The 57404-nt window shown below is 72.7% G+C and carries 47 protein-coding genes and 2 tRNA genes (2 of these 49 cut by a window edge); 17 read left to right on the top strand and 32 right to left on the bottom strand.

Annotated elements, in window-relative coordinates; translation table 11 throughout:
• From ACZ60J_RS24245 to ACZ60J_RS24220, 6 genes are all read right to left on the bottom strand, one after another.
• A protein-coding gene (locus ACZ60J_RS24245) for an HD-GYP domain-containing protein (protein WP_469684828.1) crosses the window boundary here: on the bottom strand, positions 1-397 show its start. 863 nt of this gene lie to the left of the window's left edge; only the first 397 of its 1260 coding nucleotides appear in the window; its start codon is at positions 395-397; its stop codon lies beyond the left edge, outside the window.
• Positions 394-2034, bottom strand: coding sequence for an HD-GYP domain-containing protein (locus tag ACZ60J_RS24240; RefSeq protein ID WP_469684826.1), 1641 nt, complete (start codon positions 2032-2034; stop codon positions 394-396). Before ACZ60J_RS24240 ends, ACZ60J_RS24245 begins: the two co-directional genes overlap by 4 nt.
• A 229-nt stretch (positions 2035-2263) precedes the next feature.
• Positions 2264-2602, bottom strand: coding sequence for a mycothiol system anti-sigma-R factor (gene rsrA, locus ACZ60J_RS24235; protein ID WP_469684824.1), 339 nt, complete (start codon positions 2600-2602; stop codon positions 2264-2266).
• Positions 2599-3243, bottom strand: a complete 645-nt coding sequence (locus tag ACZ60J_RS24230) for a sigma-70 family RNA polymerase sigma factor (RefSeq protein WP_008741505.1) — start codon at positions 3241-3243, stop codon at positions 2599-2601. The genes rsrA and ACZ60J_RS24230 overlap by 4 nt, the downstream gene beginning before the upstream one ends.
• A gap of 290 nt (positions 3244-3533) precedes the next feature.
• Positions 3534-4205 carry an alpha/beta hydrolase family protein gene (locus tag ACZ60J_RS24225; protein WP_469684823.1) on the bottom strand — a complete coding sequence of 224 codons (672 nt, stop codon included), beginning with the start codon at positions 4203-4205 and terminating at the stop codon, positions 3534-3536.
• 15 nt (positions 4206-4220) lie between these two features.
• Entirely contained in the window at positions 4221-5036 is an 816-nt protein-coding gene (locus ACZ60J_RS24220) for an SOS response-associated peptidase (protein WP_469684822.1), read from the bottom strand.
• A gap of 53 nt (positions 5037-5089) precedes the next feature.
• On the opposite strand from ACZ60J_RS24220, the gene ACZ60J_RS24215 reads away from it, so the two are divergent.
• From ACZ60J_RS24215 to ACZ60J_RS24200, 4 genes are all read left to right on the top strand, one after another.
• Entirely contained in the window at positions 5090-5803 is a 714-nt protein-coding gene (locus ACZ60J_RS24215; protein ID WP_469684821.1) for a M50 family metallopeptidase, read from the top strand.
• Positions 5804-5985: 182 nt separating this feature from the next.
• Complete coding sequence (aroA, locus tag ACZ60J_RS24210; protein ID WP_469684820.1) at positions 5986-7347, top strand: 3-phosphoshikimate 1-carboxyvinyltransferase; 1362 nt, start codon at positions 5986-5988, stop codon at positions 7345-7347.
• A gap of 8 nt (positions 7348-7355) precedes the next feature.
• Positions 7356-8366: a ribosome small subunit-dependent GTPase A gene (rsgA, locus tag ACZ60J_RS24205; protein ID WP_469684818.1), complete on the top strand. Its 1011-nt coding sequence runs from the start codon at positions 7356-7358 to the stop codon at positions 8364-8366.
• A gap of 136 nt (positions 8367-8502) precedes the next feature.
• Positions 8503-8826, top strand: coding sequence for a DMT family transporter (locus ACZ60J_RS24200; protein ID WP_112447780.1), 324 nt, complete (start codon positions 8503-8505; stop codon positions 8824-8826).
• Here ACZ60J_RS24200 and ACZ60J_RS24195 read toward each other — a convergent pair.
• Positions 8792-9376, bottom strand: coding sequence for a TetR/AcrR family transcriptional regulator (locus ACZ60J_RS24195; RefSeq protein WP_469684816.1), 585 nt, complete (start codon positions 9374-9376; stop codon positions 8792-8794). The genes ACZ60J_RS24200 and ACZ60J_RS24195 overlap by 35 nt on opposite strands.
• Positions 9377-9509: 133 nt before the next feature.
• Between ACZ60J_RS24195 and hisN the strand changes: the two genes are divergently transcribed.
• Positions 9510-10313, top strand: coding sequence for a histidinol-phosphatase (hisN, locus tag ACZ60J_RS24190; protein ID WP_469684814.1), 804 nt, complete (start codon positions 9510-9512; stop codon positions 10311-10313).
• A 209-nt stretch (positions 10314-10522) separates the two neighbouring features.
• Positions 10523-10930 carry a CBS domain-containing protein gene (locus ACZ60J_RS24185; protein ID WP_250750305.1) on the top strand — a complete coding sequence of 136 codons (408 nt, stop codon included), beginning with the start codon at positions 10523-10525 and terminating at the stop codon, positions 10928-10930.
• A gap of 70 nt (positions 10931-11000) precedes the next feature.
• On the opposite strand, the gene ACZ60J_RS24180 is transcribed toward ACZ60J_RS24185, so the two are convergent.
• Entirely contained in the window at positions 11001-12452 is a 1452-nt protein-coding gene (locus ACZ60J_RS24180) for a catalase (protein WP_266955311.1), read from the bottom strand.
• 147 nt (positions 12453-12599) lie between these two features.
• Between ACZ60J_RS24180 and ACZ60J_RS24175 the strand changes: the two genes are divergently transcribed.
• Positions 12600-13016: a Fur family transcriptional regulator gene (locus tag ACZ60J_RS24175; protein ID WP_243336077.1), complete on the top strand. Its 417-nt coding sequence runs from the start codon at positions 12600-12602 to the stop codon at positions 13014-13016.
• Between the two features lie 127 nt (positions 13017-13143).
• On the opposite strand, the gene ACZ60J_RS24170 is transcribed toward ACZ60J_RS24175, so the two are convergent.
• From ACZ60J_RS24170 to ACZ60J_RS24155, 4 genes are all read right to left on the bottom strand, one after another.
• A tRNA-Met gene (locus ACZ60J_RS24170) sits at positions 13144-13217 on the bottom strand.
• Positions 13218-13274: 57 nt separating this feature from the next.
• Positions 13275-15200, bottom strand: a complete 1926-nt coding sequence (locus ACZ60J_RS24165; protein WP_469684811.1) for a tetratricopeptide repeat protein — start codon at positions 15198-15200, stop codon at positions 13275-13277.
• Between the two features lie 211 nt (positions 15201-15411).
• Positions 15412-15485, bottom strand: a tRNA-Met gene (locus ACZ60J_RS24160).
• Positions 15486-15529: 44 nt separating this feature from the next.
• On the bottom strand, positions 15530-18451 hold the full coding sequence (locus tag ACZ60J_RS24155) for a UPF0182 family membrane protein (RefSeq protein ID WP_469684809.1): 2922 nt from the start codon (positions 18449-18451) through the stop codon (positions 15530-15532).
• A gap of 126 nt (positions 18452-18577) precedes the next feature.
• Here ACZ60J_RS24155 and ACZ60J_RS24150 point away from each other — a divergent pair, with 126 nt between their 5' ends.
• The gene (locus ACZ60J_RS24150; RefSeq protein WP_469684807.1) at positions 18578-19150 is read left to right on the top strand and encodes a PPA1309 family protein; all 573 of its coding nucleotides are present in this window, start codon (positions 18578-18580) and stop codon (positions 19148-19150) included.
• Between the two features lie 61 nt (positions 19151-19211).
• On the opposite strand, the gene ACZ60J_RS24145 is transcribed toward ACZ60J_RS24150, so the two are convergent.
• The 4 genes from ACZ60J_RS24145 to ACZ60J_RS24130 all read right to left on the bottom strand — a co-directional run bounded on the left by ACZ60J_RS24145 (position 19212) and on the right by ACZ60J_RS24130 (position 22551).
• Positions 19212-20300: a YlbL family protein gene (locus tag ACZ60J_RS24145; RefSeq protein ID WP_469684805.1), complete on the bottom strand. Its 1089-nt coding sequence runs from the start codon at positions 20298-20300 to the stop codon at positions 19212-19214.
• A 70-nt stretch (positions 20301-20370) separates the two neighbouring features.
• The gene (locus tag ACZ60J_RS24140; protein WP_274549473.1) at positions 20371-20583 is read right to left on the bottom strand and encodes a hypothetical protein; all 213 of its coding nucleotides are present in this window, start codon (positions 20581-20583) and stop codon (positions 20371-20373) included.
• 128 nt (positions 20584-20711) lie between these two features.
• Positions 20712-21173 (bottom strand): molybdenum cofactor biosynthesis protein MoaE, encoded by a 462-nt coding sequence (locus ACZ60J_RS24135; RefSeq protein ID WP_469684803.1) that lies wholly within the window; start codon positions 21171-21173, stop codon positions 20712-20714.
• A 214-nt stretch (positions 21174-21387) separates the two neighbouring features.
• Positions 21388-22551, bottom strand: coding sequence for an SDR family oxidoreductase (locus ACZ60J_RS24130; RefSeq protein ID WP_469684802.1), 1164 nt, complete (start codon positions 22549-22551; stop codon positions 21388-21390).
• Between the two features lie 193 nt (positions 22552-22744).
• Here ACZ60J_RS24130 and ACZ60J_RS24125 point away from each other — a divergent pair, with 193 nt between their 5' ends.
• Together ACZ60J_RS24125 and ACZ60J_RS24120 are read left to right on the top strand one after the other, a co-directional pair.
• Positions 22745-24148, top strand: coding sequence for a zinc-dependent metalloprotease (locus tag ACZ60J_RS24125; RefSeq protein WP_469684800.1), 1404 nt, complete (start codon positions 22745-22747; stop codon positions 24146-24148).
• Positions 24145-24669 carry an NUDIX hydrolase gene (locus ACZ60J_RS24120; RefSeq protein ID WP_469684798.1) on the top strand — a complete coding sequence of 175 codons (525 nt, stop codon included), beginning with the start codon at positions 24145-24147 and terminating at the stop codon, positions 24667-24669. The genes ACZ60J_RS24125 and ACZ60J_RS24120 overlap by 4 nt, the downstream gene beginning before the upstream one ends.
• An 81-nt stretch (positions 24670-24750) precedes the next feature.
• Here the strand turns inward: ACZ60J_RS24120 and ACZ60J_RS24115 are convergent, their stop codons facing one another.
• From ACZ60J_RS24115 to ACZ60J_RS24100, 4 genes are all read right to left on the bottom strand, one after another.
• Entirely contained in the window at positions 24751-25506 is a 756-nt protein-coding gene (locus ACZ60J_RS24115; protein ID WP_469684796.1) for an AIM24 family protein, read from the bottom strand.
• A 17-nt stretch (positions 25507-25523) separates the two neighbouring features.
• Positions 25524-26204, bottom strand: coding sequence for an AIM24 family protein (locus ACZ60J_RS24110; RefSeq protein WP_469684902.1), 681 nt, complete (start codon positions 26202-26204; stop codon positions 25524-25526).
• Between the two features lie 29 nt (positions 26205-26233).
• A complete protein-coding gene (locus tag ACZ60J_RS24105; protein ID WP_469684794.1) occupies positions 26234-27883 on the bottom strand; it encodes a TerD family protein in 1650 nt (549 codons plus the stop codon).
• 139 nt (positions 27884-28022) lie between these two features.
• Entirely contained in the window at positions 28023-28562 is a 540-nt protein-coding gene (locus ACZ60J_RS24100; protein ID WP_469684792.1) for a M48 metallopeptidase family protein, read from the bottom strand.
• Positions 28563-28810: 248 nt separating this feature from the next.
• On the opposite strand from ACZ60J_RS24100, the gene ACZ60J_RS24095 reads away from it, so the two are divergent.
• The gene (locus ACZ60J_RS24095) at positions 28811-29917 is read left to right on the top strand and encodes a TOMM precursor leader peptide-binding protein (protein ID WP_469684790.1); all 1107 of its coding nucleotides are present in this window, start codon (positions 28811-28813) and stop codon (positions 29915-29917) included.
• Here ACZ60J_RS24095 and ACZ60J_RS24090 read toward each other — a convergent pair.
• Positions 29899-33042, bottom strand: coding sequence for a tetratricopeptide repeat protein (locus tag ACZ60J_RS24090; RefSeq protein WP_469684788.1), 3144 nt, complete (start codon positions 33040-33042; stop codon positions 29899-29901). The genes ACZ60J_RS24095 and ACZ60J_RS24090 overlap by 19 nt on opposite strands.
• 234 nt (positions 33043-33276) lie before the next feature.
• On the opposite strand from ACZ60J_RS24090, the gene ACZ60J_RS24085 reads away from it, so the two are divergent.
• A complete protein-coding gene (locus ACZ60J_RS24085) occupies positions 33277-34608 on the top strand; it encodes an ABC1 kinase family protein (protein WP_469684787.1) in 1332 nt (443 codons plus the stop codon).
• Positions 34609-34627: 19 nt separating this feature from the next.
• Here ACZ60J_RS24085 and ACZ60J_RS24080 read toward each other — a convergent pair whose 3' ends face one another.
• The 5 genes from ACZ60J_RS24080 to ACZ60J_RS24060 form a co-directional block, all read right to left on the bottom strand.
• On the bottom strand, positions 34628-34834 hold the full coding sequence (locus ACZ60J_RS24080) for a hypothetical protein (RefSeq protein WP_469684785.1): 207 nt from the start codon (positions 34832-34834) through the stop codon (positions 34628-34630).
• Positions 34835-34944: 110 nt separating this feature from the next.
• Positions 34945-35277, bottom strand: a complete 333-nt coding sequence (locus ACZ60J_RS24075; protein ID WP_469684783.1) for a hypothetical protein — start codon at positions 35275-35277, stop codon at positions 34945-34947.
• Positions 35274-35645 carry a WhiB family transcriptional regulator gene (locus ACZ60J_RS24070; protein WP_469684782.1) on the bottom strand — a complete coding sequence of 124 codons (372 nt, stop codon included), beginning with the start codon at positions 35643-35645 and terminating at the stop codon, positions 35274-35276. The genes ACZ60J_RS24075 and ACZ60J_RS24070 overlap by 4 nt, the downstream gene beginning before the upstream one ends.
• Before the next feature lie 167 nt (positions 35646-35812).
• A complete protein-coding gene (locus ACZ60J_RS24065; protein WP_469684780.1) occupies positions 35813-36169 on the bottom strand; it encodes a hypothetical protein in 357 nt (118 codons plus the stop codon).
• 169 nt (positions 36170-36338) lie between these two features.
• The gene (locus tag ACZ60J_RS24060; protein WP_469684778.1) at positions 36339-38504 is read right to left on the bottom strand and encodes an ATP-dependent DNA helicase UvrD2; all 2166 of its coding nucleotides are present in this window, start codon (positions 38502-38504) and stop codon (positions 36339-36341) included.
• Positions 38505-38662: 158 nt separating this feature from the next.
• Between ACZ60J_RS24060 and ACZ60J_RS24055 the strand changes: the two genes are divergently transcribed.
• Together ACZ60J_RS24055 and ACZ60J_RS24050 are read left to right on the top strand one after the other, a co-directional pair.
• Complete coding sequence (locus ACZ60J_RS24055; protein WP_382758295.1) at positions 38663-38923, top strand: mycoredoxin; 261 nt, start codon at positions 38663-38665, stop codon at positions 38921-38923.
• Between the two features lie 203 nt (positions 38924-39126).
• Entirely contained in the window at positions 39127-39726 is a 600-nt protein-coding gene (locus ACZ60J_RS24050) for a DUF4328 domain-containing protein (protein WP_469684776.1), read from the top strand.
• Between the two features lie 93 nt (positions 39727-39819).
• On the opposite strand, the gene nudC is transcribed toward ACZ60J_RS24050, so the two are convergent.
• The 5 genes from nudC to ACZ60J_RS24025 all read right to left on the bottom strand — a co-directional run bounded on the left by nudC (position 39820) and on the right by ACZ60J_RS24025 (position 51687).
• Complete coding sequence (gene nudC, locus ACZ60J_RS24045) at positions 39820-40773, bottom strand: NAD(+) diphosphatase (protein WP_469684775.1); 954 nt, start codon at positions 40771-40773, stop codon at positions 39820-39822.
• Between the two features lie 78 nt (positions 40774-40851).
• The gene (locus ACZ60J_RS24040) at positions 40852-42261 is read right to left on the bottom strand and encodes a dipeptidase (protein WP_469684773.1); all 1410 of its coding nucleotides are present in this window, start codon (positions 42259-42261) and stop codon (positions 40852-40854) included.
• A gap of 10 nt (positions 42262-42271) precedes the next feature.
• A complete protein-coding gene (locus ACZ60J_RS24035; protein ID WP_469684900.1) occupies positions 42272-46435 on the bottom strand; it encodes a UvrD-helicase domain-containing protein in 4164 nt (1387 codons plus the stop codon).
• Between the two features lie 746 nt (positions 46436-47181).
• Positions 47182-51033, bottom strand: coding sequence for a UvrD-helicase domain-containing protein (locus ACZ60J_RS24030; protein WP_469684771.1), 3852 nt, complete (start codon positions 51031-51033; stop codon positions 47182-47184).
• Positions 51034-51339: 306 nt separating this feature from the next.
• Entirely contained in the window at positions 51340-51687 is a 348-nt protein-coding gene (locus tag ACZ60J_RS24025) for an MGMT family protein (protein ID WP_469684769.1), read from the bottom strand.
• A gap of 130 nt (positions 51688-51817) precedes the next feature.
• On the opposite strand from ACZ60J_RS24025, the gene ACZ60J_RS24020 reads away from it, so the two are divergent.
• Together ACZ60J_RS24020 and ACZ60J_RS24015 are read left to right on the top strand one after the other, a co-directional pair.
• The gene (locus tag ACZ60J_RS24020; protein ID WP_469684767.1) at positions 51818-54583 is read left to right on the top strand and encodes a lysylphosphatidylglycerol synthase transmembrane domain-containing protein; all 2766 of its coding nucleotides are present in this window, start codon (positions 51818-51820) and stop codon (positions 54581-54583) included.
• 70 nt (positions 54584-54653) lie between these two features.
• Positions 54654-55553, top strand: a complete 900-nt coding sequence (locus ACZ60J_RS24015; protein ID WP_469684765.1) for a GNAT family N-acetyltransferase — start codon at positions 54654-54656, stop codon at positions 55551-55553.
• 50 nt (positions 55554-55603) lie between these two features.
• On the opposite strand, the gene ACZ60J_RS24010 is transcribed toward ACZ60J_RS24015, so the two are convergent.
• Positions 55604-56344, bottom strand: coding sequence for a YwiC-like family protein (locus ACZ60J_RS24010; RefSeq protein WP_469684764.1), 741 nt, complete (start codon positions 56342-56344; stop codon positions 55604-55606).
• A 229-nt stretch (positions 56345-56573) separates the two neighbouring features.
• Here ACZ60J_RS24010 and ACZ60J_RS24005 point away from each other — a divergent pair, with 229 nt between their 5' ends.
• Positions 56574-57404, top strand: the beginning of a protein-coding gene (locus ACZ60J_RS24005; RefSeq protein WP_469684762.1) for a nitrate reductase subunit alpha. It continues 2853 nt past the right edge of the window; 831 of the gene's 3684 nt are visible here — the first part of the coding sequence; the start codon lies at positions 56574-56576; its stop codon lies off the right edge, out of view.

The following is a 57404-nucleotide window of genomic DNA, read 5'->3' as shown; positions in this document are numbered from 1 at the left end:
GCGGCTGGAAGCAGACGGCGGCGAAGGTGACGGTGAGGACGCGGCGGGCCAGGTGGTCGAGGGCGGGGCCGCGGCCCCGGGCGATGTGGGGGACGATCCCGAGAAGGGCGGCCGTGACCACCACGGCGACGATCTGCAGGACCCCGTGCTGGGTGGGGGCTCCGGCGTTCTGCCCGAGCAGGGCGTACGCGAGCGCCCCGGCGGATCCGAGCGGCGCGGGCTGCTGACGGGCGGCGTCGCCGCTGTCCCGGCGGGCGAGCTCGCCGATGGTGATCAGGGTGCCGAAGGCGAGGGCGAGGCCCGGGTCGGTCAGGCCGTTCCAGACGGTGTGCCCGAGCGCCGCCAGGGTCAGCGCCCCGGCGGCCCCTCGGACGGTGCCGACGGCCCAGCCCCTCACGCGTTGGCTCCCGCGGCGGGGGCGGACGGGGAGCCGGGGGTTCCCGGCGCCTCCGTGGCGGCTCCGGGCTCGGCGGCGGGCCCCGGCAGGCAGTGGCAGGGGTCCCCGGCCGCGGCGGCCTGGAGCGGGCCGCTCCCGGCCGTGCGGGCCTGGGACGCGGCTCCGGCCGGGGCGGCCTGGGCGGGCAGTCCGGTCAGCGCGGCTCCGGCGGGCACGGCCTCGCGCACGGCCCCCTGCGCCTCGCCGGGGCCGGCGGGGATCACCTGGAGGTCGTCCTCCGAGGTCACCTTCGGATGCCAGCCCTGCCGGTCGATGGCCTCGGCCAGCGCCCGCACCATGTCCGGGTCGAACTGCGCCCCCGCGCAGCGTTCCAGCTCGGCCAGGGCGACCGCCACCGGCCGGGCCCTGCTGTACGAACGGGTCGAGGTCATCGCGTCGAAGGCGTCGGCGACCGCCACGACCCGGGCGAGCACCGGGATCTGTTCCCCGGTCAGCCCGTACGGGTAGCCGGAGCCGTCCACCCGCTCGTGGTGGTGCAGGATCGCCGCGCGGGCCTCTCCCAGGAAGCCGATGCCGCGCACCATCTCGTGTCCGTATTCGGGGTGGAGTTCGATGATCCTGCGTTCTTCGGGGGTCAGCGGTCCGTCCTTGCGCAGCAGCCGGGTCGGGACGCCGAGCTTGCCCACGTCGTGGAGGATGCCGGCGATGCGGACGACTTCGAGGCGTTCCTCGCCCATGCCGAGCTCGCGGGCGATCATCGCCGAGGCCTGTCCGACCCGCTCGCTGTGGCCGCGCGTGTAGCGGTCCTTGATGTCGACGGCCTGGACCAGTGCCCTGATGGTGGCCTGGTGTGCGGCGCGCTCGCGGTGGTACTGGGCGAAGACCCAGCAGGAGATGTACATCGGCAGCATGACGAGCAGTGCGGCCGGGAGCCCGTACGGGCTGCGCCACATGACGGCCATCATCAGTCCGGCGAGGCCGTGCACGCAGTGCGGGGCGAGGGACCTGGTCCCGAAGCCCCGCCAGGCGGTGGTGGCGGGCCGGCGTTCGGCGGCGGCCAGGATGCAGCCGTCGAGGGCGGTCAGCACCAGGCAGAAGGCGACGGCCGCGGCGGCGGCGGGCAGCATCACGTACGGGAAGTCGGCGACCCAGGCGGCCGGTCCCGCCGGGCCCGAGGGTCCCGCCAGGCCTGTGGGCCCCTCGTGGCCCGCCGGCCCGGTGCCGCCGAAGGAGCCCGTGCCGAGCGCCCCCGGCCCGCCCAGCAGCCCGTAGACCTGCCCGGCGGTCCAGGCGGCTATGGACTGCTGCGCCCCGTGCCAGACGCGCCGCACCCCTGCGGGCCGCGCCGTCACGGTCCCGGCGATCGCGCCGGGCAGGGCGACGAGGGCGGCGGCGGCCGGCGGCAGGAGGAACACGGCGGCCAGCACCACCGGGAAGAAGGAGCCGAGCCCGTCGGGCACCCGGCGGCCCATGAGCGGGCACACCTTGACGAGTTCGCAGCCGAGGTAGAGCACGGCGAGCAGGCCGATGGAGGGCCACGGGGTGGCGGAACCGGTGACGGCCGGGGCAACGCACGCGAGGGCGGCCAGGACGGCGCCCAGGACGCAGGCGCGCGCCAACGGCGGAAGTACCCGCATGGCGCTCTCCTCCCCCTGAGCCGTGCAAGTCAGGTACGAATCAAACCAGTACCGAATGGGGAGAATAAGTGGGCCCGGGAGCGAGGTGGGCCACATTTTTGCATTGCGCCATGCGGACGCCCCCGGATTACCACCTTCGGGTGAAGGAAGTGCCCTTCCGGGGGCGGCTGTTCGGGATTGTTCAATCGGGTACCAGTTCACCGGCGACGATGGCCGGTAACCGATTTTTTCAGCCCGCCGCTGATCCCGGCATCGGCTCGGCGACGGCCGGCTCGGGCGAAGCGGCCGTAACGTCATGATCCGGCACGGCCTGCCCCGAACGGATGAGTTCGATCCGTCCCATCACCTTCGAGCGCAGGTCGGTCGGCACGTCGTCCGATCCGCAGCAGCGCTTGACCAGCTTCTTCACGGCCTGTTCCAGGCCGTACTTCTCCAGACAGGGATTGCACTCGCCGAAGTGCGCCTCGAACTTCGTGCAGTCACTGTCGGGCATCTCCTGGTCCAGGAACTCATAAAGGTGGTCCAGGACCTCGGAGCACTCCGTCTCGTGCGCATCTCCGCAGCTCATGAGCCCGAGCCTTTCAGGTCGTTCGACTCTCCCGCGCCGGCCGGGACGAGCCCGCGCTCACGGGCGTAGTCCTCAAGCATTCCACGGAGTTGACGGCGGCCACGGTGCAGTCGCGACATGACCGTACCGATGGGTGTACCCATGATGTCCGCGATCTCCTTGTACGCAAAGCCCTCTACGTCGGCAAGATAGACCGCGATGCGGAACTCTTCCGGAATGGCCTGCAGCGCTTCCTTCACGTCGGAATCGGGCAGGTGATCGAGAGCCTGCGACTCGGCGGAACGCAGACCCGTCGACATGTGCGACTCGGCGCGCGCAAGCTGCCAGTCCTCGATCTCCTCCGCCGCACTGCGCTGGGGCTCGCGCTGCTTCTTGCGGTACGAGTTGATGAAGGTGTTGGTCAGAATGCGGTACAGCCACGCCTTCAGGTTGGTGCCCTCGCGGAACTGGTGGAAGGACGCGTACGCCTTCGCATACGTCTCCTGGACCAGGTCCTCGGCGTCGGCCGGATTGCGCGTCATGCGCAGGGCGGCCGAGTACATCTGGTCGAGGTAGCCGAGGGCGTCCCTCTCGAAGCGCGCATTGCGCTCCGGGGTCGTCTCCTCCGCGTGGCCTTCGTCGGTCCCAGCGACAGGACCCACCTCCTCCGACTGCGTGGCGACTCCGAAAGCGGACCCGCTCGAATCGGAGAATAGTCGACCATCCCGGTCGCCCGCCGCCCGAACCGAGCCGCGCCCCGGCGCATGCAGCACTGTCCAGTCCAGGTCAGCGGCCTGCGGACGGTTCTGGCTGATGACCTGGGTCATGCGTTGCCTCTCCTCCGACGTGTTCCTGTGCGTACCGACATCCGGGACAACAGACGGCCCGGGTGGCGCATTCCCCGTCAGGGCCCGGTTTCCGGACCAAAGTCACCCGGGGACCCGGTCGTACGTCACACCGCGAGCCGGCCGAGCCACTCGGCCACCGCCCCCGTGATCACCGCCAGGGCCTCCTCCTGCGTGGGACCGGCCTTCTTCGGCACGGCGAAGCCGTGGTCCCCGCCCTCCACCTCCACCAGCTCGTACGAGGCCCCGCGCGCTCCCCGCTCCGGGAACTCCTCCGGCCGCCCGAAGGCGTCGCGTCCCCCCTGGACCACCAGCGCCGGGAGCCCGGCGCCCAGCAGCTCCCCGGCCCGGGACTTCTCCGGCCGGCCGGGCGGGTGCAGCGGGAAGGCCAGCGCGAGCACCCCGGCCGCGCCCAGCTCCGCGGCGGTCCGGCAGGCCACCCTGGCCCCGGCGCTGCGGCCGCCCGCGACGACGGGTAGCCCGGGCTCCGCGAAGGCGGGCCACAGGGCGTTCCAGCCCGCGTCCAGCGTCTTGGGCGCGGCGGCGACCTTCTTGCCGGCGACCCGCCAGGGCTGTTCGGCGAGCGCCACGGTGATCCCCCGGGCGGGCAGGGCCGCGGCCAGGGCCTGCAGGTCCCGGGCCTCGATCCCGCCACCGGCTCCGTGGCCCAGGGCGAGCACCAGGCGGGCCTTGCCCGCCGGGGCCGGGTGCCAGGTGATGCGGGCCTCGCCCGCCGGGGTGTCGATGCTCTCGGTGCGCTCGGCACGCGTGCTGCTCATGCCCCGATCATGCCGTCAGAAGAGCGTGCCCTCCTCCGGCCCCTCCAGCTCCTCCAGCAGTTCGGGCCCGTTGTTGCGGACGTTGCTGGCGGCGGTGGACACCGGATAGGCACGCATCAGCCCGCCGGGCGGCGGGGCCAGCAGGGCCTGGAGCTCGTCGGGGTCGGTCCGCGCCGGGTCCAGCCAGGCGTCCCACCGGTCCGGGGTGAGCATCAGCGGCATCCGGGGGTGGATGTCGGCGAGCGAGCGCGGCCCCTCGGCGGGGGCGACGCCGAGGGGACCCGTCTCGGCCTCGGTGGTGATCACCGAGCAGGTCGCCCACCAGGCGAGCGGGTGCTCGTCGGGCAGGGTCCGGTCGCGCCAGAACTCGTATATCCCGGCCATGGCGAAGACGGAGCCGTCGGAGGGGAGGACGAAGTAGGGCTGCTTGCGCGCCCGCTTCTTCTTCCCCTCGACCTCCAGCTGCCGCTCGTCGTGGGCGGTGACCCACTCGTAGTAGCCGTCCGCGGGGACGATGCAGCGGCGCTGCGCGAAGGGGCGGCGGAAGGACGGCTTCTCCGCGATGGTCTCGGACCGGGCGTTGATCATCCGGGCGGCGCCGTCGGGGTTCTGGGCCCAGGACGGGACGAGTCCCCATTTCAGGACCCTCAGCTGGCGAACCGGACGCCGGCTCGGAGCGTCTTTCAGGGGACGGTCGAGGACGACGTGGACCTCTTTCGTCGGAGCCACGTTCCAGTCGGGCGCCAGCGCCTCCTCCGGCTCCCACCGCTCCACCCCGAAGACCTCGGCCAGCTCCTGGGGTCCTCGACTCGCTGCATACCGTCCGCACATGGCTGCCACACTGCCATGTCACCCGATCGCCACGACAAGGAGTCCGCCACCTCATGAACACCAGCACCACGGCCGGCCTGTGGGACCGGCTCACCGGCATACAGGCGGCGCCCGACCAGTGGCTGGTGATCGCGACGGGGCTGGCGGCGCTCGTCGCGGTGGGTCCCCGGCCGGTGTGGCGGCTGTCGCGCAACGCGATCACCATCGCGCACGAGGGCGGTCACGGACTGCTGGCGCTGCTGACGGGCCGCAGCCTGGACGGGATCCGGCTGCACTCGGACACCAGCGGGGTCACCGTCAGCCGCGGCAAGCCCACCGGCCTCGGCATGGTCCTCACCGCCGCCGCCGGGTACACGGCGCCCTCCCTGCTCGGCCTCGGCGGGGCGGCCCTGCTGTCGGCGCACCGGATCACCCTGCTGCTGTGGGCGGCGACCGCCCTGCTGCTGGCGGTGCTGGTGATGATCCGCAACGCGTACGGACTGCTGACGGTGCTGGTCACGGGCGCCACCTTCGTCCTGGTCTCCTGGCTGGCCCCCGCGGACGTGCAGGCGGTCTTCGCGTACGCCGTGGTGTGGTTCCTGCTGCTCGGCGGCGTCCGGCCGGTCTTCGAACTGGGGGCCAAGCGGCGGGGCGGCGGGGCGCCCGACTCCGACGCGGACCAGCTCGGACGGCTCACCCATGTGCACCCGGTGGTGTGGCTGCTGCTCTTCCACGTGGTGGCGCTGTGCTCGCTCATCGGCGGCGGCCGCTGGCTGCTGGCCCTCTGATCCGATCCGGGCCCGCTGATGCGATCCGGTTCGGCTGATCCCGTCCTGGCCGACTGATCCCATCCCGGCCGGCTGATCCCATCCTGGCCGGCTGATCCGATCCGGGCCGGCGCGCGTCCGCCCGCCGAGACGCCCCCGGCGATCAAGATCTGCGGCCGTGGGAAGCCACTAAAGTGGTGGCCATGACCGAGACCCCCGCGCTCCCCGCCCTCTGGCCCGCCCCGCTCGCCGACACCGCCGTCCAGGCCACCGTCACCGTGCCCGGGTCGAAGTCGGTCACCAACCGTGCCCTGGTGCTCGCCGCGCTCGCCTCCGAGCCCGGCTGGGTGCGCCGCCCGCTGCGTTCGCGCGACTCCCAGCTGATGTCCGACGCGCTGCGCGCCCTGGGCGTCGGCATCGAGGAAACGGTCTCCTCCAGCTCCGCCGGCGAGGGCCAGGCCGGTGAGGCCTGGCGGGTCATCCCGGCCGCGCTGCACGGCCCGGCCACGGTGGACGTCGGCAATGCCGGCACGGTCATGCGCTTCCTGCCGCCCGTCGCCACCCTCGCCTCCGGCGACATCCGCTTCGACGGGGACCCCCGCTCCTACGAGCGCCCCCTGGGCCAGGTCATCACGGCGCTGCGCACGCTCGGCGCCCGCATCGACGACGACGGCCGCGGGGCGCTGCCGCTGACCGTCCAGGGCGGCGGGGCGCTGGAGGGCGGGACCGTCGAGATCGACGCGACCAACTCCTCGCAGTTCGTCTCCGCGCTGCTGCTCTCCGCCCCGCGCTTCAACCAGGGCGTCGAGGTCCGGCACGTGGGCACCAACCTGCCGTCGATGCCGCACATCCGGATGACGGTGGAGATGCTGCGCGCGGCGGGCGCCCAGGTCGACACCCCCGAGTCCGGCGGCGAGAAGAACGTCTGGCGGGTCGCCCCCGGCGCCCTGCTCGGCCGCGACCTGGTCGTGGAGCCGGACCTGTCCAACGCACAGCCCTTCCTGGCGGCGGCCCTGATCACCGGCGGCACGGTCACCATCCCGGACTGGCCGCACCGCACCACGCAGCCCGGTGACGCGCTGCGCCGGATCTTCACGGAGATGGGCGGCTCCTGCGAGCTGACCGACGCGGGCCTGGTCTTCACCGGCACCGGCAAGATCCACGGCATCGACGTGGACCTGGGCGAGGTCGGGGAGCTCACCCCGGGCATCGCCGCGGTCGCGGCGCTGGCCGACTCGGAGTCCGTGCTGCGCGGGGTCGCGCACCTGCGGCTGCACGAGACGGACCGGCTGGCGGCGCTCACCAAGGAGATCAACGGGCTGGGCGGAGACGTCACGGAGACCGCGGACGGTCTGCGGATCCGGCCGCGCGCCCTGCACGGCGGCACGTTCCACACGTACGACGACCACCGGATGGCCACGGCCGGCGCGGTGATCGGCCTGGCGGTGGAGGGCGTGCTCATCGAGAACGTCGCGACGACCGCGAAGACCCTGCCGGACTTCCCGAAGATGTGGGCGGACATGCTCGCGCGGGCCGAAGCGGCTCCGGCGGGCGTGGGAGCGTAGGGCCGGCCATGCGCAGGTACGGGAAGCACACCGACGAGGACGACATCCGCCAGCGGCCCAACCCCAAGGGCAACCGGCCGCGTACGAGCATCCGCCCCAAGCACGAGGACGCGGCCGAGGGCTTCGTCCTGACCGTGGACCGCGGCCGGCTGACCTGCCTGGTCGAGGACCGTACCGTGCACGCGATGAAGGCCCGCGAGCTGGGCCGCAAGGCGGCGGTGGTCGGGGACCGGGTCTGGATCGTCGGTGACCTGTCCGGCAAGAAGGACACCCTCGCCCGCATCGTGCGGATCGAGGCGCGCAAGTCCGTCCTGCGGCGCACGGCCGACGACGACGACCCGTACGAGCGCGTCGTCGTCGCCAACGCCGACCAGCTCGCCATCGTGACGGCGCTGGCCGATCCGGAACCGCGCCCCCGGATGATCGACCGCTGCCTGGTGGCCGCGTACGACGCCGGGCTGCAACCGCTGCTGGTCCTGACGAAGTCCGACCTGACCTCCGCGGACAAGATCCTGGAGATCTACTCGACCTTCGGCCTGAACTACGTGGTCACCAACCGCGAGGAGCTGGCGACGGGCGGCGCGGCCGACCGGGTGCGCGAGCACCTGAACGGCCGGATCACCGCCTTCGTCGGCCACTCGGGCGTCGGCAAGACCACCCTGGTGAACTCGCTGGTGGCCGAGGGCCGCCAGCGCGCGACGGGCGTGGTCAACGCGGTGACCGGCCGCGGCCGGCACACCACCACCTCGGCGCTGGCGCTGCCGCTGCCGGGCGGGGACGGCTGGGTCATCGACACCCCGGGCGTACGCTCCTTCGGCCTGCACCACGTGGACCCGTCGCGGGTCATCCTGGCCTTCCCGGAGCTGGTGCCGGGGACGGAGGAGTGCCCGCGCGCGTGCAGCCACGACGAGCCGGACTGTGCGCTCGACAAGTGGGTGGAGGACGGCCACGCGGATCCGGCGCGGCTGTACTCGCTGCGGCGGCTGCTGCAGACGCGGGAGCGCCGCGAGGGCGACTGACCGGGCGGGCACCTGATCGAAGGGTGAAGGACCGGCGGGGTTTGCCGTCCCCGATGTCTGGTAAATGCATAATCGCACCAAGTGACGCCCGGGCCGGGCCCGTGAGCGCGCCACATGACGCGGGGAGGCATACGCCATGGCGTGGCTGCTGGTCGTGGTCGCCGGAATCCTGGAAACGGGGTTCGCGGTCTGCCTCAAGCTGTCGCACGGCTTCACCCGGCTGTGGCCGACGATCGCCTTCGCGTGCTTCGCGCTCGGCAGCTTCGGCCTGCTGACGCTGGCCCTGAAGAAACTGGACGTGGGACCGGCCTACGCGGTGTGGACCGGCATCGGGGCGGCCGGTACCGCGATCTACGGAATGGTCTTCCTCGGGGACCTGGTCTCCACCCTGAAACTGGTCTCGATCTCCCTGGTGATCCTCGGCGTCATCGGGCTCCAGCTCTCGGGCTCGTCCCACTGAGCAGCCCGAGCAGCCCGGCCCGCCCCGGCCCCGGCGGCTCGGCCGGGGCGACCAGGTAGGACAGCGCGAGCCGCACGGCGAGCTCGCACCGCTGCGCCCCCTCCTGCGCCCCGAACACGGCGTGGGCCCGCTCGCGGACCCCCCGGATCAGCTCGGCGGGCCCCAGCGCGGGCAGTCCCGGCCGGACCCCGCGGCCGGCCGGGACGGGTAAGTTGCCGTTCCAGCACCCCGTCAGCAGGGCCCGTACGAGGGCGCGCTCACGGCCCGCGCTGACGGTCCATTCCGCGACCGCCGCCAGCCGCCCGGCCGGCGACCCGTCCCCGCCCGGGCCCGGGGCGGACAGGGCACGGTCCACCCCGTCGAGGTACCAGGCCGCGTCGCGCCGGACCAGCGCGTGGCCCAGGCCCGTCTTGCCCGCGAACTCGTTGTAGAGGGTCTGCCGCGAGACCCCGGCGGCGGCCGCCACGTCGGTCATCCGCACGGCCGGCCACGGGCGCGCCGCGAGCGCCGCTCCCGCCGCTTCGAGCAAGGACTCCCGGGCCGTGGGCACCGTCGCCTCCCCTTCGACGTCTCCGGTCGACGTCTCCGCCAGAGTTGACGGACCGACAGATCCTGTCAAGGGTGCCCGTGCCGCACCGTGGACGCCCGCCGCGTCGCCCCGGCCGTCTCGGTAGGGTTCGGGCATGCCCGAGTATGACGATGACCTGCGCCTTGCCCTCGAACTCGCCGACGCGGCGGACGCCGCCACGATGGAGCGGTTCCGCGCCCTCGACCTCAAGGTCGAGACCAAGCCCGACATGACCCCGGTGAGCGAGGCCGACACCGCCACCGAGGAGATCATCCGGGCCGGGATCACCGCCGCGCGGCCCGACGACGCCATCCTGGGCGAGGAGTACGGCCTCAAGGGCGACGGCCCGCGCCGCTGGGTCGTGGACCCGATCGACGGTACGAAGAACTACGTGCGCGGCGTCCCGGTGTGGGCGACGCTGATCTCGCTCATGGCGGAGCAGGCCGACGGCTCCTTCCGTCCCGTCGTCGGCGTGGTGTCCGCCCCGGCACTGGGCCGCCGCTGGTGGGCGGCGCGCGGGCAGGGGGCCTACGCCGGGGGCGCGCTCGGCGAGACCACCCCGCTCGGCGTCTCCAAGGTCGCGACCCTCGGCGACGCCTCCTTCGCCTACTCCTCGCTGAGCGGCTGGGAGGAGCAGGGGCGGCTGCCCGGCTTCCTGGACCTGACCCGCGCGTGCTGGCGTACGCGGGGCTACGGCGATTTCTGGCCGTACATGATGGTGGCCGAGGGCTCGCTCGACCTGTGCGCCGAGCCGGAGCTGAACCTGTGGGACATGGCGGCCCTGGCGGTCGTGGTGGAGGAGGCCGGCGGCCGTTTCACCGGCCTGGACGGGGTGGACGGCGTACACGGCGGCAATGCGGCGGCCTCGAACGGGCTGCTGCACGCGCAGATGCTGGACCTGCTGCGCCCGCGCGGCTGACGTACGCGGGACGGGCGCGCGCCGCCGCGGCGGTGGCCTGCGCCCGTCCGTGCCGAATGTGCCCCTTACGCGCCTCCTTGCTGACACTCCGTGTGCGTGGGAATCTGAAAACTCCTCCGCTTGTGCGCTTGTGAAGGGCTTCTCTAAGTGCGGCCGTTCGCGCGCGCACCCACCCAAGCGGAGGGACTCACCAGGAGGTGGCTCTCTTCATGCTCGTCCGCGACGCCATGAGCACCGTGATCCTCACCCTCGGACCCACTCACACCCTGCGCCAGGCGGCCTGCCTGATGTCCGGCCGGCGCGTGGGCGCCGCCGTCGTCCTCGACCCCGAACACAGCGGCATCGGCATCCTGACCGAGCGCGACATCCTCAACTCGATCGGCGCGGGCCACGACCCCGACCGGGAGTCCGTGGGCGCACACACCACCAACAACGTGGTCTTCTGCACCCCGGACGCCACCGTGCAGGAAGCCGCCGAGGCCATGGCCCACGGCGGCTTCCGCCATCTGATCGTCCTGGAGCACGGCGGCCCGGTGGGCATCGTGTCCGTACGCGATGTGATCCGCTGCTGGGCCCCGGCGCGGCGCACCACCGTGCCCGCCTCCGTCCCGGCGTAGGAACGGCCGACGGGCCGGCGCCCCCTCGCGGGGAACACCGGCCCGTCGGCCTGCTACGACAAGGTCCCGATCAGGCGCGGAGGGCCTGGACCGCGGCCTCGAGACGCTTGCCGAAGTCACCGTCCGCCTGGCGGAAGTTGTTGATCGCGCGCTCGACGATGTCGTCGCGGGAGACCTTGGCGATGAAGCCGGAGAGGTTCTCGACCAGACGGGTCTTCTCGTCCTCCGAGTACAGGCGGTAGAGGTTGCCCGCCTGGACGAAGTCGTTGTCCTCGGAGTGCGAGGGCGCGGCGTGGTTGCCCGTGCCACCGGTGACGGCGGAGGAGACCCACAGCGGGCGGTCCGTCTGGTGCGGGCCGCCGAAGCTGTTCGGCTCGTAGTTCTTCGCACCCTTGTGGCGGCCGTCGTACAGGTAGCCGTCACGGGAGTTGGTGCGCGCCTCGGTGGCGTGCGGGCGGTTCACCGGCAGGTGGTCGGCGTTGATGCCGACGCGGTAGCGGTGGGCGTCGCCGTAGCCGAAGAGGCGGCCCTGGAGCATCTTGTCCGGGGACGGACCGATGCCGGGGACGAAGTGCGCCGGGCTGAAGATCGACTGCTCGACCTCGGCGAAGACGTTCTCCGGGTTGCGGTTGAGCTCCAGCTTGCCGATCTCGATCGGCGGGTAGTCCTCGTGCGGCCACACCTTGGTGAGGTCGAACGGGTTGAAGCGGTACTCGGCCGCCTCGGCCGCCGGCATGATCTGGACCTGCACGGTCCAGGACGGGAACTCGCCGCGCTCGATGGACTCGCGCAGGTCGCGCTGGTGCGAGTCGGGGTCCTCACCGGCGAGCTGGTTGGCCTCGGCCTGGGTGAGGTTCTTGATGCCCTGGTCGGTCTTGAAGTGGTACTTGACCCAGAAGACCTCGCCGGCCTCGTTGTTCCACTGGAACGTGTGCGAGCCGTAGCCGTTCATGTGGCGGTAGGTCGCCGGGATGCCGCGGTCACCGAACAGCCAGGTCACCTGGTGGGTGGACTCGGGCGACAGACCCCAGAAGTCCCAGACGTTGTCCGCCTCCTGCGAGCCCGTGTACGGGTCGCGCTTCTGGGTGTGGATGAAGTCGGGGAACTTGATGGCGTCCTTGATGAAGAACACCGGGGTGTTGTTGCCGACGAGGTCGTAGTTGCCCTCTTCGGTGTAGAACTTCAGCGCCCAGCCGCGGGGGTCGCGCACGGCGTCGGCGGAGCCGAGGTTGCCGGCGACGGTGGAGAAGCGGAGGAAGGTCTCCGTCTCCTTGCCGACCTCGGACAGGAACTTCGCCCGGGTCCACTGCGAGACGTCACGGGTCAGCGTGAACGTGCCGTAGGCGCCGGCGCCACGGGCGTGCACCACGCGCTCCGGGATGCGCTCGCGGTTGAAGTGGGCGAGCTTCTCCAGCAGCAGCTGGTCCTGAACGAGAACGGGGCCGCCGATGCCGGCGGTCTCGCTGTTCTGGTTGTCAGCGACCGGAGCTCCGGCCTCCGTGGTGAGCGGTCCCTGCGTCACGTGCGCCTCCTGCGTAAATTTGCTGCAAACCTGTCCTGCGCCCTAACGTAACCGATCCTACGATGGACTTTGTCTAAGTCAAGTAAGCATCCAAGTCGACACTCGATCGGGAGTTACACCGAATCGCCTCGCTGCTAGGCTGGTGGTATGAGTGACCTGCTGGAACGACTTCGCGGACGCGGATGGCGCATGACCGCACAGCGGCGCGTCGTGGCCGAGGTGCTCGACGGTGACCACGTTCACCTGACGGCCGACGAGGTGCACGCCCGTGCGGTGGACAGGCTGCCGGAGATCTCCCGCGCGACCGTCTACAACACCCTGGGCGAGCTCGTCACCCTGGGCGAGGTCCTGGAAGTGTCCACGGACCGGCGCGCCAAGCGGTACGACCCGAACGCCCACCGCCCCCACCAGCACCTGGTGTGCGCCCAGTGCGGCGCGATCCGCGACGTGCACCCGGCGGGCAACCCGCTGGCCGACCTCCCGGACACCGAACGCTTCGGCTTCGTGGTGTCGGCGGTCGAGGTCACGTACCGCGGGGTGTGCCCGAACTGCGCCGGAGCCTGACGGGCCGAAGAACAGCAGGAGGCCGGGAGCTCATCGAGCTCCCGGCCTCCTCTCGTTTTCCGCGTCGTACGCATCCGGAAACGACCGAAGGCCCGGATCCAGAGGATCCGGGCCTTCGAGCCTTCAGTAGCGGGGACAGGATTTGAACCTGCGACCTCTGGGTTATGAGCCCAGCGAGCTACCGAGCTGCTCCACCCCGCGTCGGTAAACACGACTCTACGCGAGGGTGGCGAGCAGATGCAAATCGATTCGCGGACGCTACGCGGACAGCTCCTCGGCCAGGGCGTCGCGCAGCCGGGCCGCCCGCTCGGAGACCTCCGCGGGGCCCAGTTCCATGGCGCGCACGCACCATTTCTGGCCCTCCGTCAGGTCTCCCTGCCGAGCCGCGAGCAGCCCCAGCCGCAGCGCCGCCCGGCCGTGTCCGGCCACCGCCGCCCGGGTCCACCACAGCGCCGCCTCGGGCTCGTTGCCCTCGCGCGCCAGCAGCAGACCCAGGTTGAAGGCGCCGTTGCGGGAGCCCGCCTCCGCCGCCTCCCGGTACCACCGCGCCGCGGCCGCCAGCTCGCCCCGCGCCGCGGCCAGCATGCCGACCCGGACCTGGGCACGCCGGTGCCCCAGCTCGGCGGCCCGCTCGTACCACTCCTCGCTCTCGGTGCGCGCGGCTCCGCCCACGGGCTCGCCCAGCGCCACCGGCTCCGGCGGCGGGGCCAGCGACTCCAGCAGCGCGGCCAGCCGGAAGGCGGCCTCCGCGCTGCCGCCGCCGGCCGCGCAGCGCAGGTGCCGTTCCGCCGCCCGCTCCTCGCCGTCGCGGACCAGCGCGATGCCGACCTGGAGCGCCGCGTCGGTGTGTCCCGCCGAGGCCGCCCGCTCGTACCACTTCAGGGCCGTGCGGTCCTCGTCCCGGCTGGCGAAGAGGATGCCGAGGTTGAAGGCCGCGTCCACGCTCCCCGCCTCCGCCGCCTTCGAGAACCACGGCTCCGCGCCCTCCGCGTCACCGCCCTGGAGCAGCAGGATGGCCAGCGCGTTGGCCGCCTCGCGGTGTCCCGCGTACGCGGCGCGGCGGTACCACTGCTCGGCCGGTCCGGTCCGCTCCTGGGCGGCGCAGAGCAGCGCGAGGTTGTACGCCCCGTTCTGGTCGCCCGCGTCCATGGCGGCCCGGTACCACTTCTCGGCCGTCTGGGTCTCGCCGCGCGCGGCGTGCAGCGCCCCGAGCGCGTTCGCCGCGTTGCCGTCGCCGTCCTGCGCGGCACGCAGCCACCAGGTGGCCGCGCTCTCCTCGTCGCCGGCGTCGCGCAGCAGGAAGCCGAGGGCGCAGGCCGCCCGCGCCTCGCCCTGCTTGGCGGAGGTGAGGTACCAGCGCCCGGCCTCCTTCAGCTCCCCGCGCGCCTCCAGCAGCGCGCCCAGGTGCAGCCCGGCGCGCCGGTGGCCGCGCGCGGCGGCCTGCCGGTACCACTGCTCGGCCTCGGCCGGGTCGCCCCGGCGCAGGTGCCGGGCCAGCCGGTACGCGGCCTCGCGGTGCCCCTGCTCCGCGGCGGCGCGGAACCACCGCTCGACGCCCTTGTCCCCGCGGTGCTCCAGCAGGTCGGCGAGGCCGTAGGCCCCCAGGGCGTGGCCGGATTCCGCCGCCTGGCGCATCCAGTACTCGGCGGCGGGCTCGTCGCCGCGCTCGCGGTAGTGGCGGCCCAGGGCGTGCGCGGCGGGAGCGGATCCGGCCACGGCGGCCACGCGCCACCAGCCGGCGGCCTCGTCGGGGTAGCCGCGCTGGTGCAGCAGGACGCCCAGGTTGTTCGCGGCCGCGCGGTCGCCCGCCCCGGTCGCTCCGCGGAGGTAGGGCTCGGCTCCCGCGAGGTCGCCGCGGCGCAGCAGGAGGGCGCCCAGTACGCTCATCGCGCCCGGGTCCCCCTTGTCGGCGGCGACCCGGTGCCGGGCCTCCAGCGCGGCGTCGCTGGCGGCGTCGGTCAGCGCGAAGGCCGCGTCGTCGAACAACTCGTCAACAGACGCGTCTGATACGCCCGACACGTGTACGTCCGGGGTGGTCGGCGCCGCGGCCGTGGTCCGTACCGACTGCGTGGTCATCGCGGTCTGCACGTCAACGGCCTGAGCCGCCCCATCGGCCTCCGCATCCGATTCGGAGTCCGCCCTCACAAACCGCCCTGTCTCCAGCAGAGTTGACCTGTCCCCCATAAATCCCATCGTCGCATCACCTGCTACCCGCGTACACCTGGTATGTCGCAGTCAGTGAGGTCACTACAGCGTTTTGTCGACATGCCCACAGAGAGACAAGTCAAACACGCTCACACCCCAACTCACCCACCTCAGTGACCCCGCGTCGGCGAAAATCTCGATGGGACATGACGAAGGCCCGGATCCATCGGATCCGGGCCTTCGTCTTCAGTAGCGGGGACAGGATTTGAACCTGCGACCTCTGGGTTATGAGCCCAGCGAGCTACCGAGCTGCTCCACCCCGCGTCGGTAAACCAACCGTACCACGACGCGGGGTGGAACCATTACCGCTATCCGCTGGGCGTCGGCGTCGCCGCGGGCGCCGGCACCTTCGCCTCGGCGTCGATCGCCCGCTTCAGCGCGGCCTGCAGATCGCTCTGGGCCTTGCCGTACGCCGCCCAGTCGCCGGCCTTGAGCGCCTTGTCGGCGTCCTCGACCGCCTTCTGCGCGTCGGCCAGGGCCGCCTTGACCGTCGGGTCCTGGCTGGTCGGCGGCGGGGTGGTGGTCCCGTCGCCCGGCGGAGTGGTGGTCCCGTCGCCCGGGGGCGGGGTCGCCGACTCGGCACCGAACACCACGTTCAGCGCCTTCTCCAGCGTGTCCTCGAAGGCCGTCTGGTCCCCGTAGGTCACCAGGACCTTCTTCAGCAGCGGGTACTTGAGGCCGCCGCCGCGCACGTACACCGGCTCGACGTAGAGCATTCCCTTGTCGAGCGGGACCGTGAGCAGGTTGCCGTACTCCACCTGGGAATCACCCCGGCTCAGGATGTTGATCTCCTGGGCGATCTCCGGCTTGGAGTTGAATCTCGCCTGGACGAGCTTCGGGCCGTCCACCGGGTTCTGGGTCGGCAGCTTCAGCAGCTGGATCTTCCCGTACTCCGCGGTGGTGGGGTCGGCGTTGACCGCCATGAAGGCGCTCAGGTTGTCCCTGCCGTTCGGCGTGAGCGTCGTGGTGAGGGAGAAGGCCTGGTTGGGGTCCTTCTGGCCCGGCATCTTCATGGAGAGGTAGTACGGCGGAACCGCCGTCCCCGCCTTGGTGGTCGGGTCGTCCGGCACCGCCCAGACCTCGCTGCCGCTGAGGAAGGTCTGCGGGTCCGTGACGTGGTAGCGGGTCAGCAGCTCACGCTGGACCTTGAAGAGGTCCTGCGGGTAGCGCAGGTGCTCCATCAGGGTCGGCGAGATCTCCTTCTTGTCCTTCACCGTGCCGGGGAAGGCCTTCATCCACGTCTTGAGGACCGGGTCCTTGGTGTCCCACTGGTACAGCTTCACCGTGCCGTCGTAGGCGTCGACGGTGGCCTTCACCGAGTTGCGGATGTAGTTGACCTGGTTCTCCTGCGCGACCACGGCGCGCTGGGAGTTGGTCAGCGAGTCCGCCGTCGTGTCCCCGAGCTGGGTGCGGGACGCGTAGGGGTAGCCGTTGGTGGTGGTGTAGGCGTCCACGATCCACTGGACCCGGCCGTCGATCACCGCCGGGTAGACGGCACCGTCGATCGTCAGCCACGGGGCCACGGCCTCGACACGGGCCTTGGGCGTGCGGTTGTAGAGGATCTTCGACTTGTCGTCGATGGCCCCCGAGTAGAGGATCTGCGGCTCGCTGAAGGCCAGGGCGTACGCGGCGCGGTTCACCGGGTTGCCCAGGCTCACCCCGCTGTCGCCCTGGTAGGTGGTCTCCTTCTCGCCCTGGTCGTTGGCGTAGTCGAGCTCCTTCTGCGGTCCGCCGACGATCGAGTACTGCTTCGTCTGCTCGCCGTAGTAGATCCGCTGCTCGTACTCTCCGAGGTCGCCCCGCGCGGGCAGGCCCGACTCGGTGAACACCGGCTCGCCGTTGGGGGTCACCTCGGTGCCCTTGGCCGCGACCACGCCGTATCCGTGGGTGTAACGGAAGTGGTCGTTGATCCAGTTGTTCTTCGGGATGCCCGCGAGGTTGATCTCACGGAGCCCGATGACCGTGTCCTGGCCCTTGTACCGGTCGACCGCCAGCGTGGCCGGGAAACCGTAGTAGCCCTTGTTCTGCTGGAGCTGCTGGAAGGCCGGGGACACGATGTTCGGGTCGAGCAGACGGATGCTCGCCGTGGTGTTCGCGTCCTGGCGGAGCTTCTTCTTGTCCGCCTTGGGGTCCGGCAGGCCCGCGTAGTCCGTGACCGAGGCGTCGGCGACCCCGTAGGCGTCGCGCGTCGCCTTGATGTTCTTCTGGACGTACGGGGATTCCTTGGCCTGCTCGTTCGGCTGGACCTGGAACTTCTGCACGATCGCCGGGTACAGCCCGCCGATCAGGATCGCCGAGAGCACCATCAGGCCGAAGCCGATGACCGGGAGCTGCCAGGTGCGGCGCCACAGCGTCGCGAAGAACAGCACCGCGCAGATCGCCGCGATGGCGACGAGGATCGTCTTGGCCGGCAGGTAGGCGTTGGCGTCGACGTAGCGCAGACCGGTCCAGTTGTCCGCGGCCTTGAAATCGCTGGACTTCACGGCGAGGCCGTACCGGTCGAGCCAGTACGCGACCGCCTTGAGCGTGACGAAGAGGCCGAGCAGCACCGACAGGTGGCCGGTCGCCGCGGCGGTGGCCCGCGCACCGGGGCTGGTGACGCGCAGTCCCCCGTAGAGGTAGTGCACGACGGCGGCGGCGATCACCGAGAGCACGACGGCGGCGAAGCCGAAGCCGAGCAGGAAGCGGTACCAGGGCAGGTCGAAGGTGTAGAACGACACGTCCAGGTTGAACTGGGGGTCCTTCGTGCCGAAGGGCACCCCGTTCACGTACATCAGCCAGGTCTTCCACTGGCCCGCCGCCGAGGCGCCCGCGATCAGGCCCACCAGCGCGGAGATGCCGAGCAGCAGCCACTTGCGGTACGGCGCGACGGTCATCCGGTAGCGGTCGAGGCTCTGCTGCTCCATCGACATCGCGCTGAGCGGCGGCCGCAGCCGGTGGGCCAGCCAGATGTTCAGCCCGACGGCACCGGCCATCAGGAGGCCGAAGACGGCGAAGAGGCCGACCTTGGTCCACAGGGTGGTGGTGAAGACGGTGGAGTAGTCGACGGAGCGGAACCAGAGCCAGTCCGTCCAGAAGCCGGCGAACATGATGAACGCCATGGCCAGGACGGCCAGCACGCCCAAGGTCATCAGAAGAGTCCGGGCGCGCCGGGACGGGCGGCCGACTCTCATCCGTGGCCCGGAAGGGCCTCCGCCGCGGTCCGGCATCTGGAAAGCCAAGGTGCGCACCTCGAAAGTCGCTGTGTGTAAGTGATGCTGAGATTTTTCAAAGCATGGGCCCCCGATCGTAGAGCCCACTCATGCAACTTACTGAGGCTTTAGTCAGTTCCCGGTATCCGGGGGAAAGGAGGCAGGATGTTGCCCATGTCCAACCTTTCGCCGTCCCCCGGCACCCCTATGGCGGCAAGCCCGCTGACCCGTGCCGTCCTCGAAATCGACGAGTACGCCTCCACCCTCGGCTGGGACAAGCCCGCCCGGCTTTTCGCCCTGGTCGACACGGCCAGGCTGCGCAAGGAGGCTCCGGGCGTCGCCCGCCAGCTCGGCCTCGACCAGGACGACACCGGCAAGAACCAGCTCACCCCGATCGAGCAGGACGAGGTGCCGGCCGGAACCCCGCTGGACAAGTTCCTGGGGACCATCGCCTGGCCCCCGTCGATCCTCGGCTGCGCGCTGACGGTGGAGCGGTTGATGCTCCCGCCGTCGGCGGAGTCCTCCGTACCGGAGGGGCTCAGCGACAAGCAGCTGGCCAAGTGGGTCGCCGGGCACCCGGAACGGCAGGAGGTGCGGCTGACCGTGGGCGTCCTGCGCGACGGCACGCGCGAGTCGGCCGTACGGCTGCGGGAGAAGGACTCGGCGAACGAGGTGCTGACCGGCGCGACGCTGGTTCCCGGGCTCGCCGAGGCGCTGGCCGCGACCTTCCTGGACTAGCCGGCGAGGTCGGCGGGGCCGACGCGGGCCGGCGAGGCCAGTGCGGCCGGCGCGGATGCGGTCAGGGCTTGGCGCACTGCGTCAGCCCGGCCGTGTCCCCCTTGCTGATCTTCTCCAGCGCCTTCACGGCGTCGTCGATGGTGGAGACCTTCACGAGCGTCAGCCCGTCCGGTACGTCGCCCGCGGCGGCGGCGCAGTTCTCGGCGGGCGTCAGGAAGTACTGGGCACCGGCCTGGCGGGCGCCGATGGTCTTCATCTGGATGCCGCCGATCGGGCCGACCTTGCCCGCGTCGTCGATGGTGCCGGTGCCGGCGATGAACTTGCCGCCGGTGAGGTTCTCCGGGGTGAGCTTGTCGACGATGCCGAGTGCGAACATCAGCCCGGCGCTGGGGCCGCCGACGTCGGCGAGCTTGATGTCGATGGTGAACGGGAAGGTGTGGTCGGTACCGGCCCGGATGCCGACGACGGCGTGACCGTCGCCCTCCGCCTTGCCCGCGACGATCGAGACCTTCGTCGTGCCGGTGGGCTCGCGGTGCGCCTTCTCGGCCTCGGCGGCCTCGGCCGCGGGCACGATGGTGAACTCGACCGGCTCGCCGGGCTTGTGCTTGGTGACCAGCTTGGCCACGTCGTCGGGAGCGTTGACGGGGGTCCCGTCCACGGCCTTGATGACGTCCCCGGCGTGCAGCTTGCCCTCGGAGGGGCTGCCCTTGACCACGGAGGCGACGATCACGCGGGCGGCGACCGGGATGCCGAGCTGCTTGAGGGCGGCCACCTTGGCGCTCTCCTGCGACTGGCTGAACTCCTCGGCGTTCTCCTGCGTGGACTCCTGCTCGGTCTTGCCGTCCGGGTACAGGTTCTCGTGCGGGACGACGATGTTGTCGCCCGCGGCCCAGCCGTAGACGGCCTCCAGCAGGTTCATGTCGTAGTCCGCGCCGGTGACGCGGACCGTCGTCATGTTCAGGTGCCCTGTGGTCGGGTACGTCTTGTGCCCCGAGATGTTCAGGACGGGCTCGCCGTGCGAGTCGCCGAGCGTGTTCACGGTCGGGCCCGGGCTCATCTCGGAGTACGGGGCCTTCATGAACACTCCCGCGCAGAGCAGCGCGAACAGCATGAGGGTGGAGGCGAGCATCGTCGCAGTGCGGCGTGGCATGGATCGACAGTACGTGACGGCCCTGTGGAGCGGCCCCCGGGGCCGGTCCGTACGGGGGCCCGGCGCCGCGTCAGACGGAGTCCACGGTGTCCTTCTTGCGCTGGGCGTCCGCGTCCGCCTTCGCCGCGCCCGGTTCGCTCTGGCCCATGGCCTCACGGAACCGCGCGTAGCCCGCGAGCTCGGATATGTCACCGGTCGTGCGGTCGCGTGCCGCCCAGCTGCCCCATATCGCCGCTCCGATCGCGGCGAACAGCGGAATCAGCAACCACGCCAAAGACGCCATGGGCGTGTCTCCCTACCCCGAAGTACATGTTGTTGGTGGCATCAACGCTGCTGCCCGGGAGGGGGTTACGCAAATCGAGGGCGTGTTGCGCGTCCGAACGGGGCAATCGGCGGCCCCCGGCCCCTGCCTCAGCAGGCGCCGACCCACTCCTCGGTGCCGTCCGCGAACGTCTGGTGCTTCCAGATGGGGACCTCGTGCTTGAGGTCGTCGATCAGCATGCGGGCGGCCTCGAAGGCCTCGCCGCGGTGCGGGCAGGAGACGGCGACGATCACGGCGAGGTCGCCGACGGCCAGGTCGCCGATGCGGTGGACGGCGGCGAGGGCGCGGACCGGGTACTTCTCCACCACGCGCTCGGCGACGCGGCGCATCTCCGCCTCGGCCGAGGGGTGGCAGGAGTAGCCGAGCTGGTCGACGTCCGCCCCGCTGTCGTGGTTGCGCACCGTGCCGACGAAGAGCGTCGTGCCGCCCGTCGCGTCGTCGCCGACGGCCTTGAAGACCTCGTCGATCGAGAGCGGGGTGTCACGGATTTCGAGCAGCCGGATCGGGTCCGGAGCGGCGTGCTCGCCGGGGTGGTCGAAGTGCGGTGCCATACCTTCCATCGTGCCCTAGCCGCCGACCCGGCGGAATAGCAGTTTCACCAGGGCCCCACCGGCCCCCTTGGGAGCCTCCTACAGAAACGGGCTGGTGGCGGCGCGGGCGCAGCCCACCGGGCCCCGCCGTACGAGCCCGCAGGCCCCGGCGGCATTCAGCCGCGCGGCCCCCACGGGCCCGGTGGGGGCGGGGCCGGCCCGGCCCCGCCCGGGGTCAGATGCCGCGGCGCCGGCGGGCGGCGCGGATCGCGGCGGCGGCGCCCAGCAGCGCGACCGTCGCACCGGCGGCACCGGCGGCGGTGGCGTCCTTGCGGCCCAGGCGGCGGCCCACCACGGTGTGCCGGCCCGCCACCTCCTGGAGCAGCTCCGCCAGCACCTCCTCGTTGGTCCAGCGCGGCCGCCACCCGGCCGCGTGCAGCCCGCTGACGCTGACCACCCACGGGTGCATCGTGTACGCGAGGTCCCCGGCCGGGGACGGGGTGAGGCCGATCCGGTGCAGCCGGGCCGCCGCGCCCAGGGCCACGGCCGACGGGAGCTCCATGCGGCGGATGCCGCTCAGCTCCTCGACCTCCTCCTGTTCCAGCCAGCCCTCGCAGCCGACCGCGAGCTCCCCCTCGACCTTCTCCAGGGCCGCGTACTCCAGCGCGCTGACCAGGTCCTCCACGTGGCAGAACTGCCAGGTCGGGCGGGAGCCCGCCACCACCAGCAGGCGGGGGGACTCGAAGTACCGGGTCAGGGCGGTGTCCGTGCCGCCGACCAGGACGGCCGGGCGGACCACGGTGACGTTCAGGCCGGGGTGCGCGCGCGGAGCCCGGCGGCCCAGCCGCTCGATCTCCAGCAGGTCGCCGACCCCGGTCGCCTCCGCGGTGGCCCGCAGCTCGGCGTCCTCGGAGAGCGGGATGTCGTTGTCCGGCAGGGCCCCGTAGACCATCGCCGAGGTGCAGAGCACGACCCGGTGCACTCCGGCCGCCGCGGAGGCGGTGAGCACGGTCTGGGTCCCGCGCACGTTGTACGCCGTACGGGCCGCCGGGTCCGTCTCCAGGTCGAGGTCGAGGGCCAGGTGCACCACGACGTCCGCGCCGCGCAGTTTCTCGGCGATTGCCGGGTCCCGTACGTCCAGGAGGTGCCACTGCGCGTCCGTGCAGTCCCCGCGCCGCTCGTCGATGGCGACGACCTGCTTGACCTCCTCGGACGCGGCCAGCCTGGCCACCAGGGCCGCCCCCACCCCCGAGGCGGCACCGGTCACGGCGATCACGGGGCCTCGGCGCGCGGAGCCGCCCGGGTTTCGCGTCCGGCGAACGCCCTGGGCGTCCTCGCCGTGCTCAGGGCGGTTGTCCGGGCCCTGCTCGTCCAAAGCGTGCGGATCTGGGGAACTCACCAGGCGTCTCCAGCGGTTGTCTTCAGTAGGGACGCACCGTGACGCGCACCCACCAGTCGACGTCCATCCTGCCGCAGCCCAGGAGCCGGCGGAGCACCGAGCCCGGAAGCGGGTCTGGTGTCTACGCTGGGTGGTGTTGTCGAAACCAAAGCCCGCCGGCTCCCGCCGGCGGCCCTACGAGCCGAGGAAACCCGTGAGCGACATCCCATTCGGATTCGGCCTTCCGCCCGAGGAGCCGGACAACGGCGACGAGGGCAAGAAGAAGGGCAACCAGGGCGGTCAGAGCGGCCCGACTCCGTTCGGGTTCGGCACGGGCCTGCCCGGCGGCTCCGGCGGGCCGGGCGACGCCGACAACCCCTTCGCGGCCATGTTCGGTTCCATGAACCCGAACGACCTCGGCGCGGCCTTCCAGCAGATCGGCCAGATGCTGAGCTACGAGGGCGGTCCGGTCAACTGGGACATGGCCAAGGACATCGCCCGCCAGACCGTGGCCCAGGGCACCTCGGACGGGGTCAAGGACGCCAGTGTGGGCATCGCCGAGAAGTCGGCGGTCGAGGAGGCCGTGCGCCTCGCCGACCACTGGCTCGACGGGGTCACCTCGCTGCCGTCGGGTGCCGCCACGGCCGTGGCGTGGAGCCGCGCCGAATGGGTCGAGGCGACCCTGCCGGTGTGGAAGGAACTCGTGGACCCGGTCGCCGAGCGCGTCGGCGCGGCCATGGGCAGCGTCCTGCCCGAGGAGATGCAGGCCATGGCGGGCCCGCTGCTCGGCATGATGCGCTCCATGGGCGGGGCCATGTTCGGCCAGCAGATCGGCCAGGCCGTGGGCACCCTCGCGGGCGAGGTCGTGGGCTCGACCGACGTCGGGCTCCCGCTGGGCCCGGCCGGCAAGGCCGCCCTGCTGCCGCTGAACATCGAGAGCTTCGGCAAGGACCTGGGCGTCTCCTCCGACGAGGTCCGGCTGTACCTGGCGCTGCGCGAGGCCGCCCACGCGCGGCTCTTCGCGCACGTGCCGTGGCTGCGCTCGCACCTCTTCGGCGCGGTCGAGGGGTACGCGCGGGGCATCAAGGTCGACACCTCGAAGCTGGAGGACGTGGTCGGCCAGCTCGACCCGACCAACCCGGAGCAGCTGCAGGAGGCCCTCCAGGGCGGCATGTTCCAGCCGCAGGACACCCCCGAGCAGAAGGCCGCGCTGGCCCGTCTGGAGACGGCGCTCGCGCTGGTCGAAGGCTGGGTGGACGCGGTCGTGCACGAGGCCGCCAAGCCCCGGCTGACCTCGGCGGACGCCATGCGCGAGACCATGCGCCGGCGGCGTGCCTCGGGCGGCCCGGCGGAGCAGACCTTCGCGACGCTGATCGGGCTGGAGCTGCGGCCGCGCCGGCTGCGCGACGCCTCGCGGCTGTGGGCCTCGCTCACCGACGCGCGCGGCGTGGACGGGCGCGACGGGCTGTGGGAGCACCCGGACATGCTGCCGACCGCTTCCGACCTGGACGACCCGGACGGGTTCGTGCACCGCGAGCAGCTGGACTTCTCGGAGATCGACAAGATGCTGGGCGAGGCCGCCCAGAAGCGCGACCAGGACGGCGACGACACCAAGTGAGCCTGCACGAAGACGCGGTCCTCGTCCTGAAGGGCTACGAGGGCCAGCCCGAACTGCGCGACGTCTACCTGGAGCACCTGGCGGCCCACCCGGACGGGGTCTACAAGCCCTGCCAGGCGGGCCACGTCACCGGCAGTGCGCTGGTGATCGACCCGGAGCACGAGCGCGTCCTGCTGACCCTGCACAAGAAGCTGGGCATGTGGCTCCAGATGGGCGGGCACTGCGAGCCGGGTGACGCCACCCTCGCCGACGCCGCGATGCGCGAGGCCCGTGAGGAGTCCGGGATCGCCGACGGGCTGACCCTGGTGGCCGGCGGGCCGGTGCGCCTGGACCGGCACCCGATCCCGGCTCCGTGCAACTGGCACCTGGACGTGCAGTACGCCGTACTGGCGCCGGCCGGTGCCCTCGCAGCGATCAGCGACGAGTCGCTGGACCTGCGCTGGTTCCCGTACGCGCAGGTGGCCGAGGTGGCCGACGCCTCCGTGGTGCGGCTGCTGGAGGCGACGCTGGCGCGGCTCTGAGCCGGTCGGACACGAGGAAGGGGCGGCCCCGCCGATGCGGGGCCGCCCCTTCCGTGCGTCTGTCCGTATCCGGATCCCGGATCAGTTCCAGGCGTTGTTCTGGTTCTGCGCGTGGGCGCCGTGCTGGCCCATGCCGAACTGCGCGGCCGCGCCCTGCCCGATCTGGGCGTTCTGCGGCGGGAGCGCCTCGCTGGGCTGGACCAGGGCGAAGCCGGTGCCGAGGAAGCTCAGCTCCCAGCCCTCGCCGGTGTTGCCGCGCCGCCGCCAGACGCCGCTGGAGTGGGTCTGGGCCTGCATCTGCACGCGCAGCGAGGTGGACCAGGCGACGATGGCGTCCGCGTCGGCGTTGACGTACTTGTCGGGCGTGACCTGCATCATCAGCGGCTGCCCGGAGGTCATCAGCGCGACCTTGCCGCGGCCGGTGATGTTGAGCTGGTACTTGCCGGAGCCGGAGATCCCGTACTGGCTGTCCACCGCGATGACCTCGGTGTGCAGGGTGGAGTCCAGGGCCAGCACGTAGCTGCTGTCGACCGTGAGGCCTTCCTGGTCGACGTCCACGACGTGGACGTACTGGGCCAGGTTGGCCAGGTAGACCGTGCCCTGCCCGGAGCAGCGCATCAGGTCGAGGCCCTCACCGGTGCGGGCGCGGGCACCGCGCTGACCGGCGCTCTGGTACTCGCCGTCGAAGTCGATGATCCCCTGGTAGGCGACCATCGCCCCCTTGCGGGCGAGCACGTCGTCGGAGCCGGTCAGCGAGACCCGCAGCAGCTGCGGGTTCTGGACGGCGTACCGCTCCTGGGTCTGTGCCTCGGCGTGGGCGAAAAGTGAGCTCTGCATGGTGTGTCTTCTCCCCCTCAGCCCCGGGCCCGGAGCCGGTCGGTGCTGTCCTCGCTGGGCTGTACGACGACGATGCCCTGGCCGGAGAAGGCCATCTGGTAGGCCTCCCCGCTGCCCCGGCCGATCATCGACGAGGCCTTGAAGCTGCGCTTGCCCTTGACCTTGAGGTTCGGGGACCAGGCGACGAGCGCGTCGGGGTCGACGTACGTCTCGTCCTCGCCGCGGCCGCAGTCGACGACGATCGGCGTGCCGCGCGAGGTGATCGCGACCCAGCCGGTGCCGGCGACCGACACGTTGAACAGGCCCTGGCCGGCGAACTTGGCCATGCCCTTGACCCGCTCGACGCCCCACTGGAGGTGGGCGTCGAAGGCGAGCAGGTTGGTGCCGTTGACGGAGAGCGAGTCGTTGTTGAGGTTGATCACGACGACGTCCGCGCCGTAGTCGGCGAGGTAGAGCAGGCCGTCGCCCGTGCACTTCATGAGCGGGGCGCCCTCGCCGGTGATCCACTGCGAGGCCATCTGGCGGACGGCCGGCGGGTTGGGCTCGTACTGCACGAAGCCCTCGTAGGCGACCATCGACCCGGTGCGCGCGAAGAGGTCCTGGCCGCTCTGCATGGCGACCTTGAGCATCGCGCGGCCATGGTTCTCCATGCGGGCCGTGACGGGGGTCGGGGCGTAGCCCGCGAGCTGCTGGTTCATTGCGTTCATGGCATTCATGTGGGGCTCCCTCAGACCTCGTACGGCTGGACGACGATGAAGTTGCCGGGAGCGCCGCGGAACTGGAGGTTCACGGTCTCCCCGCTGTGGCCGGGGTAGGCGTTGCGGCGCAGCCGGACCTGGCTGGAGATGATCACCTGGGCGGCCGAGGACCACGCGACGATGGCGTTGCTGTCGGCGAAGGTGGTCGGGGTGACGGGCAGGACGACGGGCACGCCGTGCGTCTTGACGATCACCGTGCCGGTGCCCTGGAACTGCATGGTGAACAGGGCGCCGCCGGGGATGCCGTGGCCCTCGATGCGGCGGATCTCGTGCTGGAGCGACTCGTCGAAGGCGAGGACGTTCTCGGCGGAGACGCAGATGCCGTCGCCCTGGAGCTCGATGGCGTGCAGGTGGGCGCCGGTCTCGGCGAGGAAGACCTGGCCGCGGCCGGAGCAGCGCATCAGCTGCATCTCCTGGCCGGTGGCGTTGCCGACGACGCGGCCGGCGAAGCCCGCGCCCTTGTAGCTGAAGTCGACCTTGCCCTGGTAGAGCACCATGCTGCCCTGGCGGGCGAGGACGGCCTGGCCGCCCATGGACAGGTCGACGCGCATGAGCTGCTGGTTCTGCGGGGTCCAGCGGGCGCCGGTGGGGGCTTCCTTGTACGGCTGCAGGGCCGCGGCGAGTCCGGCGCCGGCGGCGGGAACCGCCTGCGGGGGCTGGCCGTAGCCGGGCTGCTGTCCGTAGCCGGGCTGCTGGCCGTACGGGGGCTGCTGGCCGTAGCCGGGCTGCTGCTGGCCGGGGACCTGGCCGTACGAGGGCTGCGGCTGCTGCCCGTACGGCGCGGGGGCCGGGGCGGGCGGCGCGACCTGCCCGTAGGGCGCGGGGGCGGGCGGGGCCAGGGGGGCGCCCATCGGGGCGGCCATGGTGGGGGCCGCGTGGACGGGCTGCTGGTACGGCGCGGGGGCCGGGACCTGGGCCGGGGCGGGGGCCTGCGGGGGCGCCTGGGGCGGCGCGCCGAAGGAGGGCACCGGGGCCGGGGGCTGCGCCTGGACGGGAGCGCCGAAGGAGGGCGCCGGGGCGGCGGCCTGCGGGGGCGGGGCGAAGCCCGGCGCACCGGCCGGGGCCTGCGCCTGCGGCGCGGGCTGCTCCTCCTCGGCGACCTCGCCGCCGAAGTTCTGGAGCAGCGCGGCGAGCCCGCCGTCGAAGCCCTGGCCGACGGCGGCGAAGCGCCACACGTCCTTGAGGTAGAAGTCGCCGATCATCAGCGCGCGCTCGGTGCTGAACTCCGAGCCCGTGAAGGAGTACCGCACGACCTCCTCGCCGCCCGCGACGATGCGGATGTAGCCGGGGCCGATCTGCGACATCTGCCCGGCGCCGTCGATGGCGGCGGTGAAGGAGAGCTTGTGGATGTTGGCCGGAATGCGGTCCAGGGTCACCCGGAAGGATTCCGTGTCACCGGACTGTGCGCCCAGCAGCTGGATGGACTCCTCCGGCGACTTCGGCTGGTTGAAGAAGACGAAGTAGCGGTCGTCCGAGAGCTGTTCGTCGGCGTCGAGGCCGAAGCAGCTGATGTCGATGGCGAGCCCGGGCCCGGCGATCTGGACACCCACGTAGAGGTCCGTGCCCGCCGTCAGATCACTGATTTTGGCCTTGTGACCGCGTTGGAATTCCCTGGCCATACGTAAGACCGTCCCCCATCCCGACTGTGAATGCGTGCCGCTCAGGCTAACGCCAACCTCGGACATCCGGCCAAGTCGGTACCGACCCGGTACATATCACGAGCCGTGACATGGCCGGGTTATAGCGGACAAATCCGGATCATTCCTCGCGGGCGGCCGGGACCTTCGGAAGGCGCTCGGCGGCGACGACTCCTTCGAGGTACCCGCGCGCCCGCTCGGTGCGCGGATACGCCTCCAGCAGTTCCCAGAAACCGGGGCCGTGCCCGGGCACGAGGAGGTGCGCCAGCTCGTGCAGCAGCACGTAGTCGACGACGTACTCCGGCATCCCCTGGATCCGGTGCGAGAGCCGGATGCTTCCTTCGGCGGGGGTGCAGGAGCCCCAGCGGGTGTTCTGGTTGGTGACCCAGCGGACCGTGCGGGGGCGGGCGCGGCCACCGAAGTACTGCTCGGACAGGCGCTCGGCGCGCTCGGCCAGCTCCGCATCGCCGAAGGTGCGCTTGCTCTCCTGGGCCTCGAGCTTGTCGAGCATGACGCCCACCCAGCGCTGCTCCTCCGCCTCGGACATCCGGGCAGGGATGAGGACGACCGTACGATCACCCTCGCGGTAGGCGGATACGGTCCTGCGGCGGCGTGCGCTCCGGCGGACTTCGACGGCGCGCTTCGGTGGATCGGCGGACACGCCATGACGGTACCCGGTCGCCGCGGCGGAAGTCCCGCCCTCCCGGGGTCGAACACGAACCGTTGCGCAGTCGGCGGCACGGGCGCCCCCGAGGACGCTCGTCATTCATTTCATATACCTAATACCCCTCACCTGTGGACAAACTTGAGCAGGTCTCTCTCCTGCCGGGCAATCTTGCGGAAAGCGAAAGCAACGCGGCCGCGGGGAATGCGGCGCGTGAATCGAACCGCGAATCGGGGGAGGCCACGATGTATCCGAAGGTGAAGCCGGCACTGGCACGGGCCTGGCGGGATCTGCAGACGGTGCAATTCGGTGTGACGCCCGCCCATGCGGTGGTGCTCGGGCCGGTGGACACGGCGACGGGCTCCCTCCTGGACCTGATCGACGGGACGCGGGGCATGGAGCTGCTCCGGTCGGAGGGCAGGGCGATGGGGCTCCCGGACGGCCGGGTCGACGAGGTGGTGCGGAGGCTGGCGGCGGCCGGGCTGCTCGACGACGCCACCGCGGGCGGCCCCCGCGCCCAGGCGGTGCGGGACCGGCCGGAGGCCCTCGAGCGGCTCGGCCCGGACCTGGGGTCGCTGTCCCTGGTCCGCCCCCGGCCGGGCGGGGACCTACAGGGTGTCGCCGCCCGGCGGGTGATACGGGTTCAGGTGCGCGGGAGCGGCAGGGTGGGCGCGGTGATCGCCTCGGTCCTGGCGGGAGCGGGCATCGGCCGGGTCGAGGTGCTCGACGGGGGCCGCACGGAGCCCGCGGACGTGGCGCCCGGCGGCCTGGGCTCCGGCAGTGTGGGACGGCTGCGCGCCGAGGCCGCGCGGACGGCGGTCCGGGAGGCCGCCCCCGGGCGCGGGCCGCGGACCGGCGAGAGCGGGGGCCCGGAGCCGGGGCTCGCCCTGGTGGTGGTCGCACCCCGCGACGGCCTGCAGTCCTGGGCCCCCGATCCGCAGACGGCCGCCGACTGGGTCGCCACCGGCACCCCCCACTTGTACGCGGGGGTCCTGGAGGGCACCGGGCTGGTGGGGCCGCTGGTCCTGCCCGGAGCCACCGCGTGCGCCGGCTGCATGGAGCGCGACCGGATCGACCGGGACCCGGCCTGGCCGCGCATGCTGGTCCAGTGGCGCTCGGCCCACCGCCGGCGCACCACCGCCGCCTGCGACCTGGGCCTGTCCACCGCAGTGGCCGGCCTGGCCGCGGCCCATGCCCTGTCCTTCCTCGACGGCGAACTCCCCGGCGCCACGGCCACCCGCTGGGAGGCCGCCCTCCCGACCCTCCACTGGCAGTCCACCCCGGTGCATCCGCATCCGGACTGCCCGTGCGGGGCGGCGGCGGTCGCGACGGCTCAGGGGGTGGGGGCGTGAGGGGGCTGTGGGGGAAGCGCGGCAGTCCTCTCCTCGACGACCTGGAAGTACCGTGCGATGCGGGGCTCGACCGACGGGACCACAGGGACGAGATCGCGGAGATTGACGAGCAGCGCGCGCAGCTGCCCCGGAAGAGGAGCGTCTTCCAGGAACTCCGCGAGGCGTTGCTCGGCTTGTCCCCAATCCGACTTCAGGCAGTGGGCGAGCAGCAGGACGTCCGCTTCGAGCACACCCGGCACTCCGGCATCAGGAGAGCTCCGCAGCTCCAGAGCACGCTCCAGATGTCGGTCGCGCTCCGGATGCCGGAGCACGGCCCGGACCACGGCCATCTCGTAGTGCGTCCACGCATCATCGGGGTCGAGTGCGATGGAGCGGGTGAGGTCGGAGAGCGCCTCGTCGTAGTGGCCGAGCAGACGGTGGACCAGTCCGCGGGCCGTGAGCGTGGAGGCACTGTCGGGCAGGAGCTCGACCGCCTGGTCGTAGTCGGCCAAGGCCTCCTCGTGCGCGCCCAGCATGCGGCGGCAGTCGCCCCGGCGCCTGATGCCCCAGCCCTTGTCGGAGCTGAGCTCCTGGAGGCGGTCGTAGTCCGCGAGGGCCTGCTCGAATCCGCCTTGCTTCACCCACGTCATCGCGCGCAGCAGAAACACCAACGGCTCTTCAAGTCCGAGGGCGAGGGCGCGACCGAAGTTGCTCAAGGCCTCGTCGTATCGCTCCAGCGACAGGAAGACCTGCCCACGGCCGGTGTGGGCCCAGCCATAGCCTTGATCGAGTTCGATCGCCCGGTCGTAGCCTGCCAACGCATCGTCGAAGTCCTCCATTTGATAGTGGAGATCCGCTTTCCAGGAAGCAGTCGCGGCCTTGTCGGGCCTCAGCTCGACGGCGCGCGTGAAGTCGGCCAGGGCCGCCTGGTAGTTCCGCAGCTTCCGGCGAAGGAGGCCCCGACGGATGAAGGCCCAGTCGTTGTCCGGGGCGAGCTCGATGGCTTGCGCGTAGTCGTCGAACGCTTCCTCGTCGCGCCCCAGCGACTCGAACGTGACCGCCCGGTCCACCAAGATCGCGGCAGCATCGGGTGGTTGGGCAGAGAGAACCCGCGTAAGGTCGGCCAGCGATTCCTCGTACCGGGCCGCTGCCCGATAGGTGACTCCGCGGCGGGCGAGGAACCTCAGATCGTCCGGGAACAGCGTGAGGGCACGGTCGAAGTCGGAGAGTGCCTCCTCGTACCGGCCCAACCAGTCGCGCAACACCCCGCGGTTGAACAGGCTCTGAGCATCGTTCGGGCCGAGTTCTATGGCCCGTGTGTAGTCCGCGATCGCCTCGTGATCGTTGCCCGTGAGCTGCAGGCTGAGTGCCCGCCCGGAGTAGGCACGCTGGAGAAGGGGGTTCAGTGCGAGGGCGTGGGTGTAGTCGGCCCTGGCCTTCTCGTGCTGCTCACCGATCTGATGGGCCCAGCCTCTCGAGGTCAGGGCGGCGGCCCGGCCCTCGGCGTCGAAACCCGCTCCGGCGAGGAGCAGGGTCAGCGTGGTGATGCCCGGCTCGGATCCGTCGAGGGCCGCGCGGAGGTCTTCGGACCAGCCGGTCAGGGTCGGGGAGTCGGTGTCGCGGGCCGCCGCGGTCAGGGTCGTGACCCAGCGGTGGAGGGTGGGGATGGCGTGGTCGTAGGCGTCGACCAGGTCGCGGAGGACGGGCGGGAGGGCTGTGCGGGGGTCGGCGCAGAGGCGGTGGTAGGCCTCCTGGAGGCGGTGGGCGCGCCAGGTCTCGTCCGACCACCAGCCCTCGGCCGGGGCCGTCGCCTCCTCCAGGTGCTCGCGGCGCCGCCGCATCGCATCGGCCAGCCGGGTGTGGAGCTGCTCCCAGCGGATCGGGGACTGCCTGCGCTGGAGGCGGAGCATCGCGTCGCGGACCACCTCGTGGTAGCGGCAGTGGCCCGAGCGGTCGGTGACGAAGGGCATCGAGCGGAGCCAGCCGAAGAGTTCGGCCGCCTCCTCCTCGACGGCCGCCCGGTAGACGTCCTCGTCCAGCTCCTGCGGGAACGCGCAGGCCAGGGCCGCAGCGCGGTGTGCCGGGTCGGGCACCCACTTGAGGAACCGCGCGACGGCGGCGCCGCTGGGGTCCCCGATCTCCTCCACCTCCTCCACCGTGCCCGGCTGTGTCTCGGCCAGGGTGGAGACCAGGACCGGAAGGCGGCCCGACAGGCGCAGGATCACCTCGACGACCCGCTCGTCGGTGACTCCCTTCCCGGTGAGGAGGCCGCGTGCCTCGGTCTCGGTGAAGACCTCCAGCGGCCAGTCGGTGACCAGGTCGTGCCAGTCCTCCCAGGTGCGGGCGGCCAGCTTCGACTGGCCGGCCAGGACGACCAGCACGTTCGCGGGGAACTCCCCGTGGCGTTCGCTGCCGAGCACCTCGCGGAGCCAGGTGTCCAGCAGGGGGCCGGTGCGTTCGTAGGTGTCGAGGAACAGCACGATCCACGGGTGCTTGCGGGCGACTTCGGCGAGTTCCTGGAGGAACACCGGGGTCAGCGCGTCCAGTGGGGAGAGGACCAGTTCGACGTCACCGTGGTTGCGCAGGCGGGTGCTGAGGAGGGCCTTGACCCGGTCCGCACCGGCGGCGACCTGGTTCGGGTCCACTGCTCCGGTGAAGGCGCCGACTCCCGGGATCATGCCGAGTCCGGCGAGGCCCAGTTGCGAGGCGATCACGCTGGACGAAGAGGGCGGCGGGGCGACCCCCGCTGCCGGGTCGGTGCCCGTCGCGGCGGTGAGGAGTCCCGCGTCGGCCTCGTGCCGGCGCTGGCGGTAGGTGGCCAGCAGCTTGTCGAAGCCCTTCAGCGGCAGGCCCTGCTGGGCGAACTGGACGCTGATGACTTCCATCGTCTCGACGACGTCCGCGACCGACTCGTCCGCGTAGGCGGTGACCGCCCCGCCCTCGCGGGCGATGGTCTCCAGGTGTCGGACCAGGGTCGACTTGCCGACTCCCGCCGGCCCCCGGATGTGGAAGAGGAACTGCGCGGCCTCCTCCGGGGGCTGGCGCAGGGCGTCGCGGAAGGCGTTCACCTCGCTCTGCCGGCCGATGAAGCCGCCGGAACGGCGTCGCCGGATCAGCTCCTGCCTCGAAGGTCCCCGTCCCGCCATCCCCCAGCACCTCCACCACCCGAGCGCGGCCCGCCGTCCGTCCATGCTGGCCCACCGGGGCAGCCGCCGTCCGCCGACCGTTGGATTGCCCCCTCGCGCCGGGCTGGAGCCGCAGGGCATGCGGAGGGGGCGGGAGCCGGGGGTCATGACAGGATGCTTTTGGCCGGGAAGGCCTTCGGGGGACTCCCCCGGACCGCCGCTTGCGGCTCAGCTGTCTGGGAATTGGAGGGGCGCATGTCTGATCTTCCCCGGAAGGCGGTCACCCGTACCGTCAAGCTGGCCGCGCTGCCGCTCGGCATAGCGGGCCGGGCCACCTGGGGGCTCGGGAAGCGGATCGGCGGCAAGTCCGCGGAGATGGTGGCGCGCGAGCTCCAGCAGCGCACCGCCGAGCAGCTGTTCCGTGTGCTGGGAGAGCTGAAGGGGGGCGCCATGAAGTTCGGCCAGGCGCTCTCGGTCTTCGAGTCGGCGCTGCCGGAGGAGGTCGCCGGTCCCTACCGGGCCGCGCTGACGAAGCTCCAGGAGGCGGCCCCGCCGCTGCCCGCGGCCACCGTGCACCAGGTGCTGTCGGAGCGGCTCGGCGCGGACTGGCGGGAGCTGTTCGAGGAGTTCGAGGACAAGCCCGCGGCGGCGGCCTCGATCGGGCAGGTGCACCGGGCGGTGTGGCACGACGGCCGCCAGGTGGCGGTCAAGGTCCAGTACCCGGGGGCCGGCGAGGCCCTGCTGTCGGACCTGAAGCAGCTGAGCCGGTTCGCGGGGCTGCTGGGGCCGCTCATCCCGGGCATGGACATCAAGCCCCTGATCAAGGAGCTGCGCGACCGGGTCTCGGAGGAGCTGGACTACGAGCTGGAGGCCGAGGCCCAGCGGACGCACGCCGATGCCTTCGAGGGCGACGAGGACGTGGTCGTCCCGGACGTGGTGCACCAGGGCGACCAGGTGCTGGTGACCGACTGGATCGAGGGGACCCCGCTGTCGGAGGTGATAACCGACGGCACCCCGGAGGAGCGCGACCGCGCAGGACAGCTACTGGCCCGGTTCCTCTTCTCCGGCCCCGCGCGCACCGGGCTGCTGCACGCCGATCCGCACCCGGGCAACTTTCGGCTGATCTCCGGGGCGGACGGCCGGACGCGGCTGGGCGTACTGGACTTCGGGACGGTGGACCGGCTGCCGGGCGGCTGGCCCAAGCCCATCGGCCGGTCGCTGCGGATGGCGCTGGACGGTGATGCCGAGGGGGTCTACGGGCACCTGCGCGGGGAGGGCTTCGTACGCGAGTCCATCGAGCTGGAAGCCGATGCGGTGCTCGACTACCTGCGGCCGATGCTCGAACCGGCGGAGGCCGAGGAGTTCACCTTCACCCGGACCTGGCTCCGCGGCCAGGCCGCGCGGATCGCCGACCCCCGCTCCCCCGCACACCAGTTGGGCCGGCAGATCAATCTGCCGCCCTCCTACCTGCTGATCCACCGGGTGACGCTGAGCACCATAGGGGTGCTGTGTCAGCTGGGCTCGACGGTCAGGCTCCGCGAGGAACTCGACTCCTGGCTGCCGGGGTTCCTGCCCGAAGAGGGCTGAGCCGGTCCCGGGCCGGCGCTCACCACCAGGCGGAGTCGAGGCGGCCTTCGATGGCGCGGAGGTTCGCACGCGCGCAGTCGACGCAGAAGTACTCTCTGGTCCCGTTCTCCACGGAGCAGGTCCAGGTGGGCGGGGGGCCGGCCGGGGCCTGGGCGCCGCAGCGCGCGCAGACGACGGGCGGGGCCTCGGTTCCCGGCGGTGCCGGGCGGGGAGTCGGCTGGTCCACCTCCAGACGATATCCCCGCGGGGCCGGTGGGCGGTCCGCAACGCACCGGAGGGACCGGCCCGTTCGGGCCGGTCCCTCCGGTGGTTTCTTCCGAGCCGTCTCCGGCTCTCTTAGTGCATGACGGCCATGGCCAGCGCGCGCCGGGCGCGCAGCGAGACGCGCTCGGCTCGACGCTGCATGCGCCGCGCGGCGACCAGGCGTACGGCGCGACGCTCGGCGTCGACCTCACGCATGCGGTCGTCCATATGGGCACGAGCCAGGGCTTCTGGGATGAGTTGCATTTCGCGGGTCCTGTTCTGACGCGAGGTGATCGCGCCGGCGGTGATGAAGTCTGCGGTGGCGGAGCCGTGCGGCTGCTCGCTCGTGGTGGCGTGGGGGGACATGGGGGCCTGCTTCAGGGGGTCGTGCGTCAGGGGGCGGTCGATGGTTCCGTTGGCGGTCATGCCGCGACAACCGGGTTCTTGCGCGGACGGCCACGGGGACGCTTCCGGGCGACGACGACACCCTGGACGAAGAGCTCGCCTCCCCAGACACCCCAGGGCTCGCGGCGCTCCAGCGCACCGGCGAGGCAGGCCTCGACCAGCGGGCAGGTGCCGCAGAGGGACTTCGCGTACTCGACGTCGGCCGGGGACTCGGCGAAGAAGACCTCGGGGTCGTAGGTACGGCAGGCGACGGGCACGCCGAGGTTCTCGATGGCGTCGTCGAGCGCGGTCAGCGCGGTGAGGGGAGTCAAGGTGGAGCCTTCCGGGACTGCGGGCGGGGAGAGGGTCTGGGTCTTCGGTACGGACGGGGCGTGCGCTTCGAGTTGCACGGTGGTTTCTTCCTCGTCTTGTTCGTCTAGTCGTTCCGGCCGGTCGGCCGGGGGCGGCTGGGGTACCTCGCCCCTTCGGTCCGTCGTCCCCGTTCGGGGACAAACAGAAGGGCCGCGGATCCCGGGTGGGGTTCCGCGGCCCTGAAGGCGCCGGTCTGATCGTCAGATCAGACTGGATCACTCCAGGGTTCGAGCCCGCGGTAGGCCCACATCAGGTGGTGCTGCTTCTTCGTCTGCGTCTTCTGGGATCCGGCGCCGGCGGCGGCCGCAAAGGCATAGGCGCCATGCGCCTGAGCTTCTGCTGCCAGTACTGCCACCGGTGCCTTGGTCGGTCGCTCATTGCGCTCGCTGACCAGCAGCGAGACGGGGGCGGCGGGCCGGACGGGGCTGTCGGCGCAAATCGCAGACAGACCGGTGACCGGCAGACCGGTACCCGTGAGGGCAAGGAGCGTGGAGGAGCCGAGCGTGCAGGAAGCGGCGACCGAGCGATCGGTCATTTTGGTGGTGGTGATGAAGCTGGTCACTGGTCTCGCCTCCTCTCGGCGTCTCGGGGACTTCGGCCCGGAGGCCTGATCCCATGCGTATTCGGATAAGTACAGCACGGATCAGGGGCTTCGGAGAAGCCACCGTTTCCGTTGCTAAGAACCTATGGGGCTTCGCTGGGCATGTGCAAACTATTTTTCCGACGAGTTTCTACGCGTCGTCAGGATCTTCCGTCCCAGGCTCCTCACCTGCACAGATGGCCAGCACATCGGCTCCGTACCGCTCGAGCTTCCGGGCACCCACGCCGGAGATCATCGAGAGCTCTCCCTCCTGCGAGGGCGCGGCCTCCGCGATGGCCATCAGCGTCTTGTCCGTGAAGACGCAGTAGCCGGGCATCCCCTGCTCCTTCGCCTGGACGGCGCGCCAGTCGCGCAGCCGCTCGTAGAGCCCTTCGTCCATGTCCGAAGGGCAGTCGTCGCAGCGCATCAGTTTCAGCTCGCCGGCGTCGGTCAGCGTCTTGCGGCAGACCCGGCACACGGCCGGGCCGCGGCGGCCCCGCTTGCGTGCCCCGGGGTCGAGCGGACCGCCCGGCCTGCTTCCCGGCGCCAGGGAGCCCGGCCTCAGCCCGTTCAGGAAGCGGCTGGGGCGCCGGGCCCCCCGGCCGCCCGGAGTCCGGGAGAGGGCCCAGGAGAGCGTCAGGTGGTGCCGGGCGCGGGTGACGCCGACATAGAGCAGCCGGCGTTCCTCCTCGACCTGCTCGTCGGTCTTCGCATAGGTGATCGGGATCATGCCGTCGGTCAGGCCCACGAGGAACACGGCGTCCCACTCCAGGCCCTTCGCGGCGTGCAGCGAGGCGAGGGTGACGCCCTGGACGGTCGGGGCGTGCTGGGCGGCCTTGCGCTCGTCCAGCTCGACCGTCAGGTCGGCCAGGGTCGCGGACGGCCGGCTGCGGGCGAAGTCCTCGGCGAGCCGGACCAGCGCGGCCAGCGATTCCCACTGGTCGCGGACGGCACCGGAGCCGGCGGGCGGTTCGCTGCTCCAGCCGGTGGAGCTGAGCACGGCGCGGACCTGGGACCCGAGCTCCACGACGTCGTCCAGCAGCCGGTCGTTGCCCCCGGAGCGGGCGGCTCCGCGCAGGGCGAGGATCGCCTTCTGGACCTCGGCGCGCTCGAAGAAGCGCTCGGCTCCGCGCAGCTGGTAGGGGACTCCGGCGTCGGCGAGGGCCTGCTCGTAGACCTCGGACTGGGCGTTGATCCGGTAGAGCACGGCGATCTCCCCCGCCGGGACCCCGGCGGCGATGAGGTCCCGGACCCGGTGGGCGATGCCCTCGGCCTCGGCGGGCTCGTCGGTGTACTCGGCGTAGACCGGGTCGGGGCCGGTCTCGCGCTGGGAGACCAGCTCCAGGCGGTGCTCGGCGGCGCGGCCCTTGGCCTGGGCGAGGAGCCCGTTGGCGAGGTGGACCACCTGGGGGGTGGAGCGGTAGTCGCGGACCAGCTTGACCAGGGTGGCCTGCGGGTACTTGGTGCGGAAGTTCAGCAGGTGGTCGGGGGTGGCGCCGGTGAAGGAGTAGATCGTCTGGCTGGCGTCGCCGACCACGCAGAGGCTGTCGCGCTCGCCGAGCCAGAGGTCCAGCAGCCGCTGCTGGAGCGGGCTGACGTCCTGGTACTCGTCGACGACGAAGTGCTGGTACTGGGTGCGGATCTGTTCGGCGATGTCGTGGCGGTCCTGCAGGATGCCGACGGTGAGGAGCAGCACGTCCTCGAAGTCGATCATGCCGCGGTCACGCTTGAGCTGCTCGTACGTCCCGTAGATCTGGGCGATCTCGGCGAGGTCCCGGGGGGCCTCGCGGCCGGCCTTGCGGGCGGCCGCCGGATAGTCGGCGGGGACCGTCTGGGTGACCTTCGCCCACTCGATCTCGCCGGTGACGTCGCGCAGCTCGCCCCGGTCCAGGCGGATGCGGCAGCGCGCGCCCGCCTCGGCGACGAACTGGATCTTGCGCTCCAGCAGCCGGGGTACGTCGCCGCCGACCGCCTTGGGCCAGAAGTACTGGAGCTGGCGCAGGGCGGCGGAGTGGAAGGTCCGCGCCTGCACCCCGCCCGCGCCCAGCTCGCGCAGGCGGCCGCGCATCTCGCCCGCGGCGCGGTTGGTGAACGTGACGGCCAGCACGCTCGCCGGCATCAGCTGGCCGGAACGGACCCCGTAGGCGATGCGGTGGGTGATCGCCCGGGTCTTGCCCGTGCCGGCGCCCGCGAGCACGCACACCGGCCCGCGCAGGGTCGTCGCGACCTCGCGCTGCTCCGGGTCCAGGCCCAGGAGCACCGCGTCGGCCGAGTCGGCGCCGGGCGTGATGGATGAGGAGTGCGTTGCTGATGTCACCCTGCCATGCTGCCAGGTCTCGTGAGGGGGGCGGGAAACTTGTCCACAGGCCCGCACCACCGGTCGTACCGGTGCGAAATGCGGGGTCCGGGAATGGCCGCGCGGTCCCGTGCGTTCGAGTACTCGGACCACCGAGCCTTCACAGAGGAGAGCGCAGCATGCAGGACACGGGCACCGTCACGATGTACAGCACGACCTGGTGCGGCTACTGCAACCGGCTGAAGAAGCAGCTGGACCGGGAGGGCATCGCGTACACCGAGATCAACATCGAGCTCGACCCCGAGTCCGCGGCGTTCGTGGAGAAGGCGAACGGCGGAAACCAGACGGTTCCCACCGTCCTCGTCACCTCCTCCGCGGGCAACGAGTCGGTCATGACGAACCCGAGCCTGGCCCAGGTCAAGCAGGCCCTCGCCGTCTGATGTGCTGAACTCCACGCACGGAAAGCCCCCGCCCCGGCGGGGGCTTCTGCGTTGCACGGGAGGCCGTCAACTGGCCTGTTAGCGTGGCCCCTTGATCACATTGGTCAAGGGGGAGGAAGCACATACGTGAGTACGACCGTGTTCCGCATCGGCGGGGATCTTGAACTGCGCGGGAGCGCTTCCGGGGCCGTGCGGGAGCAGGCATGAGCCAGTACAACGTGCCCGTGGGGGAAGCCGCGGTACGCGGGCCCCGCCACCTCTTCCGCAATCCGGCCGGGCCGGCCCTGGTCGCCCAGTCGCTGATCGCCACCTCGGCCCTCACCGACGTCTACGTCATCGCGACCGGCGGCAAGGACTCGCCCTGGCTCGCGGAGGAGATGGTCCCGTTCCCGGCCGTGCTCCAGGTGGCGTGCTGGATCTCGTTCCTCTTCTGGTTCCGACGCGTCCGCGGCAACGCCGAGGTGCTCGCCCCGGGCAGCCACGCGTACGCCCCCGGCTTCGCCCTCGGCGCCTGGGTCATCCCGCTCGCCATGTGGTGGGTGCCGCGTCGCATCACCCTCGACATCCACCGGGCGGGCGGCCCGCCCCGCGACGCCTGGCTGATCAACGCCTGGTGGTTCGTCTGGCTCCTCGACGGCCCGATCTCGGTCGCCTTCCACCTCCTGGTGCTCGGCCGGACGGACTACCGCAACCCGGTCGACGAGAGCCTCAACATCCTGTGCGCGCTCCTCGCGCTCGCGGTCATCCGCCGGCTGACCGCCGCGCAGCCGGCCGGGCCCCTGCCGTACCTGAACATGACCTGACGAAGCTCCGACGGGCAACGACGGACACCGGCGCGGGCCCACCGTCCTAACGGGGGCCCACGCCGGTGCAGCCGAAGGGGCGGGCGGGGCCGGTCAGCCGGTTGCGACCGGCTTCGGGAGGGGCTTGCCGTACCAGAGCTCGACCAGGCGGGCCGCGATGGAGATGCCCGCCGGCGGGAGGACCTCGCCGGCCTCGATCGCCGTACGCAGGTCGTCGCGGGAGAACCAGCGGGCCTCCTGGATCTCGTCGCCGTCGACCGTGATGTCGAAGGTGACGGCGCGCGCCGTGAAGCCCAGCATCAGGCTGTACGGGAACGGCCAGGGCTGGCTGGCGATGTAGTCGACCTCGCCGACCCTGACGCCCGCCTCCTCCCAGACCTCGCGGATGACGGACTGCTCGATCGACTCGCCCGGTTCCACGAACCCGGCGAGGGTGGAGAAGCGGCCCTCCGGCCAGTGCACCTGGCGGCCCAGCAGCGCGCGGTCCTGGTCGTCCGTGACCAGCATGATCACCGCCGGGTCGGTCCGCGGGTAGTGCTCGGCCCCGCAGCCCGGGCAGCGGCGGATGTGCCCGGCCGCGGCGACCACCGTGCGCTCGCCGCAGCGGGAGCAGAAGCGGTGCATGCGCTGCCAGTTCTCCAGCGCCACCGCGTGCACCATCAGCCCGGCGTCCCGTGCGGAGAGCAGCATTCCGGCCTCGCGCAGGCCGGCCGGGCGGGCCGACTGGTCCATGCGGCCGGGCAGCGAGTCCTTCTGCAGCGCGAAGTACCGTACGCCGTCCTCGTCGGTCCCCAGGAAGTACCGGTGGGTCTCGGTGACCGGGGCCTCGAAGGCCGGGGTCATCACGATCTCGGTGCCGCCGTCGGGGGTGTCGTCGATCAGGACCTGGCCGCCCGAGACGACGAAGACGCGGGTGCTGGGGTGGCTCCAGGCCGCGGCGAGCCACGCCTCGTCGAGGCGGTGGTGCGCGGCGCGGTCGATTCCGCTGGGCGCGGCCAGCGAGATCGGACGCTCGGACTCGGTATGGGTGCTCACAGGTACTTCCAACTCCCCCGGTGGTGGGACACAGGCAGGCTCAGCAGGACGGACGGGTGTGCGGTGGCGGTGGTGGCGGGTGGGGCGTGCTCAAGCGGACGCCGGCTTCCAGTGGGCGGCCAGGTCGCCCCAGAGGTAGGCGGCCGTCTCGACCCCCTTGGTGAGCAGGTCGAGCTCGACCTTCTCGTTCGGCGAGTGCCAGCCGTCGGAGGGTACGGAGATCCCGAGGAACAGGACGGGGGCGTTCAGCACGTCCTGGAGGTCGGCCGCCGGGCCCGAACCGCCTTCGCGGGTGAAGCGGACCTTCTGGCCGAAGGCCCGGCTCATGGCGCGGACGACCGACTGCAGGGCCGGGTGGTCCAGCGGCGTCAGGCACGGCCGGGTCGGCGCCCCGAAGGTGATGGAATGCCGGATTCCGGCCGGGACGCGCTCCGTGACCCAGGCCGTGACGGCCGTCTCGACCTCGTACGGGTCCTGCCCGGAGACCAGGCGGAACGACAGCTTCAGGTGCGCCGAGGCGGGCACGATGGTCTTGCCGCCGGGGCCCTGGTAGCCGCCGCCGATGCCGTTGACCTCGGCGGTCGGGCGCGCCCAGACGCGCTCCAGGGTGGAGTAGCCGGCCTCGCCCGAAGCCGCGTACGACTTGGCCGTACGGAGCCACTCGGCCTCGTCGAAGGGGAGCTCGGCGATCAGCGCGCGCTCCGCGTCCGTGAGCTCGGCGATGTTGTCGTAGAAGCCGGGGATCGTGACCCGCTCGTCCGCGTCGTGCAGGGCCGCGACGAGGCGGGCGGCGACGGTGGCCGGATTCGGCACGGCGCCGCCGAAGGCACCCGAGTGGATGTCCTGGTCGGGTCCGAACAGGTCGATCTCGCAGTCGGCGACGCCGCGCATGCCGGTGCAGACGGTGGGAGTGGTCTCGGACCACATGCCGGTGTCGGAGACGATCACGACGTCGGCGGCGAGGCGGGCCGCCTCGCGCTCCACGAGGGCGCGGAAGTGCGGGGAACCGGACTCCTCCTCGCCCTCGATCAGCAGCTTGAGGTGCACGGCGGGGGCGGACGCGCCGGTCGCGGCGAGGTGGGCCCGGACCCCGAGGGTGTGGAAGAAGACCTGACCCTTGTCGTCGGCGGCGCCGCGCCCGTACATCCGGCCGTCCTTGATCACCGGCTCGAACGGGTCGGTGTGCCAGCCGTCGGCGAGGGCGGCGGGCTGCACGTCGTGGTGCCCGTAGACGAGGACGGTGGGGGCGGCCGGGTCCTCGCTCGGCCATTCGGCGAAGACGGCGGGGGCGCCGGCCGTCTGCCAGACCTCGGTGACCGGGAAACCGGTCTCCTTGAGCTTCGCGGCCAGCCAGTCGGCGCTGCGCCGTACGTCGTCCGCGTGCTCGGGCTGGGCCGAGACGGAGGGAATGCGGAGCCAGTCGGCGAGGTCGTCGAGGAAGGCCGCGCGGTGGGTGTCGATGTACGTGCGGACGACGCTGTCCGCCGGGGTGTCGCTCATGGCCACGAGCCTAGCCGTCCGTTCGATGGTCGCTTTCCGTGTCCGTTTTGCCTTGGAGGATCCGCTCAAGACGAGCACGGTCGGGGAGGTTGCGGGGGCGGATGACGCGGCCGCTGCGGACGTGCAGGAACACTGCCGTGACCTTGTCGAGGGGGGTGTTCGTGGCCTCCGCCCAGGCCAGGCGGTAGACGGCCAGCTGGAGCGGGTCGGCCTCGGTGGTGCGGCCGGTCTTCCAGTCGACGATCTCGTAGGCGGGGCCATCGGGGTCATCGGGGGCGCCGTCGGTGGCTGCGGTCCGGTAGACGGCGTCGATCCGGCCGCGGATCACCCGGCCGGCGAGGGTCAGCTGGACCGGGACCTCCATGCGGTACGGGGTCCGGTCGGCGTACGGGCTGCGCTCGAAGGCCGCCTTGAGGGAGTCGAGGTCGGCCTCGTCGGCGATGTCCTGGTCGGAACCGTCGCCTCCCGGAGGCTGGGCTCCGGGGAGGTCCGTGAGGGGGTCGAGGACGTCGAGGTGGGGCAGCGGCAGCTCGTCGAACCGGGACTCCACCCAGGCGTGGAACCGGGTGCCCTGGCGGGCGGCGGGCTGCGGGGGCTTGGGCATGGGGCGGGCGAGGTCGCGTACGAAGCCCTGCTCGTCGGAGGCGAGGCGCAGCAGCTGGCTGGCGGAGAGCGCGGACGGGAGCTCCACGTCGCGGACGGCCTCGCGGGCACGGCGGAGCTCGCCCTCCAGGGCGTCGAGGTCCCGGTCCCAGGAGGCGATGGCCCGTGCGTCCTCGGGGGTGAGGGGGCCGGGGTCGGGGCCGGCCCCTGACCACGGGTCGCCGGTACGGCCGGGCTTCGCAGGGCGTCGGGGGTGGGACGCGTCCCGGCCGGCGTCCCCGGCTTCGTCCTCGGGCCACAGGGGGTCGGCGGGCGCGGACTGGCTCGGGCCGGCTTCGTCCTCGGGCCACAGGGAGTCGGCGCCGGGCGCGGCGGGGCGCGGGCGCGGCCTGGGCTCGGCCCAGGTGCCGTCCTCCGGCCACAGGGGGTCGGCGGGCGCGGACTGGCTCGGGCCGGGTTCGGGCCGGTACCCGGCGTCCGGCCACAGGTCGTCCGGGGGCGGTGGGGCTTCTTCTTCCCCCACCCCGCCCCTTCCCGGAACCGGGGCTGTGCCCCGGACCCCCTGCGGGGTCCCGCCTGCGGCGGCGGGTACGGCCCGGCCCGCTCCGGCCCGCGGCCGGGCGGCCTCCGCGGCCGGTGTGTCAGCCGGGTCCGGCCAAGGGGCGTCCGCCATGGCCGCCCCGGCGGCCGGGTCCGGCCAGGGGAGGGGCGTATCCGCAGGCTCGTCGGCCGGGTCCGGCCAGGGGGCCGGGGGCTCCTCGTCGTAGGCGGGGTCTTCGCAGTGCGGGGGCCAGAGGTAGAGGTCCTCCGGGGAGGTCCGGTACTCCGGGTGGTCCGGGGTCCCCTGGTGGCCCGCGGCACCCGGGTGGCCGGGAGTTCCGGGGTAGCCCGCGGCACCCCGGTCGCCGGGAGTTCCGGGGTGGCCCGCTGCACCCCGGTCGCCGGGAGTTCCGGGGTAGCCCGCAGCACCCCGGTGGCCGGGAGTTCCGGGGTGGCCCGCGGCACCCCGGTGGCCGGGAGTTCCGGGGTGGCCCGCGGCGCCCCGGTCGCCCGGCGTCCGCCGGTGGCCGGGAGGCCCCGGATGGCCCGCGTCGTCCTCGTGGGGCGGGGTGGTCGGGGGGTGGAGGTAGGACTCGACCAGGGTGGCTGCCCGGCGGCGGAGGGTGAGGGAGGTGGGGTCCAGGGGGAGGGGCCAGGAGTGGTCCGGGGCGGCGTCCGTGGAGAGGGACGGGTTCTCCGCGTCGGGTGCCGGGGTGTCGGCCCAGACCTCGATCTCGCCGTGGCCCGCGGCGCAGTGTGCGTAGAGGGAGGTCAGGAACGTGGACGGGCCGCGCCGCTTCTTCTGCGTCGGGCCCCACCAGTGGCCGGAGGCCAGGAGGAGGGAGCGCGGGCGGGTGAAGGTGACGTAGCCGAGGCGGAGTTCCTCGACGGCCTTGTGGGACTTGAGGGCCGCTTTGAAGGCGCGCAGGCCCGGCGAGGTCCATTCCGGGGTGGGCGGGAGGGTCGGCGCGTCCCCGCGCAGGGCGTACGGGAGGACCTTCGGGTACGAGGTCCAGGCCTCCGGGGCCTTCTCCTTCGGGAAGGAGCCCGCGGAGAGGTCGGGGACCACGACCACGTCCCATTCCAGGCCCTTGGACTTGTGGGCAGTGAGGACCTTGACCGTGTTCTCGCCGCCGGGGAGGGCGTGGTCCAGGCCCTTCTCGTACTGGGCCGCCGTGCGCAGGAAGGCGAGGAAGGCGAGGAGGGAGGCCTCGCCGTCGAGGGAGGCGAAGCCGGCCGCCACGTCCATGAAGCTCGACAGGGTCTCCCGGCGGCGGGCCGCCAGCGCGTGCGGGGACGAGGCCAGCTCCACGTCGAGGCCGGTCGTCGACAGGACGCGGTGCAGGACGTCCATCAGCGGGTCCGAGAGGGAACGGCGCAGGTCGCGCAGTTCCTGGGCGAGGTGCGCGAAGCGGACCCGGGCGGCCGCCGAGAAGGGCAGCTGGTCGGGGGCGGACTGGCCCGCGCCGTCCAGGAAGGTCTCCAGGGCGTCGGCCAGCGACACGATCTCCGCCGGGTCCACGCCCTCCACGGCCGCCGCGAGGCGGTCGTCGTCGGAGGCGGAGGACGGGGCGCGGGAGATCAGGGTGCGGGCGCGGCGGCCCAGCAGGGCCAGGTCGCGGGCGCCGATCCGCCAGCGCGGCCCGATGAGCAGCCGGACGAGCGCGGCGTTGGCGCCCGGGTCCTGGAGGACCTCGCAGACGGCGACGAGGTCCGCGACCTCCGGGAGGTGCAGCAGCCCGGACAGGCCGACCACCTCGACGGGGACGTCCCGCTCGACCAGGGCCGCCTGGATCCGTGCGAAGTCGCCGCCCGAGCGGCACAGTACGGCGATCTCGCGCGGCTCCGTACCGGTGCGGACCAGGTGGGCGACGGAGTCGCCGATCCAGTCGAGCTCCTCGGCGTGGGTCTCCAGCAGGGCGCAGCGGACCGAGCCGTCGCGCTCCGCGCCCGGGGCGGGGCGCAGGGCCTCGACTCCCTCGTGCATGGCGCGCAGCGGGGCGGCGAGCTCGTTGGCCAGGTCCAGGAGGCGGCCGCCGCTGCGCCGGTTCTCGCTGAGGGAGAAGCGGGTGGCGGGGCGGCCGTCGGCGTAGGGGAAGTGCTCGGGGAAGTCGTCGAGGTTCGCCACCGAGGCGCCGCGCCAGCCGTAGATGGCCTGGCAGGGGTCGCCGACGGCGGTCACGGCGTGCCCGGTACCGCCGCCGAACAGCCCCGACAGGAGCAGCCGCTGCGCGACCGAGGTGTCCTGGTACTCGTCGAGCAGGACGACGCGGAACTCCTCGCGCAGCAGGGCGCCGACCTCGGGGCGGGTGGTGGCGAGCTGCGCGGAGAGGGCTATCTGGTCGCCGAAGTCGAGGAGGTCGCGGGAGCGTTTGGCCGCGCGGTAGCGGGAGACGAGTTCGAGGAGTTCGAGGCGGCCCCGGACGGTCTCCGGGACCTTGCGGAGGTCGTCGTTGCTCAGCTTCACGTCCGCGAGCGCGGAGAGGAGCTCCGTGTCGTACGCGCGCAGCCGGTCCGGCGGTACGAGGTGCTCGGAGAGCTCCCCGTCGAGCGCGAGCAGGTCGCTGACCAGGTCCGGAACGGATTTGGTGAGGGACGGGTAGGGGCCGGGGGCCTCGCGGAGCACGCGGGCGGCGAGCTGGAAGCGGGTGGCGTCGGCGAGCAGCCGGGAGCTGGGCTCCAGGCCGATGCGCAGGCCGTGGTCCTTGAGGAGCTGCCCGGCGAAGGCGTGGTACGTGGAGATGCGCGGCTCGCCGCCCGCGGAGCCGGCCTCGGCCGGGGAGGGGTCCGGATCGCTGATCCCGGCCCGTGCGAGGGCGGTCCGTACGCGCTCGGCCAGCTCGCCGGCGGCCTTGTTGGTGAAGGTCAGGCCGAGGACCTGTTCGGGCGCGACCGCGCCCGTGCCGACCAGCCAGACCACACGGGCGGCCATGACGGTGGTCTTGCCGGAGCCGGCTCCGGCCACGATGACCTGCGGGGCGGGCGGGGCGGTGACGCAGGCCATCTGTTCGGGCGTGAAGGGGATCCCCAGGAGCTCCTTGAGCTGCTCGGGATCGGTGAGGACCGGGGCCGGGGCCGGGGCCTGCGGCGCGCTTGCGGGCGGGGAGAGCGGCGGGGACGGCGGTACGGAGGGTCGTGCGGGCACATGAAAAGGCTAGCCGCCCGCTCCGACAGCGCGGTCCGGGGCGGGGCCCTGCGGCGGGGGCCGTGCCGGGGCCGGGAGCCCGCGCCCGGGGCCCGGAGGCCGCGTTGCCGCTGCGCGGGGCGGGGCGGGGCGGGGGGGGAAAGTCCCCTACCCGCCCTTCCACCGTTCCCCGGGCTCTGCCCGGACCCCGGTCCTCAAACGCCGGACAGGCTGAAAACTTCCCCGGCTCCGCCCGGACCCCGTCCCCGAACGCCGGACAGGCTGAAGGCTTGCCCGGCTCTGCCCGGGCCCCGTCCTCGAATGCCGGACGGGCTGAAGACTTCCCCACCTCCGCCCGGACCCCGTCCCCGAACACCGGACAGGCCGAAGGCTTGCCCAGCTCCGCCCCGGACCCCGTCCCCGAATGCCGGACGGGCTGAAGGCTTGCCCAGCTCCGCCCGGACCCCGTCCTCAAACACCGGACAGGTTTAAGGCTTCCCCGGCTCCGCCCGGACCCCGTCCCAGAACGCCGGACAGGCCGAAGGCTTGCCCGGCTCTGCCTGGGCCCCGTCCTCGGATGCCGGGCTGAAGGCGCCTGGGGCTTCGCCCCGGGCCCCGGGCCCCGGGCCTCAAGTGTCGGGCGGCTTGAAGTGCTACTCCACCGTCTGCCGACCCTCCGGGCGGGCGCTGCACGAGGCGCGGAAGGAGCAGTGGTCGCAGTGCTTGCCGAGGGCGGGTGCGAAGCGCTCGTCCAGGACCCGGCCTGCGGCGGTGGCGAGCAGGTCGCCGACCCATTCGCCGGAGGCGCCGCCCTCCAGGGCCTGCTGCGCCTGGATCTTGGGCACCGTGTCGCCGCCCTCGCGCTGGGCGGCGCCCTGGCGCAGCTGTACGAGTTCGGCGCCGCCCGGGGCGGGGCGCAGGCCGTCGAAGACCTCGTCGACGGCGCCTTCGCGCACGGCGAGCTGGTACACGGCGAGCTGCGGGTGGCGCTCGACCTCCTTGGCGGTCGGCGCGGACTTGCCGGTCTTGAAGTCGACGACGTACGCGCGCCCCTGCGGGTCCGCCTCGACCCGGTCCATGGAGCCGCGTACCCGGACGGCGTACTCCCCCGCGTCGAGGGTGACGTCGAAGTCGTGCTCGGTGGCCACGGCCGCCCGGCCCCCGCGGTCGGTGGTGTGCCAGCGCAGGAAGCGTTCGAGGGCTGCGCGGGCGTTGTCCTTCTCCTGGCGGGACTTCCAGGGGGCGTCGAAGGCGAGCGAGTCCCAGACGGAGTCGAGGCGTTCCATCAGGACAGCGAGGTCGGCAGGGGTGCGGCCGGAGGCGACCTCGTCGGCGAGGACGTGGACGACGTTGCCGATGCCCTGGGCGGCGGTGGAGGGGGCGTCGGCCTTGACCTCGCGGCCCAGGAACCACTGGAGGGAGCAGGTGTTGGCGAGCTGGTCCAGGGCGGAGCCGGACAGGGCGACCGGGTGGTCGCGGTCGCGGAGCGGGACGCTGCTGCGGGTGGGCTCGTACAGCCCCCACCAGCGCTGCGGGTGCGCGGCGGGGACGAGGGGGCGGTCCTCGTCGTCGGTGAGGACGGCGAGCCGGGCGAGGCGGCGGGCGGCGGCGTCGCGCAGGGCGGGCGAGGCGTCGGGGTCGACGGTGGTGGCGCGGAGTTCCGCGACGAGCGCGGGGACGGCGAGGGGGCGGCGGGGACGGCCTGTGACGTCCTTGACGGGGACGCCGAGCTCGGTGAGCAGGCGGGACGGCTGGTCGCCGTCCTCGGCGGGGGCCTTGACGGCGGTGACGACGAGCCGGTCGCGGGCGCGGGTGGCGGCGACGTAGAAGAGGCGGCGTTCCTCGGAGAGGAGCGCGCCGGGGGTGAGGGGCTCGGCGAGGCCGTCGCGGCCGATGCGGTCGGCTTCGAGGAGGGAGCCGCGGCGGCGCAGGTCGGGCCAGAGGCCTTCCTGTACTCCCGCGACGACGACGAGTCCCCACTCCAGGCCCTTGGAGCGGTGCGCGGTCATGAGGCGGACGGCTTCGCGGCGGACGGCGCGGGGGGTGAGGGTGTCTCCGGCGATGTCCTCGGCTTCGAGCTGTTCGAGGAAGTTGAGGGCGCCGCGGCCGCCGGTACGTTCCTCCGCGCGGGCGGCGGTGTCGAAGAGCGCGCAGACGGCGTCGAGGTCGCGGTCGGCGTTGCGGCCGGCGGGCCCGCCGCGGCGGGCGCTGCGTTCGAGGCGCTGCGGCCAGGGGGTGCCGTCCCAGAGGGTCCACAGGACCTCCTCGGCGGTGCCGCCGCCTTCGAGGAGCTCGCGGGCCTTGCGCAGCAGCAGGCCGAGGCGTTGCGCTCCGCGGGCGTAGGCGGGGTCGTGGGCGACGAGCCGCTCGGGCTCCGCGAGGGCGCGGGCGAGGAGGACGTCGGAGGGCGCGGGTGTGCGGACCCCGGCGGCCCGCTCCTCGTCGCGCAGGGCGCGGCCGAGGCGGCGGAGGTCGGCGGCGTCCATCCCGCCCAGCGGCGAGGACAGCAGCACGAGCGCGGCCTCGACCCCGATCCACCCTTCGCCTGCGGCGGACCCGGCCCCGGGGCCGGGCTCCACGTCGCCGGAAGCGGCCCCGACTCCGTCGCGGAGGCCCCCCTCCGCCCCGGCGGAGCCGGACAGGACGGTGCCGCCTTCGGCGGCGGGGGAAGCCTCCCGCCCACCCGCCCCGGAATCCCGAGCAGGCTCGCCCACGGCGCCGCCCCCGGCGGGATCACCGGCGGAGCCGGGCAGCCCGGAACCGGGCAGGGCCTCCGGGCCCGGCAGGGCGGGGCCGGGGGCGGTCCCGACGCCCTCGGGCAGCTCGCCCGCCGCGGGCAGGGCCCCGACGGGGTGGGCGGCGGCGCCGTCACCCTCGGGCAGCCCGTCGCCGGGCGCGTCCGGGTCGCCGGCCGAGCCGGGCAACCCGGAGCCGGGCAGGGCCTCCCCGCCCGACAAGGCGGGGCCGGGGGCGGTCCCGACGCCCTCGGGCAGCTCGTCGCGGGGCGCGTCCGGGTCGCCGGCTGAGCCGGGCAGCCCGGAGCCGGGCAGGGTCTCCGGGCCCGGCAGGGCGGGGGCGGCGTCGGCTTCGTCGGGCAGCCCACCGCCGCCCCCGGCCGGGTCGCCGGCCGGGGCGGGTGGGGTGGTGGGGGGGAGGGCGGATTCTGCGAGGGTGCGGAGGGCCGTGAGGAGGGGGGCTATGGCCGGTTCGTGGCGGAGGGGGGAGTCCGTGCCGTCCGTTTCGGCCGGGACTCCCGCCGCGATCAGGGCGCGGCGCATCTGCGGCAGGGTGCGGCCGCCCGCGCGGACCAGGACGGCCATGTCCTGCCACGGCACGCCGTCCTCCAGGTGGGCCCGGCGCAGGATGTCGGCGATGTTGTCCAGTTCCGCGCCGGCCGTCGGGTAGGTGAACACCTCGACCCGGCCGCCCTCGCGGGTCGAGGCGAGCGCGCGGTGGGCCCGTACCGCCGCCGAGGGCAGGCGCGGCACCGGCATGCGGGTGGTCAGGTGGCGGGTCGCGGTGAGGAGGGCGGAGGAGGAGCGGCGGGAGGTCGTGAGGGCGTGGATCCCGGCTCCGGGGAAGGAGGTCTCGAAGTCCAGGATGTTGTTGATGTCCGCGCCGCGGAAGGCGTAGATCGACTGGTCGGGGTCGCCGAAGGCGGTCAGGTGGCGGGCGGGGCCGGCGAGCGCGCGCAGCAGGCGCAGCTGCGAGGCGTCCGTGTCCTGGTACTCGTCCACGTAGATCGCGTCGTACAGGGAGGAGAGCGACGGGGTGCGCTCCGCCAGGAGGACCGCGCGGTGGAGGAGTTCCGCGTAGTCCAGGGTGCCCTGGAGGTCCAGGACGTCCAGGTACTCGGCGAGGAAGGCCGCCGCCGCCTTCCAGTCCGGGCGGCCGAGGCGGGACGCGAAATCGGAGAGGGCGGAAGGGCCGAGGCCCAGCTCGCGGGCGCGGGCCAGGACCGCGCGGACCTCGTCCGCGAAGCCCCGCGTGGTCAGCGCGGCCCGCAGGTCGTCCGGCCAGCGGATGGAGCGGATCCGGCGCTGGCCTTCGAGCAGGGTGCGGACCATGACGTCCTGCTCGGGGCCGGAGAGCAGGCGCAGCGGGTCCGCGAAGAGTTCGGTGTCCTGGTGGGCGCGGACCAGTCCGTAGCAGAAGGAGTGGAAGGTGGTGGCCTGCGGGGCGCGGGCCCCGCCGAGCCGCAGGGCGGTCCGGTCGCGCAGTTCCACCGCGGCCTTGCGGCTGAAGGTGAGGATCAGGATGCGCGCGGGGTCGGTCCCGGACTCGACGCGGGCGGCGACCGCCTCGACCAGCGTGGTCGTCTTCCCGGTGCCCGGTCCGGCCAGGACCAGCAGCGGACCTCCGGTGTGCTCAACCACCGCCCGCTGCGCTGCGTCCAGCACAGGGGGATCCACCCGCTCCGCACCGGTACGCACCAGGCGGTACGCGTCCGGGTTCCGTGTACGCCGCCGCTCGGTGCGGTGGCCTTCGGAGGAAGAGGTGTTCACGTGGGGTGCCGGTCCTGGTGGGTCTGCCGTTGCGGCGGTCGCTGCCGCAGCGGTTGCTGCTGCTGTGGTGACGGCCCGGGCGGTGCCCGTGACCGCGGCCGGAGCCCCGGCCGGAGCGGTGCCCCGGGCGGTGCCCGGAGCAGTGGCCGAAACCGAAGCCGAAGAGGCAACGCTACGGCACGGCGCGCGGCGGGCGCAGTTTCCCCGGGACTCCGGTCCTCGCTGCCATCCGGTCCCACGCATCCCCCGTACGGGGCTTCGCACGTCCCTTCGACCACCCCTCCGGGCCGCACATGGCCGAAGCTGTCACATGTGACCTTCGTCCCGTGCCGTGTCCGCGCCGTCCCCCTCCCAGCGCGCCCGCCGCATGTCGAGCCGGGGTTCGCCGTCGCCGGTGAGCCGCAGCGGGGTGGCCTCGGCCCGGTAGTTCTCCAGGGCCCTGCGCTCGCTGCCGGGCAGCGGACGGCCGTCGGCCCGCACCACCCGCCACCAGGGCACTGCTCCCCCGTACAGGGCCATGACCCGGCCCACTTGGCGGGGGCCGCCCTCGCCGAGCCACTCCGCGACGTCGCCGTACGTCATCACCCGGCCGGGCGGAATCCGCTCGGCCGCCTCCAGCACCCGCTCCGCGTACGCCGGCAGCTCTTCGCTCATTCGGCCCATGGTGCCGCACCGGACCGACAAGGGGGCGTGAAGAACGTGGAAGCCGGTGTTCCGGACCGGCTCGCACCCTGCTGCCCCGCGCGGCCGCCGGTCCGTGCCACCATCTTCCGGGCGGTGACGCGTGATACGTGATCAAGAAGAGACGGAAGCGACGGGAAGGGAGCAGGGTGTGAGTCCTCCGGACGGCGCGGCGATGAACGACGGCGCGCGCCCAGACGAAGGCCCGCCACCGGGCCTCGAGGACGTCGAGACCCCGCACGGCCACGCCCCCACGGCCGCCGACCAGGTCGAGGTCGACGAGCCGCTGCTCGCCGCCCGCGTGCACCGCCCCTCCGACCTCGTACGCCTCCTCGTCGGGATCCTCGGCATCGCCGTCGTCCTCGGCATCGCCGCCTTCGCCCACGGCACCACCGCGGGTCTGGAAGCCGACATCAGCAACGGCACCGGGCAGGCCCCCGACGTGCTGATCAAGGTCGCCGGGCTGGTGTCGAGCATCGCGGTGCTCCTCGTCCCGGTCGCCTTCGCCATCGAGCGGCTGATCAAACGCGACGGACTGCGCATCGCCGACGGCGTGCTCGCGGCCGTCCTGGCGCACGGGGTCACCCTCGCCACCGACCTCTGGGTCTCCCAGGCGGCCCCCGAGACCATCCAGGAGGCCCTCACCCGGCCCACCCTGGCCGGCGGGGCCCTCACCGATCCGGTGCACGGCTACCTCGCGCCGGTGATCGCGTACATGACCGCCGTCGGAATGACCCGGCGCCCGCGCTGGCGCGTCGCGCTGTGGGTGGTCCTGCTGCTGGACGCCTTCGCGATGCTGGTCGGCGGCTACACCACCCCCTTCTCGATCATCCTGACCGTGCTGATCGGCTGGAGCGTCGCGTACGGAACCCTGTACGCCGTCGGCTCGCCGAACGTCCGCCCCACCGGGCAGAACCTCCTCGCGGGCCTGCGCCGGGTCGGCTTCCAGCCGGTCAGCGCGATGCGCGCCGAGTCCCCCGAGGGCCACGACAGCACGGAGGTCAGCGACCGCGGGCGGCGCTACCACGTGACGCTGGAGGACGGCCCGCCGCTCGACGTCACCGTCGTGGACCGGGAGCAGCAGGCCCAGGGCTTCTACTACCGGGTGTGGCGCCGGCTCACGCTGCGCGGGATCACCACCCGGCGCAGTCTGCAGTCCCTGCGCCAGGCGCTGGAGCAGGAGGCCCTGCTCGCGTACGCGGCCATCGCCGCCGGGGCCAACGCGCCCAAGCTCATCGCCACCTCCGAGCTGGGTCCGGACGCCGTGATGCTCGTCTACGAGCACCTGGGCGGACGGAGCCTGGACGCGCTGGCCGACGAGGAGATCACCGACGAGCTGAGCCGCAACGCGTGGCAGCAGGTACGGGCCCTGCAGTCCCGGCGGATCGCGCACCGGCGGCTCACCGGGGACGCCCTCGTGGTGGATCGTTCCGCCAGCGCCGACGGCAGCGCCGGCACCCCGGGGGGCACGATCACCCTGACCGACCTGCGCGGCGGCGAGATCGCGGCCGGCGACCTCGTGCTGCGCATGGACATCGCGCAGCTCCTCACCACCCTCGGCCTGCGGGTCGGCGCCGAGCGCTCGGTCGCCTCGGCGGTGTCGGTGCTCGGCCCGGACGCGGTGGCGGACTGTCTGCCGCTGCTCCAGCCGATCGCGCTGAGCCGCTCCACGCGGGCGACGCTGCGCAAGCTGGCGCGGGAGCGGGCGGACCGGGAGCGGGAAGCCGTACTGGAGTCCTCGCGGGCGGCGAAGGCGGCGCGCATGGCGGACTCCGCCCCCGGCTCGGCGCGCTCCGCCATCGACAAGGTCGAGAAGAAGGCCGAGAAGAAGGCCTTGGACGACGCGCTCGACGGGGCCCGCGAGGAGGACCTGCTGAGCCAGATCCGCCAGCAGGTGCTGCTGATCCGCCCGCAGGCGCCGGTGGAGCCGGCCCGGCTGGAGCGGATCCGGCCGCGCACGCTGGTGTCGTTCATCGCGGGCGCGCTGGGCGCGTACTTCCTGGTCACGCAGATCGCGCACGTCGACTTCGGCACCACCATCTCCGAGGCGCGGTGGGGCTGGGTCGGGGTGGCACTCGCCTTCTCGGGGCTGAGCTATTTCGCTGCGGCGATGAGCCTGCTGGGCTTCGTGCCCGAGCGGGTGTCGTTCCTGCGGACCGTGGTGGCCCAGGTCGCCGGATCCTTCGTGAAGCTGGTGGCTCCGGCGGCGGTCGGCGGTGTCGCGCTGAACACCCGCTTCCTCCAGCGGGCCGGCATCCGGCCCGGGCTGGCGGTGGCCAGCGTGGGCGCCTCGCAGCTGTTCGGGCTGGCGAGCCACATCCTGCTGCTGCTGTCCTTCGGCTATCTGACGGGGACCGAGAAGACCCCCGAGATGACCCCGTCGAGGACGGTGATCGCCGGTCTGCTGACGGTGGCCGTGCTGGTGCTCGTGGTCACGGCCGTGCCCTTCCTCCGGAAGTTCGTGGCGACCCGGGTACGGGCCCTGTTCGCGGGCGTGGTCCCGCGCATGCTGGACGTGCTCCAGCGGCCGCAGAAGCTGCTGACCGGCATCGGCGGGATGCTGCTGCTGACGGGCTGCTTCGTGATGTGCCTGGACGCCTCGATCCGCGCCTTCGGCGGCGGCGAGGACATCAGCTACGCGAGCATCGCCGTGGTCTTCCTGGCCGGCAACGCGCTGGGCTCGGCCGCGCCGACGCCGGGCGGCATCGGAGCGGTGGAGGGTGCGCTGACGCTGGGTCTGGTCGCGGCGGGGCTGGACGGCCAGGTGGCGTTCTCCTCGGTGCTGCTGTTCCGGGTGGCGACGTTCTGGCTGCCGGTGCTGCCGGGATGGGTCTCCTTCAACTTCCTGACGCGCAAGGAAGCGATCTGAGCGATCTGAGCGATCCAGGGCGGCCCTAAACCGCTGGAGCCCGGTCGGCGGCCCTGCCTAGGGTGGCCGGATGAACGGAATACGGGTCCTGCCCGACCACGACGGATGGCGGGCCGGCTTCGAGGAGCGGGTGCTCGCCGGGTACCGGGCCGCGGGATGCACGGAGCCCCTCGCCCGGGCCCTGCTGGAGCGGGCGCTGGAGGGGGTCGACGGCTGGACGGTGGCCACGGACGGCGCCGGCTGGATCGTGGTCGGGGTGTCCGAGGGCAACGGGGCGACCGTGGGCCGGATCCACGACCTGACGGCGGCACAGCCGGAGGCGGCGGCCGCGGCCCGCACGTGGGCCGAGCGGTGGTGCGCCGAGCGGGGCGCGGAGCGGGTGGAGGTCCGCCTCACCGGCGGAGCCGCGGGCGCCGGGGCAGGCGCAGGCAGCGCCGGACTGTTCGCCGGCTATCCCGTGCGGGGCCAGACCCGGCTGCGGGCCGCCGCCGAGCACCCCGTCCTGCCGTCGGGCCTCACCGTCCGCCCGCTCACCGAGGAGGAGTACCCCGGCTGGTACGCCGGCGAGGTGGCCGCATACGTGGCGGACATCGTCCGGGCCGGGGCCCTGACCCCGGAGCAGGCCGGGGCCAAGTCCGACGAGGACTTCGCCCGTTACCTCCCGCAGGGCCGCGCGACCCCCGGGCACGCCTTCTACGCGCTGGAGGCCGGCGGACAGGTGATCGGCACGGGCTGGGTGAACCACGGCTTCCTGCCGGGCGTGACCTTCGGCTTCTCGCTGGAGGTGTACGAGGAGCACCGCGGCCGGGGCTACGGCCGGGCCGCGATGTCCGTCGGCGAGTGGGCCGCCCGGCAGGGCGGTGACGGGGCGCTGATGTTCAACGTCTTCGGCGGCAACGAGGTGGCGATGAGCCTGTACGACCGGACGGGCTTCGCCGTCCTGGACGAGTTCCGCTCGCTGCCCCTCTGAAGCGCGCCTCTGAAGCGCCCTACGGAAGCGCGCCGCTGGAGCCCGCCCCCTCAGAAGAGCAGCAGCAGTGACGCCAACAGGGCGGCGGACCCGACGACTTCGACGGCGCCGACCACCCCCACCTTGAGCCCGCGGCCCGGGAGGGCTGCGGCGCGGGCCAGGTAGCCCGCGAAGGGGATCGCCAGCCACGGGGACAGGAGGGCCGCCAGGGCGGCGGCCACCGCGTGGTAGGCCACCGAACCGCGGTAGTACGTACGGGAGTTGCGCTCCCTGATCATCGTCTTCACGTACGGGACCGTGCCCGCGAAGTACAGCAGGCAGGCGGCGGCTGGCGCCCACGGCAGCCCTCCGCCGCCCAGCCGGGCGGCCACCAGCAGCATTCCGCAGGCCGGGACCACCGCGGCCAGCCCGTTGAGCAGGGACCGCTCGCGGTTGTTCCGCGCGAACCAGGAGTTCACGGCCACGAAGGGCGCCGCCGCCGCGCCCGCGAGCAGCAGCCAGGGGTGGAGCACCGCGAGCGGGATCCCCGCCAGGGCGGTCGCCGCGCCGAGGACGAGCGCCGGGCGGACGTGCCGCCGTGCCACCGCCGGGCGCCGGGCGGCGACCCGGCGCAGGCGCAGCCACTGCTGGGCGTGGAAGACCGCGGCGTAGCCGAGGAGCCAGGCCGCCAGGAGGAGGGCGTGCTGCCACCCGGGCCGCGGCGAGAGGAACGTGCCCGCGAGGAAGGGCACGGTGAGCATCGCCCACGCCCCGTGCTGGTCCGGGATCCAGGAGGCCTTCTTCGGCGCCACGCTCCCCAGCCTTCCGCTAATTGGTATTCGGTCGCGTAATTTCCGGCCGTGCACCGGAGTTGACCCTTTCCAGCGTGGCATCCGCCCGGCCTGTGAAAGACCGGAATTAGGTCACGCCCGTACGGGACCTTTGTCATCGGATTCGCCTCCGCGCCGGGCGTAGCGTCGTGTCTGGGTCATCTTGCCCGGACCCCACGCACCGCCTTTTATTCCGGCCTGGAGGGTCGCCTTGCACGAGCGCCACACACGCGACGGACACCAGGACGCCGCCGAATCGCTGATCAAGGCGGGGAGTTTCTTCAGGACCGCCGAGGTCTCCGACGACCTGCGGACCGTCCACCACACCGGCGGCCGCGCCGCCGAGGCCTTCTACCGCGACCGGTGGAGCCACGACAAGGTCGTGTACTCCACCCACGGCGTGAACTGCACCGGCTCCTGCCGGTGGAAGGTCTACGTCAAGGACGGGATCATCACCTGGGAGACCCAGTCCACCGACTACCCCTCGGTCGGCCCCGACAGCCCGGAGTACGAACCCCGCGGCTGCCCGCGCGGCGCCTCCTTCTCCTGGTACTCCTACTCCCCCACCCGGGTGCGCTACCCGTACGTGCGCGGCGCCCTGCTGGAGATGTACCGCGAGGCCAAGGCGCGCCTCGGCGACCCGGTCGAGGCCTGGGCCGACATCCAGTCCGACCCGGTCCGCCGGCGCACGTACCAGCAGGCGCGCGGCAAGGGCGGGCTGGTGCGGGCGACGTGGGAGGAGGCGACGGAGATCGTCGCCGCCGCGCACGTGCACACGATCAAGGAGCACGGCCCGGACCGGGTGGCCGGCTTCTCGCCGATCCCGGCGATGTCGATGGCCTCGCACGCGGCCGGCGCCCGGTTCCACTCGCTCATCGGCGCGCCGATGCTGTCCTTCTACGACTGGTACGCCGACCTCCCGGTCGCCTCTCCGCAGGTCTTCGGCGACCAGACCGACGTCCCGGAGTCGGGCGACTGGTGGGACGCCGCGTACCTGATGATGTGGGGCTCGAACGTCCCCGTCACCCGTACCCCGGACGCG

This window comes from Streptomyces sp. NPDC104226, assembly GCF_055584085.1.
Note: the sequence above shows the minus strand (reverse complement) of the source record. Positions and strands in the feature narration are given on the sequence as shown.

Coding starts and splice junctions, on each gene's coding strand:
- ACZ60J_RS24240 (WP_469684826.1), bottom strand. CDS start 2,034: ATGCGGGTACTTCCGCCGTTGGCGCGCGCCTGCGTCCTGGGCGCCGTC.
- rsrA (WP_469684824.1), bottom strand. CDS start 2,602: ATGAGCTGCGGAGATGCGCACGAGACGGAGTGCTCCGAGGTCCTGGAC.
- ACZ60J_RS24225 (WP_469684823.1), bottom strand. CDS start 4,205: ATGAGCAGCACGCGTGCCGAGCGCACCGAGAGCATCGACACCCCGGCG.
- ACZ60J_RS24220 (WP_469684822.1), bottom strand. CDS start 5,036: ATGTGCGGACGGTATGCAGCGAGTCGAGGACCCCAGGAGCTGGCCGAG.
- ACZ60J_RS24215 (WP_469684821.1), top strand. CDS start 5,090: ATGAACACCAGCACCACGGCCGGCCTGTGGGACCGGCTCACCGGCATA.
- aroA (WP_469684820.1), top strand. CDS start 5,986: ATGACCGAGACCCCCGCGCTCCCCGCCCTCTGGCCCGCCCCGCTCGCC.
- rsgA (WP_469684818.1), top strand. CDS start 7,356: ATGCGCAGGTACGGGAAGCACACCGACGAGGACGACATCCGCCAGCGG.
- ACZ60J_RS24200 (WP_112447780.1), top strand. CDS start 8,503: ATGGCGTGGCTGCTGGTCGTGGTCGCCGGAATCCTGGAAACGGGGTTC.
- hisN (WP_469684814.1), top strand. CDS start 9,510: ATGCCCGAGTATGACGATGACCTGCGCCTTGCCCTCGAACTCGCCGAC.
- ACZ60J_RS24185 (WP_250750305.1), top strand. CDS start 10,523: ATGCTCGTCCGCGACGCCATGAGCACCGTGATCCTCACCCTCGGACCC.
- ACZ60J_RS24175 (WP_243336077.1), top strand. CDS start 12,600: ATGAGTGACCTGCTGGAACGACTTCGCGGACGCGGATGGCGCATGACC.
- ACZ60J_RS24165 (WP_469684811.1), bottom strand. CDS start 15,200: ATGGGGGACAGGTCAACTCTGCTGGAGACAGGGCGGTTTGTGAGGGCG.
- ACZ60J_RS24150 (WP_469684807.1), top strand. CDS start 18,578: ATGTTGCCCATGTCCAACCTTTCGCCGTCCCCCGGCACCCCTATGGCG.
- ACZ60J_RS24145 (WP_469684805.1), bottom strand. CDS start 20,300: ATGCCACGCCGCACTGCGACGATGCTCGCCTCCACCCTCATGCTGTTC.
- ACZ60J_RS24140 (WP_274549473.1), bottom strand. CDS start 20,583: ATGGCGTCTTTGGCGTGGTTGCTGATTCCGCTGTTCGCCGCGATCGGA.
- ACZ60J_RS24135 (WP_469684803.1), bottom strand. CDS start 21,173: ATGGCACCGCACTTCGACCACCCCGGCGAGCACGCCGCTCCGGACCCG.
- ACZ60J_RS24115 (WP_469684796.1), bottom strand. CDS start 25,506: ATGCAGAGCTCACTTTTCGCCCACGCCGAGGCACAGACCCAGGAGCGG.
- ACZ60J_RS24110 (WP_469684902.1), bottom strand. CDS start 26,204: ATGAACCAGCAGCTCGCGGGCTACGCCCCGACCCCCGTCACGGCCCGC.
- ACZ60J_RS24105 (WP_469684794.1), bottom strand. CDS start 27,883: ATGGCCAGGGAATTCCAACGCGGTCACAAGGCCAAAATCAGTGATCTG.
- ACZ60J_RS24095 (WP_469684790.1), top strand. CDS start 28,811: ATGTATCCGAAGGTGAAGCCGGCACTGGCACGGGCCTGGCGGGATCTG.
- ACZ60J_RS24090 (WP_469684788.1), bottom strand. CDS start 33,042: ATGGCGGGACGGGGACCTTCGAGGCAGGAGCTGATCCGGCGACGCCGT.
- ACZ60J_RS24085 (WP_469684787.1), top strand. CDS start 33,277: ATGTCTGATCTTCCCCGGAAGGCGGTCACCCGTACCGTCAAGCTGGCC.
- ACZ60J_RS24075 (WP_469684783.1), bottom strand. CDS start 35,277: ATGACCGCCAACGGAACCATCGACCGCCCCCTGACGCACGACCCCCTG.
- ACZ60J_RS24055 (WP_382758295.1), top strand. CDS start 38,663: ATGCAGGACACGGGCACCGTCACGATGTACAGCACGACCTGGTGCGGC.
- ACZ60J_RS24050 (WP_469684776.1), top strand. CDS start 39,127: ATGAGCCAGTACAACGTGCCCGTGGGGGAAGCCGCGGTACGCGGGCCC.
- ACZ60J_RS24040 (WP_469684773.1), bottom strand. CDS start 42,261: ATGAGCGACACCCCGGCGGACAGCGTCGTCCGCACGTACATCGACACC.
- ACZ60J_RS24025 (WP_469684769.1), bottom strand. CDS start 51,687: ATGAGCGAAGAGCTGCCGGCGTACGCGGAGCGGGTGCTGGAGGCGGCC.
- ACZ60J_RS24015 (WP_469684765.1), top strand. CDS start 54,654: ATGAACGGAATACGGGTCCTGCCCGACCACGACGGATGGCGGGCCGGC.